Source organism: Sporomusa sp. KB1, assembly GCF_007830295.1.
Taxonomy (GTDB): Bacteria; Bacillota; Negativicutes; order Sporomusales; family Sporomusaceae; genus Sporomusa.
Window position 1 is genome coordinate 1,358,230 of record NZ_VLKC01000002.1, and the last position, 57,671, is coordinate 1,415,900.

Sequence of the window (57,671 nt, forward strand, 5' to 3'; positions counted from 1 at the left end):
AGCCAAGGCATCCGTACTTATAGCAACCGGGTGAGGCAAAGGAGGAAGCTTATCTGCCTCACCACTCAAAATCACGGTAATATTCCCCGGATCTGACAACATGCTAAATCCCGCATAATCTGTTATTAACCGGCGGATTCCACCTAGCCGGTATATTCTGTTCCGCCTGCCTTCAGGCTGATCAACGCCGACCGGAACATACGCCGCTCCTGCTGCCAGTACAGCCAGAACGGCAATCACCTGATCAGGCCCCTTCGGCAGCGTTACAGCAACAGCTTCCCCCGGCGCAACGCCTTTTTCTATGAGAAGTGCCGCCATGCGTAAAGCTCTGTCCGCAAGTTCGCCGTAAGTCATACTCCGGTTAATTTTTCCTTCACTCCAGAACAGCGCCTCATGTTCCGGATTTTTTCGGGCATGAATAAAAAAATCCTGATGAATGCATTTTTCTACAACCGGAACAACCGTGGCATTTGTTTTTTCGCGTACCTCCTGCTGTGAAACTGGAACAAAATCCGGAATTGATTTTTCCCAGTTTTCCTCGGCCAGCCAGTTTAACAGGCACTGATAAGATTCCAGCATGGCATCAGGCAAACACTGAGGAAAATATCCTTCAAACATCTCCCAAACAATGCTGATTCCTTCATCACGCTCAGACACATGACAGCACAAACAAGCACGCAACTGCATTTGCCGGAAATAATATTCTTTATTTATATCACTTCTTACAACGGTATTTCCGGCTTTCCCGGCAGAATTGCGAAACGCCAATAAATCGCTGGAAAATACCACAATGGCTGCGCCGTTATCCAACCTGGAATCTCCGTCAATATTATGCAGAACAGACGAACCAGCAGCACGGCGGCAGATTGTCGCGCCTTCTAACTGTAGTCCGGTTTTACGGCATATATCAATCCATCGCTCATCCCGCAAAGACCTGAAAGCTACGGGAATAACCTCGCTCTGACTAACCTTTTCGTCGAAACCATTTGTCACAAGCATGGTCAGATCGCAACCAGAATTCCACCTGCCCAGTATTTCACCAAAAGCTGACAATAACACTGACAGAGATGAAACCCGATGCACAAGTGCAGCTTTTTGAATCTCATTCCACACAGTCCTGCCAAGTTTGCATTCATTGCGAATAATAGAACATTTATCATTTACCGCACCAGCGGATTCTCGCGGCAATTGCGGCCAAGCAGGCAAGCCTTCGCAAGCCATCTTTTCGACTGCTTCCATTTGAGACATTACCGGTCATTCCCCCCTAGTAAAAGTAATTTGATACACCTTTTTGCCTTACTATCACTCCAATATTCTTTTTTCGTTTTAATTAATACTGATAATCATTATCATCTACAGGAATATACTACCATGTTTTTCACTCTTGCTTCTATGTCAAAAAGGATAAATTACATGGTAAAAAGTATTTAGGCGCAAGAAAGAAAATATCTTCTTGCGCCTAAATCAGGTATGCAAAAAACTTTACTCCGGTTCGAACCTGATCCTACTGTAATAAGCTTCCGGTCTCTGCTTGTTCTGCCTGAGATAGCTTTAGTCCCTCCGGCTGTGCCCTATACCAGGTGGCGTACATCGCAGGCAGCACCAACAGGGTCAATATGGTAGCGCCGAAAAGACCGCCGGCGATCGCTACCGCCATCGGTCCCCAAAACACATTCGACATAAGGGGCACCATCCCCAGGATAGCTGCCGCGGCGGTAAGCATAATCGGACGGAAGCGGGTGACGGCAGCGTTAATAATGGACTCCCAGACAGTCTCTCCGGCTTTCAGGTGCTGCTCAATCTGGTCAATGAGAATGACGGAGTTGCGCATAATAATACCGGACAACGCTAAAATGCTGAGTTGCACCACAAAGCCCATAGGGCGCCCGGTCAAGAACAGGCTTACACTGACACCAATCAGCCCCAGCGGGGCGGTCAGCAGCGTGAGCAGCATCTTTGGTATACTATGGAGTTGCAGCATCAGCAGGGTGACAATGGCTACAATCATCAACGGTACAGGCTGTAATATCCAGCCACTGGCCTTCAGGCTGCTTTCCAGGGAACCGCCAATATCGATGCTGTAGCCCGGCGGCAGCGAGGAACGTAAGTCCTCCAGATCTTTATACACCGCTTTGGTTGCATTGTTGCCCAGTATGCCCTCGACCGTATTGGCCTGAACGGTAATCGTTGGCTTTAAATTACGGCGCCAGATCAGTCCTTCCTCTGCCTCATAGCTGATTTTGGCGATTTGATCCAAAGGAACGAATTGACCGCCACCGGTGTGGATATTCAGATCTTTGACCAGGGACAAGTCGCAGCGGCTGGCCGAGTCAAGCCGGAATACAATGCCGATGGTTTTATCCCTTTCCCGGAACTCGGCAATGGCCGAGCCTGACAACAGTGACTGCAGGTTGGCGGCCAGGGTCTGACTCTCAATCCCCAGTATGCGTACCTTATCCTGATCGATATCCAGGCGCAGAACTTTACTCTTTTCGTTCCAGTCAAGATTGGCTTCGGTAATCATCGGGTTGATTGCTAGCTGATCCAATACCTGTCCGGCAATTTCACGGACTTTATCATGATCATGACCGGTTACCCGCAGCATGACAGAATAGGGGTAGGACGGACCGGTTTTAATAAATTTGATATTGCCGCGCACTTGGGGAAACTCAGTATCCAGCAGATTTTTAGCCTGTTTGGCCAGTTTGTCACGGAAATCAACGTCTTTGGCCACAAAAATAAACTGAGCAAAATTTGTATTTGGATAAACAGCCTCGGCGGTAAGAACAAAACGTGGCGCTCCTTTTCCCACATAATAGGAGTAGTTGACCAAGCCGGCCTCAGCGGTAAGTCTTTGAACAAAGCGTGCGGCTTCCTGTTCTGTAGCCTGCAGGGAAGCTCCCTGCGGCAAACGCATATCCACGATGAGCTCCGGCCGGCTGGATTCAGGGAAAAACTCCTGCTTTACCTGGCCCATCAGAAAAGCGGAACCAATAAAACAGATGACGGTAAGGAACAGCACCTTTTTGCGCTGAACCAGACACCATGTCAATAGCTGTTTGAACAAACAATAAAAGCGGGTGTTGTACAGCTCCTTACCAGGAACGCTGCCAGCAGTGGAACTCGTAACAAGGCTGTAGCCTAACAGGGGAGTAACCAATACTGATACGCCCCAGGAGATCAAGAGGGCGATGGTAATTACCGAAAAGATGCTGCCAACGAATTCGGAAGCCGTGCCTTGAGAAAACCCGATCGGGATAAACCCAGCGCAGGTAATCAGCGTCCCGGTTAGCATTGGAAACGAAGTGGCCTCATAGGCGTAGCAGGCAGCGTCAAAGCGGTTCCAGCCCTGCTGCAGCCTGACGGTCATTATCTCAATAGCGATAATGGCGTCATCCACCAATAGACCCAGTGAAAGTATCAAAGCTCCCAGTGAGATTTTATGAAGATCGATCCCCCCCACTTTCATAACGACGAATACGCCGGTAATTACCAGGGGGATGCATAGGGCCACAACAATACCGGAGCGCGCGCCCAGGCTGAGAAAGCAGACGATTAAAACGATAGCTACCGCCTCGGCCAGGGATCTTATGAAATCATTAATCGACTGCTGGACCATGTCCGGCTGATCGGCAACGGTATTAAGTTCCAGTCCCAAGGGGAGCTGCTGTTTAATTTGGGTTAGGGTCCTATCCAGGTTTGTGCCAAGGTCGAGAATATTTCCCCCCTTATCCATAGATAAAGCCAGCCCGATCGCCGGCTGGCCGTTATAAAACATCCTTGGATCCGGGGGATCGCTGTAACCACGGGTAATCCGAGCGACATCGCCCAAACGCAGGTTGTGCCCTCCAGCCCGGACAGGCAGGTTTTTTACATCGTCCAGATTTTCAAACATACCGCTTACCCGCAGGTAGACATTGTCAGCCGCGGTTTCCAGCATGCCGGAAGGAGCCATAGCATTTTGCGCCTTCACGACGTTCATCATATCTGACGGGACCAGACCCAACTGCGCCAGTTTGGCGTTTTCCAGTTCAATATAAATTTTTTCGGTTTGTACGCCGATAACATCTACTTTTCTGACGCCTGACACATCAACCAGGATGCGTCGAATTTTTTCCGCACGTTCCCGTAGCTCTTCATAACTATAACCATCGCCTGTCAGGGCATAAATGCAGCCAAACACATCGTCAAACCGGTCATTGTAATAAGGCCCGTCAACGCCCTGAGGCAACGCGGGCTTGATATCATTCACCATATTGCGCACTTCCAGCCAGATGGGACGGATCTGATCACCTTTGACCGCATCATCCTTCAGGACAACATAAATAACAGACTGACCGGGAGTAGAATAGCTTCTCAGGTAATCCAGCCCTGGGGTGTCCTGCAGTTTCTTCTCAATTTTATCAGTGACCTGCTCTTCCACCTGACGGGCACTAGCACCCGGCCAGTTAACCGACACAACCATCTGTCGGATGGTAAAATCGGGATCTTCCATGCGGCCCAGATTCCTATAGGAAAAAATCCCAGCAATAAAGATAACTACCAAAAAATAATAAACCAGTTGTTTATGATGGAGCGCCCATTCTGTAAGATTAAAATTTTTCATGAGCGGTCACCACTGGCAATTCGTATTTGTTGGCCGTCCCGCAGTTTGTGAACGCCGGCCGTGACAATGGTTTCGCCAGGCTGCAATCCAGCCAGCACCTGAATGGTGTCGCTGCTGCCAACACCGACAGTAACAGGGCGCAGGCCGACAGTATTGTCTTTGACCACCCAGACTCTGGGAGTATCCCCTGTTTGATACAGGGCCGACAAGGGAATAGTGATTGCCGCTGCCTGTTGGTCGGCAGCAGTTACCAAGACGGCTGCCGTCATGCCCAGTTTGACTTCCGGCGGTGGCGTGACTAAGGTGATACGCACTTTGTAAGTACGGCTAGTTGCGTTAGCCATTGGTGCAATTTCTCTGATGCTGCCGTCTACCGTAATACTAGGCAGAGCCCAGAAGGTCACTTTGCATTGGGTGGCTTGGCGCAAGTCTTCCAGCCGGTTTTCCGGGATGCTAATTTCGATTTCCCGCTCTCCGTCCCGCACGATTGTCAGCACAGTCTGGCCAGCGCTAACCACCTGGCCAATTTCAGCGCCAATTGCGGCAATGACACCTGGTTGATCGGCAACCAGCAGGGTATAGTCGAGTTTATTGGCGCCCTGTTCATGCTGGGCCGCTGCCCGGTGAACTTCCGCCAGAGCAACGTCATAGGAATTTTGGTACTGGTCGAACTGAGCACGGCTGACAGCCGCCTGCTCATATAACTGCCGGTAGCGGCTTAGATTGCTTTCAGCCAATTTTAGCTGAGCCTGAGCAGCCATAAGTTGCGCGGAACTGCTGTTTGCCGCTTGCTGCAGGTCTTTGGGTTCAAGCTGCATAAGCACCTCTCCTGCCTGAACAGTGGCACCCAGATCTACACTGCGTCTGATTATCTTCCCGCCGACCTGGAAGGCCAACTGGCTTTCATAACGGCCGCGCACTTCGCCCGGATAGGTGTAAGAGCGGGACGTTTCCACAGCATTGACCATTACTGTACGAACTAAGGGAATGTTCGTATCAACCGTTGGTTTTGCCTGGTGATTTTCTTTCCACAAAACGCCACCGATGATACAAATGATCATGACAGCAGCGGCTAACCCATAATACCATTTCTTTTTTCCTTTCACTATATGATATTGCACTTCATTTCCTCCCTTGCGCAGTGCTAAAGCCGATATCTTTTTCCGGATGTAAAAAAGTTGTCCTGTGAATGATGGTGGGGAAAGAGCGACAGATTTTGATCCTGTTACTCTTTCCCCGTTTGATTTTGTTTGTATAACCCTGTTTATTGTACTCCTGCAGGCGAATGAATACTTCACCAGCCACCCTTTGCGGTATGGACCGTTTGCCGGTAGTTACATACGCCCTTCCACACCAAAAACAAATTGCCTCGACGACATTGGCAGAGCTCCGGCAGCCATACTCCCATCAGACAGGTATGCCGTATCTTTTGCATAAGTTGTTTCATAAGCCCGGTTGGTTAAATTATATACTTTGGCGTAAACTTTGATATTAGGCTTAATTTGATAGCTTGCAGCCACATCCAGCACCCAATACTGTCTGGAGGTAAAAGCCTCGAGACTACGGCCGGTAGCGCCGCGCCCCATGACATTGACATTCCATGCATCATTATGATAGAGGAAACCTAAGCGATAAAAATTAGGATTACTGTTGGCTATGTCCAGCTGATACCCAAGACCACTATCGTCATTCTTCTCTTTCACCTTTAAATAAGAATAACCGGCAGTCATATCCCAGTGCTTGGCAAGCGGCTGTGTTATAGATAAATCAAAACCTTGTTTTTTCTGTTCCGCGATATTATACGGCTGCCACATCTGCATTCCACTAGCATAACTATAGACTTTAGTACCCAAAGCATCTTTTAAGTGAGTACTGAACACATTGGCCTGAATTGCCGTTCCACCAGATAAAGTGGTATTGATGCCAAGGGTAACAGTATCTCCTTTTTCCGGCTTAAGATTGGGATTGCTTAAATAATAACTCCCATCGGGAAGAAATAAGTCGACCGCATCAGGACCTCTATATACCTGACCCCAGGATAGATAGGCATTAGTACTGTCGTTCACTTTGCGGTTAAGACTTAACCGGACAGTTGACGCACCGTCATATTCACTGGAATCATCCTTACGAAAGCCGGTAGTGAGTGTCCAGAGAGAATCAAATGCCCAACGATCTTCCAAAAACAACCCTAGATTACGGATTTTTTTACCGTCATAACCGGTAGGTATGGCATCATAAATCTTACTATCAACCTGCGTATTGCGCCAGTCAAACCCTCCCAGCAGGGTATGGCGATCACTCAAACGCCGGGTTTGATTCCATTCGATACCGTCTGCTTCTGTTCTATACCAGGAACTATATGTATTATATTTATATCGATCCCAAAGAAAATTGGAATGATTACGATAGATTTGCAGATTATTGGTCACATTCTCGCCTTGCTGCCACCGGTAAGCCAATGAAACATTATTCTGGATAGTATGGCGGGAGGCATTGGGACTGTATAAAACAAAACCTGGCTTGGTTATCGTCTGATTAGCATCTTCGTCCAGATGATTAAAATAAAAAGTCAGTGTCTTACCTTCACCAAGCTCTTTATCAATCCTAACTGAGGCTTTTTCTCTGCTAAAATCACTGTTATCCATGGTAACAACTTTACCAGTGGACGGATCTTTGTATTCATAATTATCCTGTGTCTGACGTTCGAACGTGAATATATAACCGGTATCCCCGCTTTTACCGCTGCTTTGTAGGCTGTACCGTCTTGCACCCCAGCTGCCAAATTCGGTTGATACCGTAGAACTGGGTTCCGCCCCTTTCCGGGTAATGATATTAATGACACCGCCAACACCATTACTACCATAGAGTGATGAGGCTGCCCCCCGTACCACTTCAATTTTTTCCACACTGTTCATATTAGGTAGTTCATTTAAATTGTAGCCACTCTTACTGAAACTTGTCCGCTGTTCCCCGTTAATCTTCCGGCCGTCTACTAAAACAACTACCCGGTTATCACCATTAAGGATAATGGAAGATTCTTCCCCAGCACTGCCGCCTTCCGTCTTTACAATAACACCTGCCTGTGTCAGCGCTTCTGAAATAGTAGAAAGGTTTTTTTGTTCAATCTCCTTACGCCCTATCACCGTAACATTGGCCGCGGTTTCGGATACTTTTGTCGGCATTCGACTGGCCGTCACCACATATTCGTCCAGATTGAATTCCGCCTCTGCTACTTTGGCTTCCGCTTCCTCCGCCACTACCCTCTCCGGTGCACCCAGTAATAGCGCACTGCCCAAAAACATGTACAATAATTGCTTTTGCCTCTTCTTCATACATTCTCCCCCTCCATTAATTCAAAGCCTGATTAATTTTCCAGCTCCCTGCCTGCATTCGTCTGTGCCAGAAATCATGATATTGGCCTTTCTCCGCAATAAGCTCATGATGGGCGCCGCTTTGGACAATCCTGCCGTCATCAATCACCAGTATTTGGTCAGCATTTTTTATCGTCGCTAATCGATGGGCAATGACAACCAGGGTTTTATCTTTTACAAGCTCATTAATGGCCATTTGGATATGCTTTTCATTATCCGGGTCTATACTTGCCGTCGCTTCATCAAGCAGGATAATCGGCGCGTCTTTGAGGATTGCCCTGGCGATAGAAATTCGCTGCTTTTCACCTCCTGACAAGGATGAGCCGCCTTCGCCCACCATAGTTTCATAGCCCTGTTCCAATTCCATGATAAAATCATGGCAGCCGGCCTTGCAGCAGGCTGTCACCACTTCTTCCATTGTGGCAGTGGGCCTGCCGAATTTAATATTATTCAGGATTGTATCGTTAAACAGGTATACATTTTGAAACACCATACTGATGTTTTTCAGCAGGCTGTCGCAGGTCATTTCTTTGACATTAACGCCGCCGATTTTTACCTCGCCTTCCTGCACATCCCAAAACCGGGCAATCAGATTGGCAATTGTGGTTTTGCCACAACCGGATCTACCGACAAGGGCTGTCATACTGTGCTCCGGCACAGTAAAACTAACATGATGCAGAATGTTTTCTTGTTCATAAGCAAAGGAAACATCGTTAACCTCAATAGCGAAATGGGGTAAAGCGATATCTTTCCCATTTTCATCAATAATTTCTGCATTATTAATCGCATCATATCGATTGAGAGCGGCTTCAATAATACGTACCTTAACACTCAGAATACCTAACGCTTTAAAGGGCAGATAAAACTGAAAAATGAATATGACCATCATCAACATAAAAGAGAGATCTATCGTTTGCTTGAGAGCAAAATAGGAAGACGCAATAATTGTTAATCCAATTCCCAAAGTAAAACAGTTATCAAAACGTACGCTGGGGGGAATAAATTTTTCTTCGAAATCAATCATTGCATCCCGGTATTTTTCAAATTCCCGATTTATTTTTTTGGCCTGTGCCCCAGTCATATTGAAGGCTTTAATCACCGAGATTCCTTTTACATATTCAAGGACGGCACTAACGAGCTGAGACTGGGTCTCCTGTCTGACAACTGATTGATGTTTTACCACCTTTTGCATTCTGTCTAGCATTAAAAAAGCTAAAATCAAAGTAATAAAAGAAATCATTCCAATCCTGTAATCCAAAACAGTTAATATAACAACACCAATTGCCGTGCTCAAATAACCTCTGATGATATAGGAAAGCGTTGACATGGAATGTTCTTCGACAAAAACCAAATCGGATGTAATCACCGCGGTAATATCGCCAATCTTCCCTTCCGAGAAATATCCCATTGGCAACCTTTTTAAGCGGTCTCCCATCTTCATTCTTTCTCTGGCTAAAATTTCATAGCCTGCACCGCTTTGTAAGTCGTCTACCAGCCGTTTCGACAGAGCCCTAAGCACTACACTGGTAATTACAACAATACCAGCTAGCCAGGCATCACGGATTGTGACACTGCCTGATACCATTTTAATGAGGATAAATAAAACGGAAATAATCGGAACTTGTGCAAATATGGCTTCCAAAATACTAAAAAGAAAAGCAATCTTTATCTTTGCTGCATATTCCCCAGCCAGATGCAATAGTCTGTTGATTATCCTAAGCATTTTGGTCCCCCTTAACCTGAACTCCCCAGTTTATGGATTGCCTATGGGAATCCCATAGCGATTGATATGTACCGCATTTTGCCAACAATTCGGTATGACTGCCTTGCATGAGCAATTTTCCTTTGTCCATCACCAGGATATTATCAGCTTCCATGATGGTAGAGAGCCTGTGGGCAATGACGATAAGGGTTTTCCCTGCGATCAATTGATTTAATGCTTCCTGGATTTTATCTTCGTTTTCCGGGTCGGTGAATGCGGTTGCTTCATCCAGGATAATGACAGGGGAATTTTTCAATATGGCTCTGGCGATGGTAATTCTTTGTTTTTCTCCGCCGGAAAGCTTGTTCCCATCCTCGCCGGCATTGGTGCCATACCCCTGCTCCATCTTCATAATAAAATCATGACACATGGCAAGCTTTGCCGCAGCGATGACCTCCGCATCGGTGGCTTCAGGCCTGCCTATGCGGATATTCTCCATGATGGAAGCATGAAATAGAAAGGTGTCCTGCGAAACATAACTGATCAAATTCATTAATTTTTCAAAAGATATTTCATTGATATTGATGCCGCCGATGGTAATTCGACCTTCTTTCACATCCCAAAAGTGTACCAATAGTTTGGCAAGAGTGCTCTTACCGCTCCCCGATGCGCCGACAATCGCCGTAACCGAGTTTTCGGGGGCGCAAAAGGAAACTTGTTTGATTACCTCTGTTTGCTCATAGGCAAAGGTAACATCATGAAATTCCACGTTATAGTTTTCCGGATCAATGCCCTTATCGGCAATTGCTAATTCTTCTCCGGCAAATGTTTGCTCCAGCTGCTCTATTTTATGCTTGAGGACAGGTACAACCGGGAAAAATTCCACAAGCCTGATGAACGGCTGCCCCAAACTCATTGATAATAGCAGGGCAAATACAAAGGTGGAAAGTGTCAGCGTTCCCTGGATATAAAACACTGTGCCGACAGGTAATAAAAACAGTATTGTGCAAGGGAGAACCGATCCATAGATTGCCATATATGTCCAGGATTCATTACACCATGCCAAAGAATATTTTTTATAATTTTCAACCGACTCTACATAGTGTTCATAAGAATTGGTTGTCCGGTTAAACACTTTAATGACCTCCATGCCTGAAATATATTCTATGATAGTGGAATTCATCTTCCGTGCAGCAGTATAATATTGATCCATTTTTTTTAATCCGGCTCTCATCAACAACCCCACTGCGATCATACCGATTAAAATCGAAGCCAGGGAAAGAAGAGCCAACCGCCAATCCACTATAAATAAAACGATATACACTATGATTGGAGCAAGGATATAAGGAATGCCTTCAGGCAGCATATGCGCCAGCATCAATTCCACATTTTCGATGTCATCGACAAAAATTTTTTTATAACTTCCCGTACCTTTTTTATAAATATCTCCCAGTGGCAATTTTGTCATCTTGTCGGCAAATTTCATTCTCATACCCATTAACGTATCAAATGCCGCTTGGTGAGATGCCGTTAATCCTTTATAGAATAAAAATGACTGCATAAATAAACCGGCAATGACTCCTCCGCCCATAAGCAATAAATAACCTGGTGTAATGGTGTGTTTTTCTACAAAACGTAAGATCAGGTCATAAGTGATTAAATACGGTGTAATTCCGGCAATGACACTGAAAAGAATAAGGAAAAACGCCAAATACATTTTGTTTCTATGTTCCTTTGCATAGAATAGAACTTTTTTAAATCCACTCATCTTTCATCCCTCCGATCCATTCCGCAAACATGACTGCCTTATTTGGTATTTATTCATATTGCGTCATGTTGATATTGATTATCATCATCATTAACAAGGAAATAATACCGCATTTTCAGTTCTTGCTTCTAGGTCAAAAAGGATAAGTTTTATGGTAAAAAGTATTTAGGCACAGTGAAGTCATTTTTCACTGTGCCTAAATACGCTTAAACTTGATTGTAGTTTATAGATTTTTACTGTATTCTGATGGGTTGAAGCCATATTTTTTTCTGAATTTTTCTGCAAAATAGCTTAGATCATTATAGCCTACCAGCAAAGCCACTTCCGTGACTCTTAACTTTTTATCCTCTATTAAAAGCCGCGCCTGCTCCAGTCTTTTATCAATGATATAGGCATGAACAGGCATGCCGAACAATTCCTTGAAGCCTGTTTTCAGTTTATATTCATTAAGACATATCAATTTTGCCAATTTTCCGAGCGTTGGCGGGCAAGTAATATCTTCATCAAGAATCCTTCTGGCCTGATGCAGTGCCTCCCTATCACAGGAAGAAAGTCTGACCGAGGAATACGGTTCTTCACTTTTAAAGATGGACTCATCCAGGTAAACAGCAATCAGTTCCAGTATTTTCCCTTCAAGGTATATTCTTTTTACCTGTTCTCGGTAACGGCAGTTCATTATCTCTTTTAGAATCCGCCTGACGGCAGGAGAAAATTTCCCGTTACCAAACACACTACTGCCATAAGATAGTCTGGTGTTAACATGCTCTTTTCCCCAGTGCTGCATAAGACTTGTGATGATTTCAAAGTCTAACTCTATATTGAGCCCCAAAATCCGCTGACCTGGATGATAGCTGCTGATAATACTTATTCCCTGGTTCCGGTTGAATATACAGCTTTCTCCGCAGGCGATCTCATATTCCTGTTTATTCCCTTCCATTCGCCACAAGAATCCCTCTCCCAGACAAAAAGCAAGCCTGAGCAGGGAGTTATCCTGTCTGCCCCCCATTGCCATTTTTTCATGGAAGGTCATATCTCCTATCGATATCTTCATTGAAGGCTTAACCACAATTCTGCGACAATAGCCCTTACCGACTGCTTCAGGTATTACCATCTCATTTTGAAACGAATCTGTTCTGTATATACGGCTGAGTCCGGCACATACAGGGCAGTTTTCATCTTTCGGATTAAATATCTGATATTTTTTCACTGTATTTTTTAGCATCAGTATCACCTCACCTTTCAACTCATAAGCCCTATTGATCAGGTTATAGACGTGTCATGTAAGCATAAAAAGCTTTTTCAGTTGTTCCAGACTACTGTCATTAAGAAAAAAATCATCCCTAATCCTTCCCGCTTCCAGATGTAGAATTCTTGTACAGGTATGCACAATAAATTCATAGTCATGGGTGATGACAAACACAATTTTTCCCTCTTCAGAAACCTTCCGCGTCAGGGAAGCAACCCGCCGCATGTTTTCCGCATCCAGACCACTGGTGGGCTCATCAAAAATCAATATGTCCGAGCCTTTGATCATAGCTACCGCAATGGTCACCCGCTGCTTCTGCCCACCAGAGAGGGAAGCAGGATGGCGTTCCTTGAATGCGGCAAGGCCAAGAGTTTCCATGGTTTCCGCTACTTTTTCCGCCAGCAGTAGCATGGCTTCATTTCCCAGCCTCAGTTCCTCCCCGACACTTTCGGTAAATAGCTGATAATCGGCATCCTGCATGACAAAGTATGCCTTTTTCAATCGCTCCCCTGCTTTTATTTGCAACGAATTTATCTTTACTTTACCCTTTTGCTCATGTACCAGTCCGCAGAGAATTTTCGCAAAGGTGCTTTTTCCTGCGCCGTTCAAGCCTGTAACTCCAATAATTTCTCCTTTTCCGGCCTTAAGACACAGCCTGTCAAGCACCGGCAAGCTACCCTCATACCCAAAGCACAAACCATCCAGTTCCAGAAATGCCTCCTGTGCCTGCATTTCGCTGCTGCCTCGCTGCAATGACAGTGTTTCTGGGTAAACACACCTTAGTCCCTTGTTGCTACGCTCTATATCAAGAATGGATAAGAAACTCTGCCTGTCATACTCTGCGGCAATTCTCCCCCCATCCATGTAAATCACTCTGTCTATAAGGTCTTTCAAATAATACAGGCGGTGCTCGGCGATAATCACCGTATGGCCCTTTGCTTTCAACAGGCAAAGGATCTTTCTTAACTCTTCTGTAGCTTGATGGTCCAGATTGGCTGAGGGCTCATCCAATACATAAACAGCAGGCCCCACCGCATGGACGGAAGCGATAGCAATCTTCTGTTTCTCGCCGCTGGATAGCTTAAATATGCTTCTTGCCAAAAGCTGCTCAATTTTCATGGCTGCAATCGTACTATTCAGCCTAGCAATCATTTCCGGTCTTTCTATGCCCATATTTTCACAGGAAAAGGCTATTTCCGAGGTGGTATCCACGGTAAAAAACTGGGACCGGGGGTCCTGGAATACAGAGCCAACCCGCTTTGCTATCTGGTGCAATTTCATATCGCTGATACTTTTGCCTTCAATAAAAACCGTTCCTTTTAGAGACCCATCATAAAAATGAGGAATCAGGCCGTTGAGCAGCCTGGTAACAGTGGTCTTGCCACAACCGCTTCGGCCGCAAAGTAAAATAAATTCACCCTTTTGAACCTGCAAATTGATGTCAGACAGGCTTTCAGTCTGCCCTTCATTATAGCTGAAGCTTACGTTCTTTATCTCAATCACGCCAGTATCCTCCCTATCACCAGACTGTCAAACACAGTCTTGTCCAGATACCAGAGCACTGCAGCAAGCCCAATAAATAAAAATGCACTCACTGCGTCGGAGAATAATATCCGCACCTCGCGCAAAGATGTTCTTTTATTCTCTCCATCAATACCCCGGGTTAGCGCTGCCGCTGATAGCTCATCAGCCACTTTCACGCTTCTCATAAGCAGGGGAACCAAAATATACTCCATCGTCTTGATGGGATGAAAAAGTATCCCGCTAAAAGATAGCTCTATATTGCGCATTTTCATGGTGTCCTTAATATAGCCCAGTTCTTCCTTAATCGTAGGTAAAAACCTTAAAAGCACTGCCAGCGGTATGATAACATTCTTTGGGAGCCTCATTTTTTCCATAGCGGCCATAAATTCATTTACCTTTATTGTGGCAACAATCCAGCTTCCCAGCATGAGGACTGGAATAAACTTCATAAAACTGTAAAGGAAGACTCCCAGGAGCACCCTGACACTTTCAGGGCCAGCAAAAGCTGTTAAAAAATCTATGCTTGCAAAGAACGTATAAGCCACTAGCAATTTCACACCATTCTTACCCTTTCCGGAAAGCAATAAAATTGCAAAAGTTGCTATCAAAGATACAAAAATGGTAATCTTCTGAGCAGTAAGAAAAAGCATCGTGCTGAAAGCCAGCGATATAATGATTTTCATCCTGGGATCTATATCCTGCAAGCCTTTTGTTCTTCCCTCCATGAAATTCATCCTTTTATTTTCTACAAAAGTACCCGAAGCTTCTTGTTGTATAGCCGCATCTGTATTTTGCACTATTCACACCTCACAATTTTTCGTCTTGTTAAATGATATTCATTATCATTTAACGTTTAAAAAAATTAACCGCTAGTTATGAAAGCGGTCAAATTTCACTCCCTTACACAATACCGGCTTTAACAAAATGTTTTTTCATAATCCTCTTGCCAAGGAAAGCCCCCAGCAATGCACCCGCTATTGATACCACCAAAATGCCCAATAACACCGGTCCATTTAACAGCTCAATAAGTTTATTGATATATCCCTCATCATATCCCCTGCCAACAGCCATTGCTTTATAAGCATCTGCAAAGAATACTAAAGGTGCAAAAGAACCAAGGGAATACCCGCAAATTAGAGCTGCATATCCTGTTGCAATTCTCTTAAAGCTTTTGTATGCCCCCTGAACAATGAGTTCTCCAATCATTGCCGCAATGACAATTGTAGTGATCACAGGCCAGTAAACTCCTAACAGTAGTAATACTGCCCCCTGTAAAATACCGCTGATCAAAAATGCCCCGGTTTTGGCAACCTTGGCCATCAGCAGCATGAACACTACTCCCAATGGGACAGCCACCACCGCCGGCATAAATAGATAAGTGACTGGAAACATTCCCAGAACTATGCCGACAATAGAAAAAATAACAATGAATACCGCATTAAGTACACCTAAAGTAATTAGCTCCTTAACCTGCAGCTTGTTTTGTTTCATATACATGTATATATGATCCCCCCTTTTTGTGGATAGCGATTATAAACCATATACTAAGAAACAATATCTGTTTTTTTGGTACTGCATTCCCAGCATAATTATCAGCTTTAGCTTATTGATAATGATTTTCATTTGTTTTTCATTATATCTGATAATAGGTATATTGGCAACCCTTTCCAAATAACAATTTCCACGAAACGTTTCAAATGAAAATGCTATTTTGTCCTCTGCAGACAAATAGCACCAACTTATGTCATACAAATCAGTTCCTTTTAAACTATTGTACCTAGAATTTACTTGGAGACTTTCCATCTGGACAAACTAAAAACAGAGGCAAAGGGAACGATTCCCTTTGCCTCTGTCCATTATGCCTGAGAATTTAACAAAGTCTTACTCCTTCGGCGCCGCAGTCAAGCAGTCTCTATAACCATCAATCCGAAAATATTTGATTGTTAATTCAATGTAACAAAGGATAAGAATTACTGTCAATCTATTTTATTTGATCACATCAACACCCATATATGGGCGCAGCAATTCAGGTATAATAACCGAACCGTCTTCCTGCTGATAGTTCTCCAAAATAGCAGCTACTGTCCGGCCGATTGCGACACCGGAGCCATTTAGGGTATGAACAAATTCCGGCTTGCCTTTAGGCTCGCGGCGGAATTTGATTTCAGCGCGCCGGGCCTGGAAATCCTCAAAGTTGGAACAGGACGAGATTTCGCGATAAGCGTTAAAGCTCGGCAACCAGACCTCAAGGTCATAGGTCTTGGCCGAAGAAAAGCCCATATCACCCGTGCTTAGCAGCATGGTACGGTATGGCAGACCTAACAGCTGCAAAACCTTTTCGGCATTAAGGGTCAGCTTTTCCAGCTCGTTATAAGATTCTTCCGGCAAACTGAATTTAACCATTTCTACCTTATTAAACTGGTGCTGACGGATAAGGCCGCGAGTATCGCGACCAGCCGCGCCGGCCTCAGCCCGAAAACAGGCGCTATAGGCCGTATAACAGAGTGGCAGATCCTTGGCATCCAAAATTTCCTGGCGATGCAGGTTAGTAATAGGCACCTCGGCTGTCGGGATAAGATAATAGTTCAGACCTTCCAGTTTGAACATATCCTCGGCAAACTTGGGTAATTGACCTGTACCGATCATACTGGCCTCATTGACAATAAAGGGTGGAAAAAATTCGGTATAGCCGTGCTCTTTGGTATGAAGGTCCAGCATGAAATTGATAAGTGAACGTTCTAACCGGGAACCTAAGCCCCGGTAAAAGGTAAATCTCGCCCCGGTTACCTTGCCGCCCCGTTCAAAATCAAGAATCCCCAGCTTTTCTCCGATCTCCCAATGGGCTTTTGGCTCAAAAGCGAACTCCTTCGGCGTACCCCAGCGGCGCATTTCCTGATTGTCCTGTTCATCTTTGCCTACAGGTACAGAGGCGTGTGGCACATTGGGTATGCTCATGATAATATCGGCAAGCCCAGTTTCGACTTCCTTTATCTTGGCATCAATTGCGCTAATACTGTCGCCTACTTCCCGCATTTCGGCAATCATATCATCGGCATTTTCCTTGGCTTTCTTCTTTTGACTAATCTCCAGCGAAACAGTATTCCGCTTGTTTTTGAGCATTTCAACCTCAGCTAATAGCTCCCGCCGTTCTTTTTCGAGCTTGATAAACTCTGTCAAACTCATAGCCGAACCCCTGTTTTTTAGTGCTTGCTCCACAATTTCAGGGTTACTCCGCACAAATTTAATATCCAACATATGTTTCTTCCTCCTTAACATAAAAAACTCCCGTCCCTTATGATAGGGACGGGAGTTTAGCTCCCGCGTTGCCACCCTGCTTGACTACCAACAGTCCACTCGACACGCATAACGGACGTGGACCGTGCGGCTCATCACCGCATGCTCAGAGGGTGGATAGCATAATGCTGTTACTGGCTCGCACCTGCCGCCAGTTCTCTGAAAACTCTCCATCATGCATGCCCTGTCATTGCATCTAACGATATCAAGATACAATTATTATGTATTATAAAATTATACATTATTCAGCACAGAATGTAAAGTACTGGCAACACCGTATCATCCACGACTAGCTAAACAACCTTGACATAACCACATAAAGTTTTTCCTATCACTGATCTTTTATTATCCTTTTTCACAAAAGGATTTTCCTGTAAGTTACGCGAACTAAACCATATTCGAAGTAAACAACTACTACCAAGCAAGGAGGCCATAGTATATGTTCTCTTCTATTTCTGATCTTGAAAGTGCTATATTATCCTGCGATCAATGTAAATTGTGCCAAGAAAATAATCATGGGCCAACATCATATAACGGTTCTGGTTGTAGCCCATTAGCAATTATTGGCGAAGGACCCGGAGGCGTCGAGGATGAATATGGTGTGCCTTTAGTAGGACCATCCGGTCAATTATTAGATAAGGCCTTATGGAGCGTAGGTGTAACAAGAGATAAAGCTTACACTTCAAATGTTATAAAATGCAGACCTAATAAAAATCGCACTCCAACCATAGAGGAAGGAGAATTTTGCGCTAATCTATGGTTAGATAAAGAAATAGCAATAATACAGCCAAAAGTTATCATTGCTTTAGGCAGTGTAGCTCTAAAATATCTGCTTGCGCCCACCGCTCGCATTACCAAAGACCGGGGGCACTGGTTTACCACAAAACATAACATCCCGGCGATTGCCACGTACCATCCGGCTTACCTCCTGCGACTAACAGGCAAAGATCTGGTTAAAGCTAAATGGGAGGTATATTATGACATGAAAGCAGCCGTAGAAAAATGCCAGGAACTAGCTCCTGGTAATGACTTGAAATCTGAAACCATTCCAAACTTACTAGAACTATACTATGAACGAAAAATTAGCAGATTAAGCAAAGGTACCCTATAAAAGTACAAAAAGCCCCCGGCACACGCCAGGGGCATAACTATTTCGCATTATGCTTTTATTTCTCTTTGATGAGTCAGAATTAAATCGTGATAGCTTCCAAATATCCATGTATTTTATGAGATGGGCCCACCTCAAGCTAAGTCTACTTTATCAATATACGTTATCGCACTCAGCACAGCGACAAGCCCTTCGCCAGTGGCCTTGGCAATTTGCCAGGGTTTACCGGTGCAATCACCGGCAGCGAATACCCCGGGAATGCTAGTTGACATGTCCCGGTTAACCTTGATGACTTCACCATCTAATTCCAAGCCTGGCAACAGATTCTCAACAGGATCGGACTGACGCATAATAAAGACCCCATGCAATTTAATTTCTTCCTTATCTGTTACTAGCTTTTCCACTTGTCCGTCACCAACAATGGCCTTCGGCTTGGCCGAAAGTACCTTAATCGGTGCCCGCATCCTAGCAAAGTCACCTTTATACTGCGGCAGGAAATAGACATTACGGCAGAGCTCACTTAAAAATACCGTTTCGTTCTCACCTTCCTCAGTATAGGAAATAACAGCTACATCCTTCCCGTCAAACATCCGGCCATCGCAGGTAGCGCAGTAGCTGACTCCCCGGCCCAATAGCTCCCGCTCGCCTTCGAATAAGAGGGTACTTACCACACCGGTAGCAAATATAACAGCCTTGGCTTCATAGGTAGTCTGCGGTGTGAGCAGGGTAAACATGTTGTCACCGGGAAATACGTTCATTACCTTTTCTTTAACAAGCTTCGGCCCATGGGCCAGCGCATGTCCGGTAAAATGCTGCATCAGACCTTTGCCGCTAACCTCCGGCAATCCCAAATAATTATCAACCTTATGCGCTTTTTGCAGTTTTTCACTAAAATCGAGATGCTCAAACACCGCAATATTCTTATTGCGAATGCGTCCTGTCAATGCGGCAGACAGCCCTGCCGGACCACCACCGATAATGGCAATATCAAACTTGTTATCTTCGGCCATATGTACTCCTCCTTGTATTAACTACCCGAGGTCTTTGGCCACCTGTTTTATCCGCTCACGAATGGGCAGATTGTAAGGGCAACGCTCCTCGCACTCCCCGCATTCGATGCACGCCGAAGCTTTGACCTTAGCCCCTTGGTACCGCGCTGGAATAGCCGTCTTTAATCCATACCTTGTATATTGTAAATGAAAAATAAACATCTGTGGAATATCAATTCCAGCAGCACAAGGCATGCAGTAGCCACAGCGGCGGCAGAAATTAGAGCCGAGTTCTGCGGCTAAGGCGTTCAGTTTGGCCGTTTCCTCAGGATTAAGTTGTCTAAAGTTTTGGGCCGCAGCCAAATTCTCGGTAACATGCTCTATCCGATCCATTCCCGGAATAGCAACTACACCTTCCTGTTGCAATACAAAGCGCAATGCTAAGTCTACATGATCAATAAGGCCGCCCCCCAGTGGTTTCATCACAATCATACCGACGTCAAGCGACCTCGCCAAAGGAAACAAGTCGTTCATAGCCCGCTGTTCCACACAATTAAAGGGGACCTGCACAGTACTGAACTCACCAGTTTTGACCGCCCTTATCAGCATATCCACATTATGGCCGGTTATGCCGATATGACGAATTTTCCCCGCGGCTTTAGCCTCTTTCAAGGCGACAAGTGCCCCGTCTGGCGCCATAACAGCTTCCCATTCCTGTTCAGTCTTGACATTATGCAGTTGATAGATATCAATATACTCGGTTTTCATTGTAGCCAGACTAGTAGCAATATCCTCAGTCATAGCTGCTTTGGTTCTGGCCATACTTTTCGTAGCCAGAAAATACTCACTGCGGCGGCTGGCTATGTATCTGCCAATTTTGGCTTCACTGTCCGTATAGGCTCTGGCTGTATCAACGAAGTTTATCCCGGCATCCAAAGCAGCAATAAGCACTTCACCAGCTTCCTCCATTGTACAGCGTTGCATAGGCAGCGCTCCAAAGCTAATTGGTGTTACCAAAAAGCCAGTTCGGCCTAAACGTCTTTTTTCCATCGAAGTAATCCTCCTATTGCAACTGCGTTCCATCTGCTTCTTGCTCTAAAGCCTGCAGCCGTTCCTTAGCATGAGCTGCTTCCGGTGACTCTGGCTTGGCTCGCATGATAAGTTCTTTATAAGCAATAATAGCTTCAGCAGTACGCTGTTGCAGTTCGCAGCATAGTGCCTTATTATGGTAAGCCAGCACATTGTCCGGATTAAGCTCTACCGCATGGGTAAAATCAGCAATGGCCGCATCAAAATTCTTTTGAGCGGCATAGGCAATGCCCCGGAAAAAGTATGGTCTGTCATCACTAGAATCAGCCTCAATAACGCGGGTAAAATCAGCAACAGCCTCGCTGGTTCTTTCCTGGCCCATATAGATAGAGGCTCTAATGGCAATAGCTTGCATATTTTCTGGTTCCAACTCGATTACTTTATTATAATCAGCCAATGCTTCCTCAATGAGACCGATCTCATAGTAAGCCTGTCCCCGCTTAATCAATACAGTGGGTTCTTCCGGGAAGCGCTCGATTACCTTATTATAGTCGGCAATCGCTGTGGAATACAAATTGCGGGCAGCAAAGGCGTCACCCCGATTTACGTAAGATGCCATATCTGCCGGCTCTAACTCAAGAGCTTTGGATAAATCATCAATAGCATGCTCAAACATACTGTTATTAAGATACAGCACACCACGGTTTGCGTAATTCATCCAATCTTTAGGATCATAAAACATCGCCTGAGAATAATCCATCACGGCATTTTTGATATCCTCAAGCATGGCATATGCACTGCCACGGTAAGAATAATAAACTGCTTTGCAGGAATTAAGTTCAATTGCCTTGCTGTAATCGGCAATCGCCTGCTCAAAGTTACCAGCGACAGCTGCCACTACGCCGCGCCAAAAATAGCCTTCACTATTATCAGGCTCTGCAGCCAGCAGCTTGCTGCACGCTGCCAGCATGTCCGCCGTTTTACCAGCATCATAAAGTGCCTGCATGTCTTTACTAAATTGACTTTCCTCGACAACCGGGCCACAACCGGAGCAACCGCAGTCACAGGACGAGCCGCAGCCGGCTTCATTACAACCATTATCTTGATTCATATTAACAACTCCTTTACTGAGTTTATCTGTAATTGTTATTAACTACTATAATATGTTCGCGTCTTTTACTATAATCCCTGCTATTATTGCCAAAATTATCCCCAAAAACAACATATCTGCAACATCTTAGAAAATAAATAGCTAAAAAGCGAAATTGCTCACCAACAGTGGCAATTTCGCCTTTGTAACTACAACCCTTTTTGCTCAATACCGCTATACAAGAAACCCAGATGGTTCGTTGAATTCATGAGCACCAGTCGCCATTTTCCATCCTGGTATTCAAATACATTAATGCAGGTATTATCCTGATTGATTTGCCAGAAATGAGACAAATCAATGTCTAACATGTCACATAACACAGCTTTATTGACTGCGTCATGCGCTACCACCAGTACAGTCTGTCCCTGGTGCTTTTCAGCCATTTCGCGAAAAGCAATCATAGCCCGGTCACGAACCGTTGCAAGGCCTTCGCCACCTGTCCCTGGCATAGTAACGCCCACTGCGGTGGTTTTCCACTGCGCAAGCAGTTCCGGATATGTTTTGCCAACCTCATCACTCAGGAGACCTTCCCACTCGCCATGATTAATCTCCAACAAACGGCTGTCGGTATTTACCGGCAATCCGTGAGCCGCCACACACATCATAGCAGTATCAACAGCCCGACTGAGCGGACTGGCATAACAGACATCGATTGGAACATCCTTAAGGGCTTTAGCGGCCAGTTGGCCTTGCTCGCGCCCGAAAGCTGTAAGCGGGGTATCAATCTGCCCCTGGTAGCGTCCTTCTTTATTCCAGGTTGTTTCCCCATGACGAACTAATATAAATCGTGTTGTTGCCATATTTCCCTCCTCTGTATTTTTCTATGTACAACTGTTAAAGCTTTATGCATGCGGGTGGCGTGTTGGTAAAAGCGGAAGTCAAACGCTAGTGGTGGAGCGTTGTCAATACACCACCGGCATGCGCCAGCCAGCTTCTTTAATGCGCAAGTTAGGAATTTTCCTTTTGGAAGGCAAGCATATAGTCGCACAACGCCTGGCAGGAATCGTAGGGTACAGCATTATAAATAGAAGCCCGGCAGCCGCCAACCAAACGGTGACCATTAAGACCCACAAAACCAGCCTGTTTAGCTTGCTCCAAAAACTTTTTCTCCAGGTTCTCGTCAGCCAGACGGAAAGTGACATTCATTAATGAACGGGCACTTAGCTGAGCATGCCCCTTATAGAAGCCATTGCTGGCATCAATAATATCATAGATTAGGGCTGCTTTTTCCTGGTTGCGCTTGTAGATACCAAGCAAACCACCTTCCTCTTTCATCCATTCCAGCACTAATTTCATCATATAAATACCAAAGGTGGGTGGCGTGTTGTATAAAGAGTTGTTTTTGGCAAAGGTAGCATATTGGAGCATTGTTGGCCCCTTTTTCTTAGCCTGCTCTAAAAAATCACGGCGAATAATAACAACCGTTACACCCGAAGGCCCGATGTTTTTCTGAGCCCCAGCATAAATAAGCGCAAATTTGCTCACATCAATAGGACAAGACAAAATATCGCTGGACATATCGGCAATCAATGGCACTCCAGCCGTATTAGGAAAAGCATGCCACTGGGTACCATAAATCGTGTTGTTGGAGGTAATATGCAGATAAGCCGTATCAGCATCATAGTTAATTTCCTTAAGAGCCGGCATCTGGGAATAATTTCCTTCTTTAGTAGTAGCGGCCACAAATACCTCACCGAGTTTTTCGGCCTCAGCATAGGCTTTTTCTGACCAGACACCTGTCATCACATAGCCTGCTTTTTTGTTAGCAGGTAAAAAGTTCATCGGGACCATAGAAAATTGGAGACTGGCGCCACCCTGCAGGAATAAGACCTCATAACCTTCCGGTATTGACAGCAATTCTTTTAAGAGTTCAATGGCCCGGTTATGAACAATTTCATACGCGTTGCCACGATGACTGTGCTCCATGATAGACATGCCGGTGTCATTAAAGTCAAGCAGTTCTGCTTGGGCCTTTTTGAGAACTGCCAGCGGCAAGGCTGCCGGTCCGGCATTAAAATTATAGGCTCGTTTAACACTGTTATTCACAAAATCACCTCATAATAGTAAAGTAAAAATCCCGCCCCAATAGTATAAGGTATTGGGGCGGGATAGAACTCCCACGGTGCCACCCAGTTTCAAGCCGTCCACAACGTAAAAGACAACGTTAAAAATATATAAAAAAACCCCCATCCCTCTACAGGGACGAGAGCATTCTCCCGCGTTGCCACCCATGTTGCTTTTCAGCCAACTTTTGCCGCTATACCGGGCGGACCCGTCAGATTCATCATCAGCCACTCCCAGGCGGAATTCATTGCTACTCACACTGGCTCGCACCAACCACCAGTTCTCTGAAGCTCACAGCAATCAACTTCCTGTTCATCGTGCAGAAGCTATTTAACTTGTTTTCGATTATACAATATGCGCTACCAGCAGTCAAGTGTATTTTGTACAAAAACCAATAAAACCATTCTTAGCTTTTGGGGCTAAATGCCGGGCAGAACGTTACGTTTATTCATACGCCTTCTGGCAGTCTCATCGTGGCTGCGGCTTTAGCCGCTCACTCTGCGTCCAGTTAATTCAATAAAAACATCTTCCAGGTTAGTGTTTCGCAGCGTAGCATTAACCGCCAGGGTGCCGGCAAATGCGGCGGCCTCCACTCGACTGGCAAAGAACCGGTATTGCGTGCCTTCACTTTCGCTCCATTCAACAACGTAACTGCCTAGTCGCTCACATAACGCCCCTGGACTGTTAAGCGCAATCAGTTGCCCTTTTTCCATAATGGCTACCCGCTTACAAAGATTTTCTGCTTCTTCAATATAGTGGGTAGTCAATAACACCGTCAATCCATCCGAATTTAACCGGCGAATCAAATCCCACAGCCGCCGCCTAACCTGCGGATCCAGTCCAACGGTAGGCTCATCCAAAAAAAGCACCTTGGGCTGATGCAATAGTGCCCGCGCAATCATCAGCCGCCGCTTCATGCCGCCGGAAAAAGTATTCACCATATCATTGCCCCGCTCTTTCAGTTCAACATAATCCAATAGTTCTTCGACCCGTTGCTCCCGCTCGGCTCGCGGCATGTGATGCAAGCGACCATGTAAGTTGAGATTTTCCCGGGCTGTTAAATCTATGTCAAGATTAAAATGCTGCGGCACAACGCCAATAACGGCTTTAACGGCCAGTTCCTCCTGTGGCAGGCGATACCTATTAATGGTAACAGTGCCTGCGGTCGGACGAGTAAGCATAGTCAATATTCGTATCGTAGTAGTCTTCCCTGCCCCATTAGGGCCCAGCAACCCAAATGTTTCCCCTTGCGCAATCGTTAGATTTAAATTGTTTACAGCTGTCCGTTCCCCGTATTTTTTCACTAAACCTTCTATGCAAATCATAATAACCTCACCAACTATGTAATGTGTCCTTTTTCAAAGTCACATTTTGATTTAAGTATAGCATATAATAATAAAGGCTTCCACATTAGGAAGCCAAATCACGTAAATCTCTATTATAACGGAAAACATAGACGTGGGTAACATCCCTGCCATGGGTAACATCCCTGCCGCGGATAACAGTACCAGCGAGGATTGCAAAATCGCCGGGGATTGCAAAATCGCCGGGGATGGCAGCCAAACCCTATTCCTAACCCCAAACCAACAATAAAAGGCAGTAGTTGTCTGTTTCCTCTGACATTATCGTCATCTTCCCAATCCTCTTCGTCATCTTCCCAATCTTCAATCTCAGGTTCTTCCCAATAAGGGCGTTTTTTATTCGCCACGCAAGCCCCTCCTTCCACTCTTCTTTGCTACATAATATGCAAACATTCTTCATACTGCTACTAAAGAAAATCCTGCAACTCCTTATGTAAGGTATTGCAGGATCACATTATCATATGACATTTTTCAACCACACCTTTATTTTCAGTTGCAGTATATAGCAAGTACATCACTGGCAGTTATAAAACACCTTTTTGGGCCAGTACAGCCTGGGCTTCAGACCTCCAGGCCGTTAAATACCACGCAAAAATTCCTGCGCCAAGCAGCACCAGCACACCGCCAATGATAAAGGTAGTCGCAGTCCCAATCAGGCCTGCCATTTGACCGGCAAGCAAACTGCCAATTGGCCCAATACCACCAAAAGATAATACATATAGACTCATCACCCGCCCACGCTTATCCTCATCAACCAGCGTTTGCACAATCGTATTGGTTGAAGCCAGCTGGGCAATCATTCCAAAGCCCATAACAAGGGCAATAACGAGCGATATCCATAGTGTTGTTGATAGCGAAAATCCGATTAATCCCACCGCAAAAACAATGGAAGCTACTGTAATGACTTTTTCAATACCTGCTATACTTTTTCGGGAAGCTAAAAAAATCGTACCCATAAGCGCACCCAGGCCGAAGGCCGCCATTAACCAGCCTAGCGTTTCTGAGCCACCGTGGAGTACTTGTCCGGCAAATAGCGGCATCAGCGGCAGAACAGGAAAACCCACTAAACTTACCAGCACCAGTAGGAAAAGCACCATCCGGATAGGCAGCAACCTATAGGTATAAACGAAGCCTTCCTTTAAGCCTGCCAGAATATTTTCCGAATCAGGTGCCGGTGTCTGCGGCCTTGTCAGCTTTATTGCCAATAGTGCCCCGAGGATGGCAATATAGCTCAGCCCATTAAACAAATAACATAATCCCTCGCCCAAGACAGCAATCGCCAGTCCTGCCACTGAAGGTCCAATAATCCGTGCACCATTAAACATCGCAGAATTTAATGCAATAGCATTAGGCAAATCTGCCTTGTCTTCAACAATCTGAGCAACAAACGCCTGCCGGGCCGGCATATCAAATGAATTAATCATCCCTAATATCATGTTAAGTACAACAATATGCCATACCGCAATTGTACCGCTAAATACCAGCGCGGCCAGCGCCAGTGCCTGCACCATGCTTAATACCTGCGTCCAGAGTATCACCCGATATCTGTTCCAACGGTCTAAAAATACCCCTGCAAGCGGAATGAGCACAACTCCGGCAATTTGGCCGGAAAAATCAACATTACCCAATACCTCTGGTGACTGTGTCAAACGATATACCAGCCAAACTGTTGCCGTTCGCTGCATCCAGGTACCAATAAGCGACATACCATGGCCAAAATAAAATAGTCGATAATTGCGATGTCGTAGCGCCCGAAAGGTTTCTTTCATATCTTATCCCCTATTATTCTCCAACTAATGACATGCGTGCGGTTTCCGGAACCAATCATTTTGCTCACTTTCAAAAAGTCGATCCTATCGTGATCGTTCACCAACAACAATCATAGGAATAATAACCATTATAGGCGAAAGCGTAAACAGCTTGGCTGTCAGTAGTTGGTCTTTCAGTCAAATAGTGATTTTGTCATAATTAATAATTATTCGCGGTGAACTACCGCGGGCACAAGGCCACGCGGCTTCCGGTGGCAATTCCAAGCCTTCTGCCTAAACAGCAGCTTTCTTATGTTGGACAAATCCTCCAACTGGATAACTGGATTATACTGTCTCCCCATTGAAATGCTCTATATACTTTAGTATAGACTTATATTTAAACTTTTGAAAGGAGAAATTATGCAGTGAAAACTAACGCTACCAGCCATAGCAAGTACAATAGTAATTCTTTTATCCTGCCGAAAACGCTAAATTGGGAGATACCATATGGCATCTCCCCGGGTACAAATAATAATTAAAAACACCCTAGTGTCCTTCACATTCGCAGTTTCGCCCTGATCGCCCTAACAATCTCACGGGCAAACGGACCCAGGTCATCATCAGCGTAGGCTTTCAATATCCCGGCAGCCACCTGACGGATAGCACTTTTTATTACATCCGCATTGGCATAAGGCTGGCAGCGCAATGTTTCTTCAATAAGCACGGCAGCTGTCAAGGCCTTTTCGGCCGCCTGTGTATTTATATAGGTTACAATATCCGCATTGCCAATTATAATTTTGCCTACTGGCGCAAAAATTTCCTGCGCTAGCAACGCCAGTTCGGCAGGCTTTTCATTTACGATAATAACTGGCTCGGCCCCTAATGCCATTTCGCTGGCTTGAGCAACAAATTTAGCCCCAATACAGACAACTTGTTTTGCTGCCGCTGATTCCAGCACATGCTGGGCTACATTTGTAGCTACATTAATGACAGTTACTGGCTGGTGCAGCTGGTTAAAATCTTTAATCAAACTGATGACCTCCCTGTCAGGAACCGCCAGAATAATCGTTCCCAGTTCAGCTAGTTCTTCCAGACTAGCAGCAGGCAAAACCCCCAGTTCCTCCACTACCGCCTGTAGTCGACTATCCTCACGGTCAAAAATTTTCAGTTTCACATGGCCTGCTAGTTTCCCTGCCAATACTTTGCCCATTCGGCCAACACCAATTAATCCGATATGCCTCATTCTCTCCAGCCACCCCATCCATTGTAAGGTTACATTTTCTGTCTTATGCTCATACAATATAGTAAGCTCTTGTAATATATGTTTCCAGACGCTAGGTGGTGCAAAGCCTGTTTTAGAATTTAACTTCTATTTTACAAAATGCTAACATACTCCCGCACCTTTGCCCGTACAATTAAATATATAGGCAGACCACTTAACTATTTGCCGTTTTTTACTCAGTTATGTTTAGATAAGAAGGGGGATTGCTTTTTGATTAAGTACTATGTGTTAGACACCAATGTGTTGTTACACTCTCCCTATGCGATGACTGCTTTTAACGAACACACGGTAATCATTCCCGAGGTAGTGCTCGAAGAACTTGACCGGTTCAAATCTGAAACCAGCGAACGCGGCACCAATAGCCGCTTGGTCAGCCGGATGATTGACAATTTCCGAACCCAAGGCAATCTTTTGACTGGCGTCGCACTCAATGAACAAGGTGGACTAATGCGCATTGAATCCAACCACCTGGATACCCCAATGCCGCCGTACTGGGAGAAAGGAAAGCATGACAACCGCATTTTGCAAGTATGTAAAGGTCTGGCTGAAGACAATCTGGACACCATTTTAGTCAGCCGTGACACCAACATGCGAGTAAAAGCCTCCATTATAGGCATTCACGCCGAAGACTTCCGTAACGAAAAAGTAGCCAGTGTCGAAGAACAGTATACTGGCCGCGCTATAGTATATACCTCTTCTGAAATTATCGACACTTTTCATCAAAACGATAGCAATGTTTTAGACCCTGACAAGCTCCAGGTTTTTGATGAAGCCAGCCATAGAATGACCCCTATTGAGCTTGTAACCAATCAATTTTTGTTAATCCGCTCTTCAGACAACGACCGCCACACTGCCCTTGGGCGATTTGACGGTCAAAAAGTCGTGCAGTTACAATACCGGAGTCGCAATCCTTTTGGCGTTTCGCCGCGCAATGTCGGTCAGGTATTCATGCAAGAATGCCTGATGCTGAGCGCGGAAGAAGCGCCACTTGTTATTATTAAAGGTCCGGCTGGCACAGCCAAAACCTTCTATTCGCTGGCGGTCGGACTATACAACCATCTTGACTGCCGCCCCCGTGCCTACCATCACCTATTAATCTGCCGCCCCAATGTACCAATGGACGAAGATCTTGGCTTCCTCCCCGGCTCTGAACAAGATAAAATTGATCCGTACATGCGGGCCATACGCGACAACTTATTTACCCTTATGTCCAGCCATAACATAACCGAGCCCAAAGAAATCGAGCAAGCCGAAGACACCGTACAGATGCTGTTTGACAAACGTATTGTGCAGACCGAAGCCCTGGCCTATCAGCGAGGACGCTCACTCCAAAAATACTGGATTATCCTTGACGAAATGCAAAACTCCACACCCCGTCAGGCCAAAGGAGTCATTACCCGCCCCGGCCTGGGTACCAAGATTATCCTCCTCGGCGACCCGGAACAAATTGACCACCCCTTCCTTGACAGCCGCACCAACGGTCTGGTCTATGCAGCAGAAAAAATGAAAGGCAGCAACCTCTGTTTCCAAGTAACCTTAAACCATGACGAATGCGAACGTTCGCCACTGGCCGCTGAAGCGTCTCTTAGGCTGTAACTGCGAAACAGGCACCAAGCTCAATTGAGCCTGGTGCCTGTATCTATAGCCGAGTATTTATATATAGTCTAAAACAGTCTAAAAATCGCCATACCCACTCCCACCAGTCCGCCAATAATGACCCCGTTAATCCGAATCCAGTCAAGATCTTCTCCGGCCTTATCTTCAATAAACTGGTTAAGCTCCTCGTCCGAAAGCTTGTTTAACGCCCGGCTGGCTATTTTGCCAATAAGCGCATGCTCCTGATCGACAACCTTCAAAATCAGTCTTTTTAAATAATCCTCAGCCTGGTTTTTTAGTGCCTCATTGTCTTTAAACTGCTGCCAATAGCTGGCAGCCTGAGCAGTTAGCCAGTCTACTACATAATCCCGGTAGACTGTCGGCTGCGCACAGGCTGTCAACACGGCCTCAGCCAAAACACTCAGCGGTTCCGCAAGTTCAATGCGGTTTAGTAACTCATCTTTCCAGTTATCAATTGCCCTCTTCCATTCCGGTGTTTCCAGCCTTACGACAACTTTTCCAAGCTCCTCCTGAAACCAAAGGCACACCGGATGTTGCTCATCCGTAAGCTCATCCACTGCTTTAATCAGCTCTTGATGCAGTGCGTCAGCGGCATCTGTCAGGTTAATTCCATCTGTGATCTCCAGGAACCCGGTAAGCAATCCTGACAACCAATTCCTGTTAGCGGTCTTTTCTGTTATTTGTTCTAAATACTGATAAATAATATCTCTGGTTTCAGGTTGACGTACCAGTACCGTCAGTTTATCCACGATGGCACCATAGATTTCCCGGTCTTTTCCCTGCTGCAGCGTCCAGGAGATACCCGCAGTTACATAAGGCACCAGCGACTGGCGTTTTAACAGAAGTTTAAACACTCGCTCCCCCAGTTTGGCGATAGCAGTCGGATCAAGGGTTTCTGCCAATTCAGTGATTGCCTTTTCAATGCCTTCCTTGACTATTGGTCGCATAGCGGTGCTCTGGCTATAGGCAATTATTTTATCCAGTAGGTTGACCTGGTTAAGCCGAGCCTTTATAGCCTGCTTACTGAGAAAATCCTGTTCAACAGCCCTGGAGAGTGCACTGATAACCCGTTCCCGGTTGCGGGGAATCAGCGCTGTATGATAGGGAAAACCAAGTGGCCGGCGAAATAGTGCTGTCACGGCAAACCAGTCGGCAACACCGCCTGCCAGACTAGCCTCTGTAATAGTCAACAAGCCAGTTACCATACGACTGCCTGGATAATTATATTTTAGCGCCAACGCCAGCACAAAGAAGCCAGCGGCAGCGGCCAGTACAGCATTAGCCCGCCGTTTCACCGTTTTCATAATTTCACCCCTACCGCATAGCTAATGAAAAATAGCAGCATTCCAACCAGACCACCGACAACCGAGCCATTGATTCGTATCATCTGCAAATCCTCAAGCACTTTATCCTCAATATACACCACCAGCTCATCATTACTAAAGCTTTCTAGATAGGTATTGACAATTTGCCCGATCTGTCCATGATTTTGGCTAACCCAACGTGCCAGTAAATCAGCCAAATATCGATCAACCCAAGCCATTTTTTGTTTGTCAGCCGCAGCCTCATCTGCCAACTTTGCCAGTTGCTTTACCACCCATGTGACCCAGCCCACGGTAAGTTCTGGTTGGGACGTTGGCAAATCAGCCACGTGTTCGGCCAACTTTACCAGTAAGGGGCGTAACACAGCCTCAGCCTTTGCTGCCAATACTGAATCCTGCTGCAAGCCACTGGCAAATTCGGCCAACCAGGCCCGTAAACATTGGCGCAGCGGTAATTCCCGCCCAGACTCCAATTCTTCCAGCAAGCTGACAAGCTTGTCCTGAATTAAGGCAGCTACGGCCATGGGGTCAAGGTCTAGCAGGTTTTCTATTAGCCAACCAACCAGCTTACGCTGATTTTTCCTGGACGCATATGCATTCAATGCCTGACTGTATATACTGGCAATCAACTCGGTTAGGTATGGCTCCCCTGCCATATGTTTTATTTCGGCAATGGCCAACTCAATCACTTTATCAGCAAAGCCTTTGGCAAGAGACCATTCAAGGGCTTGTCCGGACAGAGGTGCCAGCCTAATTTTATCCTGATGCTCTTGCAGCAGCAACTCCAGCGCCATGGATAGCTTGGTAGCATCGATCTCATAGACGGCTTCCCTGGCCACACCACCTGCTAAAGAGTAGAGTTGCTGCCTGGACTCAGTCTTATTGACATAGCTTAGCACCAGTCGGGCTATCCCCGCCTTTTCCAGCGTTTCCTTAATATTCGCTGCTGTTACAATCTCCTCCTCAACCATCGTCACAATGGCCTTAAAGATGCGATCCCGGTTTTTGGGGATAATCGCTGTCCGGTAAGAAATGGATAACGGTTTACGAAATAGCGCAGTTACCGCATACCAGTCAGCTAAACCACCTACCATAGCAGCCCCAAAACCGCTGTGAATCAAACCGCCCCAAAAGCTATACTGCAGCGGATAGCTCAAAGCGAAACCAGCTGCAGCCCCAATCAAAGTCAGCCCTGCTTTATAGGCATTATTAACAGTCAACCTAACACCTCTCGTTCTTGAAAATCTATTACTAATACTATACGCTTAAAGCATTATTACCACTAAATTTTTGCCAATTATTGAAAGCGACCACGTAGTCGTCCATTTCGTGAGCTTAGACGATATGGCAGCCTGTCATTACCTGTTATCTGCCACTACACTAGCATGCCAACTGCATCGTCCTTTGCCACCACCGCCTAGGGTAAAGTACAATAAGATTAATCTATTATAAAGGAGTTGAGACAATGTCAATACTATACTGGCTATGGCATACAATTACCGGCTGCCCTGAAACCCATTTGGAGCACACCATGTACGGCACCACCCACTGTCGCACCTGCGGACGAGTTACTTTTGTCTCAGACACTCTCCCCAAAATTACCCGGCTCAAAATACCAAATCACCGTTATCATCTTAGCTACCGGTGAAAATACCCCGGATTATAGGGGTATTACATATAGCCTAGACAATCAGTCTTTTGGTCATTAATCGTACCGCCAACGGCATTAGCACCATCGCTACTAGCGCAAGTACCCCGGCATGCACCAGCAGGCCGGGGGTTGTATTTCCCAGTGCCAAAGCCCGGCATACCTCAACACTATGGAAGATGGGATTAAGCCATGCCACTACCTGCGCCCAGCCAGGCATTGAATGTATCGGGAAAAAAACACCCGAAAATAGATAGGCAGGCGTCAAAAACAAGGTAATATAGTAATTAAAGTTATCAATATTTGCGGTTATGCCTGTATAACAAATCGCGAGCAGCGAAAACGTCAGGCCGGGAATAACCAGAAACAGAGGAATAAGAAGTGCCCACCAGGACTGAGTCTGACCTAAAGCACTAATAACCGTTAAAATCACTAGCCCAAAGACCATGCTTTTAAAGGTGGCATATAGAATGTCCCCGGCCACAATATCACGAACAGTAACCGGCCCGGCCAGCATAGCCTGAAATGTCTTTTGGTAATGCAGCCTGATAAAACTGCCATAGGTACACTCAAAGGATGCAGCAAACATTGATGAAGAGGCCACCATCCCGGGCGCAATATATTGAAGATACGTCAGGCCTTCCATATCCTGCACAAAGGTTCCCAGTCCATAGCCCATAGCGGTAAGATAGAGCAATGGTTCAATAAAATTAAACATAATATTAGTAAACCAAATTTTACGGAATACCGCCATATGGCGGGCAAAAATTCGTAAAGCTGCCATTATGCTTCTTCCCCCATACCAGTAAGTTTCAAAAACACATCTTCCATATTGGAGGGTCGCAGCAAACAAGCATGTTTGGGTAGTCCCCATCCGGCAAGGCTATCCCATAATTTTTCCCCATCGTCGGCATACAAAAATAAGCTGTCAAGAACCCGGATGACCTCGCCGCCCCAGGCTGATACTTTATCAGCTAGTCCTTCCGGTATCTGGGATAGTGGCAGATGCACTTCAATGGCATAGGGCCGGACATAGGTTGCTATTAGATACTGTGGGCTGCCTTCAGCCAGGATAATGCCCTCATGCATGACCACTAAACTGTCACATAGCTGCACGGCCTCTTCCATATAATGCGTCGTCAGCACCAAGGTTACCCCTTCCGCTTTGAGGCTCCGTAGTTTTTGCCACACCAGATGCCTGGCTTGTGGATCGAGGCCGGTCGTGGGTTCATCTAAGATAACAATATCCGGACGGTTCATCAGTGCTCTGGCAATAACCAAACGACGTTTTAGACCACCTGATAAGCTTTCAATATTGCTATTTTCCTTATCCTCCAGCCCCATAAACACCAGCAAATCTTTGCCCCGCAACCGCGACTCTGTGCGAGTTAACCCATATATTAGACCATACACTTCAAGATTCTCAATAACAGTCAAAGCAGCATCAAGGTTGTCTTCCTGGGATACAACCCCTAACCTGGCTTTAATACCTGCCGGCGTTAACCGGAAGGACTCACCGAATAGCCATAACCCCCCCTCTTCCACTGTGGACATGCCATACATCATCTGCATGGTGGTTGTTTTTCCTGCACCATTATGTCCCAGAAAACCAAAGCATTCTCCGGCTTTAATGCTAAAGGAAATGCCCTTGAGCGCCCGAAAGTCCCCATAGGTCTTACCCAAGTTTTCCGCCCTGACAACAGTTTCATTCATAGTATCACCTTTTCTTGGGGTCTGCACTGACCCCAATTCATCAAAAAGAGTAGTGGTTATTATTATAGTAATAATACCACTACTCTTTAAAAAATTCACCCTAATTTATCTTAGTCCATATTCACGTACTCATCCATGCTTCCGCCGGGAGCAATCATGGGTGTTACCAGATCATTGGTAGCAATATTTGCCACAATAAGTCCCGGGCCTTGTCGCTGCCATGCAGCAGCAAAGGCCTCACTAAATTCGGCCAGACTATTGGTCACAGTTGCCGGAATGGTAAAGGCGCTGGCAAAAGCCTTAAAGTCCATTGCATGCGGCAACAGCGAATTTGCATAACGTTTTCCATAAAAGCAATGCTGCAATTGTCTGACCATACCCAAGCTGCAATTATTGATAACAACCGAGATAATCGGTTGCTGCTCAACCGCTACAGTATAGAGTTCACACCCTGTCATCTTAAGTCCGCCATCACCTACAATATGAACGACCCGTTTATTGGGTATAGCTAGTTGTGCGCCAACGGCAGCAGGCAGGCCAAACCCCATGGCCCCAAGACCGCCAGATGTTAAAAACCCACGTGGACTCTTGACTTCCAGGTACTGGGCAGCCCACATTTGGTGCTGACCTACATCGGTAACATAGATTACGTCCTGCCCACCGGTCTGCCGGTTAAGCTCACGCATAACTAAAGGAGCTGTAAGTACATCCTCAGGAATAACTGTTTTATTCTCAGCCTGGGACTGTCTAATGGCAGCCCACCAAGCTGACAGATCGCCTGGTTTTACCGCCTGCAGCAGTTCTCCCAGAATCATATTCATCTCACCAACCAATGGTACAGCAGCATCTACATTTTTATGCACCTCTGCCGGGTCGATGTCAATATGAATGATAGTCTTGCCGGCAGCATAGCTGGCACGGTCACCAGTTACCCTGTCGTTGAACCGGCTGCCTGTTACAATCAGCACATCGGCATCATGAACAACGTGATTAGCCGCTTTGAGACCATGCAGACCTGTCATACCCAAAAGATTGCTATGTCCGCCAGGAAATGCACCAATACCCATTAAGGTAGTAACAACTGGCAGATTACAGTGCTCAGCAAACTTTTTCAACGCTGCACCCGCGTTGGCACTGATACAGCCGCCGCCGGCGATAATAACCGGCCGCTTAGCCGCACTGATGGCAGCTGCTGCCTTGACTATCCGGGCTGGAAGATCCGGCGACTGCCTGACAAGAGTTGAGCGTGAATACACAGACTCAATGTCAACAAAATCGTAAGTATTGCTCTGAATATCGCGTGGTACATCGATAAGTACCGGCCCAGGCCGTCCTGAGCGGGCTATGTCAAAAGCCCGCCACATAATTTCAGGCAGCTTCTTTATATCTTTGACTAAGAAATTATGCTTGGTGATCGGCATAGTAATGCCGGTAATGTCAATCTCCTGAAAAGCATCCCGACCAATTAGATTTGTTTGCACCTGTCCGGTAATCGCCACAACGGGTACAGAGTCCATAAATGCCGTGGCTAAACCGGTAACCAAATTAGTGGCCCCCGGTCCTGATGTTGCAAGACATACTCCTACCTGACCGCTTGCTCTGGCATAGCCGTCAGCCGCATGAGCAGCTCCCTGCTCATGTACGGTCAGCACATGGTGTATCGTTGAATCATAAAGCGCATCAAACAGCGGCAAATTTGTTCCACCCGGATAACCGAATACTGTGTCTACACCCTCTTTAAGAAGAGATGCAACAATAGCTTGTGCACCTGTCATGAGCATAGCGGTTCACCTCACTTCAACCGATTGATTACTTGTTGCCCCATTTCCTCGGTAGAAACCTTGGTAAGTCCCTGTTGATAAATATCTGGTGTGCGATAACCGTCAGCCAACACTTGATCAACGGCACCTTCAATCATAGCAGCAACCTGTTCACTGCCTAAGGAATATCTAAACATCATGGCAGCTGACAAAATGGTTCCTAGTGGATTGGCCAGGCCCAGCCCGGCAATATCTGGTGCCGAACCATGGATTGGCTCATATAGTCCGGTGCCGTCACCCAGACTGGCTGATGGCAAAAGGCCAATTGAGCCTGACAGTACGGCGGCTTCATCACTCAAAATATCACCAAACAGATTGCCGGTGACAAGTACATCAAAGCTTCCCGGATTTAGTACCAACTGCATGGCACAGTTATCTACATACATATGGTTTATTTCCACTTGCGTAAAGTCTGCTGCCACTTCGTTAGCCACCTTGCGCCAGAGACGGGAAGTAGCCAATACATTGGCTTTGTCCACTGACGTAACTTTACCTTTACGTCCAATAGCGCTCCGGCAGGCCAGACGTAAAATCCGCTCGATCTCCGGACGGCTATACCCTTCTCGATCCCAGGCCTGCTCAACCCCGTTAACTATGACTGCTTCCTGACGAGCCCCATAATAAATGCCGCCATTAAGCTCCCTCACAATCAAAATATCCACTGCATTTACAATCTCCGGCTTTAACGGTGATTGAGCGGCCAGAGCTGGGAAAACCTTGATCGGTCGCAAATTAGCATATAGCTCCAAGGATTTGCGCAAACCCAAAATAGCCTTTTCTGCCCTGAGTTCAGGTGCGACATTATCCCATTTAGGTCCGCCAACAGCACCTAACAATACACCATCAGCCTTACGGCAGGCTTCTATTGTATCTTCAGGCAGCGGTACACCATAGGCATCAATGGCTGCCCCGCCAGCCTGCTTACTTTCATGAGTAAAACTATAACCACATTTCTTTGCTGCCGCCTGCGATACCCGCAGAGCTTCTGCTGTGATTTCGGCACCAATGCCATCACCAGGAATAACTACAATATGTTTACTACTCATTGTTACCTCCCTACCCAACACTGGGGAGAGAAATTGCTTCAGTGCGATGACGAGGCAATTTCATCTTTAATTTTTTTTCTTTGTCAGCTGCTGCTGCGTATAAGCAACCAGACCACCGGCCTGCGCAATATCCTGGATAAAACCAGGCAGCGCCGGTATGGTGAACTTTTCGCCAGATGCCAGGTTCTCGGCCTGACCAGCCACTAAATCTACTGCCAGCATATCCCCATCCTTAATATTAATATCGCCTTCACCCAGCTCAATAAGCGGTAACCCGATATTAATCGCATTACGGTAAAAGATACGAGCAAAGCTTTCAGCAACTACACAGGCAACACCTGCAGCCTTTAGCGCCCCTGGTGCATGTTCCCGTGACGAACCACAACCAAAGTTTTTACCGGCGACAATCATGTCACCCTCTTTAACCTTGCCGGCAAAAGTCGGGTCAATATCTTCCATAGCATGAAGAGCCAATTCTTTCATATCGGCAGTATTCAGGTACCGTGCCGGAATAATGACATCTGTATCCACATTATCGCCATAGCGCCATACTTTTCCGGTAAACCTCATTATGCTACCTCCTCAGGACTGGCAATCCGACCTGCTACAGCACTTGCTGCTGCCACCGCCGGACCAGCTAGATATACCTCACTGTCAACATGCCCCATCCGTCCGCGGAAATTGCGGTTTGTTGTTGCCACTGCCCGCTCGCCTTTGGCCATTATGCCCATATGTCCGCCCAGACATGGGCCGCAGGTCGGTGTGCTGACAACAGCTCCGGCTTTCACAAAAATCTCCACATACCCTAATTTTACCGCTTCCAGATATACGTCCTGACTACCAGGGATAATTATGGCCCTAACATCTTCATGCACCTGTTTACCGCCCAATATGGCAGCCGCCTGCGCTAAATCCTCAATCCGTCCATTCGTGCAGGAGCCAATAATTACTTGGTTAATGGGGGTAGGAGCAATTTCGCTGACCGGGCGCACATTTTCCGGCAGATGCGGCAATGCCACTACTGGCGTGAGCTGATCTAAATTAATCGTAACTGTTCTTACATATTCGGCACCCGGGTCAGCAACAACAGGCGTATACGCCCGTTTAACCCGTCCGGATAAATATTGCTCGGTAATGCTGTCTACGGGGAAAATGCCATTCTTGGCCCCGGCTTCAATCGCCATATTGGCAATTGTCAGCCTATCAGTCATGGTAAGTGAAGCTACTCCCGGCCCCGTAAACTCTAATGACTGATAACGTGCCCCATCAACACCAATCATGCCAATAAGTGTTAACACTACATCTTTACCTGATACCCACTTAGTAAGTTTACCGGTCAGTTCCACTTTAATGCTGGCAGGAACCTTAAACCAGGTTTCCCCTGTTGCCATCGCACAGGCCATATCGGTAGAACCAACACCAGTGGCAAATGCACCCACTGCGCCATAGGTACAGGTATGAGAGTCAGCACCAATAATTACTTCCCCTGGAGCCACCAATCCCTGCTCAGGCAATAGTACATGTTCAATACCCATCCGTCCGACTTCGAAATAGTGGGTTATATTTTGCTTTCTGGCAAACTCCCGCACGGTTTTAGCCATCTCCGCCGATTTTATATCTTTATTCGGCGTAAAATGGTCAGGCACAAGTGCAATTTTGTCTTTATCAAAAACCTTATCGCTAATTTGCTCAAATTCTTTGATAGCCGGCGGTGATGTAATATCATTGCCCAACACCAGATCCAGCTTAGCTTTGATAAGCTGCCCTGGCTGGACTTCATTCAAACCGGCATGTTTGGCAAAGATTTTTTCTGTCATCGTCATCGGTCTAGCCGTGATTGTTACCTCCCTTAGCTTCTTCAATTGCGGGAAAACCGCAAACAGCCAGCATTTTGTTAATTGCATTGACATAGGCTTTAGCACTTGCTTCGATCACATCAATGGCCAGGCCCCGTCCGCTAAAGATTCGACCGTCCCGCTCAATCCAGGCAGTCGCTTCACCCAGCGCATCTTCACCAGCAGTGACTGCTTTCAGTTGATAGTCCTTAAGACCCACTGGAAACCCAACAGCTTGCTCGACGGCCTTGAAGACAGCATCCACAGGGCCGGTACCGCAGCCAGCGGCTTCCGCTACGCCGGCACTTGTTCTGAGCTGAACAGAGGCTGTAGCCAATATGTTATTGCCACTGGCTACATGGTGATAAGCAAGCGTATACCATTCCGGTCTTACCGCTGCTTTTTCTACAATCAAAGCTTCAATATCCCGGTCAAATACCATCTTCTTTCTATCTGCCAAATCCTTAAACTTGGCAAACAGCGTATTAATGGTGTCAGCATCAAATTCATAGCCCAGATATTTAAGCCGTTCTTCGAAAGCATGGCGCCCGGAATGCTTGCCAAGCACAATGGCATTACGGCTAACACCCACTGATTCGGGACTCATAATCTCATAGGTCAAGGGATTATTAAGTACCCCATGCTGGTGAATACCGGATTCGTGAGCAAATGCATTGTCCCCCACTACCGCTTTATTCGGCGGTACGGCAATGCCTGTCAGCGCACTGACAAGGCGCGAAGTCCGATAAATATGCTTGGTATTGATAGTAGCCACCGCGTGGTAATACTCACGACGAGTCTGTAATGCCATCACCAGTTCTTCCATGGCGGCATTACCAGCCCGTTCTCCCAAACCATTAATAGTGCATTCCACCTGGCCGGCACCAGCAGCAACTGCCGCCAGCGAATTGGCCACAGCCATACCCAAATCATCATGACAATGCACACTAATGACGGCTTCATTTATATTAGGTACATGTTCGCGGATATAAGTGATGAGTGCACCAAATTCCATCGGAGTAGTATAACCCACCGTATCCGGGATATTGATAACATTAGCACCGGCAGCAATGGCCCGCTCATATACCTGACATAAGAAATCCCAATCAGAGCGTGAAGCATCTTCTGCCGAAAACTCAACATCAGCTACCAGACTCTTAGCATAGCGCACAGCCTTTTCGGCCCGCTCCAATAGCTCAACACGGGTCATTTGTAATTTGTGTTTAAGATGGATATCGCTGGTAGCGATAAAGGTGTGTATCCGGGGCTTATCAGCTCTTTTTACAGCCTTATACGCTGTTTCAATATCCTTTTCAGTGGCGCGGGCCAGTGCCGCAATTGTCGGTCCTTTTACCCTGGAGGCAATTTGGCTCACAGCCTCAAAATCGCCGGGCGAGGCAACCGGAAACCCGGCTTCAATGACATCAACCTGTAACTTTGCGAGTGCTAGAGCAATTTCCACCTTTTCTTCTGTTTGTAAGCTTACTCCGGGCGTTTGCTCACCATCGCGGAGAGTAGTGTCGAATATTTGAATTCTTCGAGCTTCCATGTCATTGCCTCGCTTTCCCTATATTTGTACTTCTTACTTTTTCAGCCAGGACATCATGCCGCGCAGTTCTTTGCCGACAACTTCAATTTTGTGTTCCGCCTCTTGACGGCGTCTGGCATTGAACATCGGGCGGTTAACCTGATTTTCCAAGATCCAGTTGCGGGCAAATGTGCCATCTTGAATCTCGCCCAACACTTTTTTCATCTCGGCACGGGTTTCATCGGTAATAATTCTCCGACTTGTTACATAATCACCATATTCGGCAGTGTCACTAATGGAGTACCGCATTTTTGCCATGCCGCCTTCATTTATGAGGTCAACAATTAGCTTCATTTCATGCAGACATTCAAAGTAAGCAATTTCCGGCTCATAACCCGCTTCTACCAAGGTATCAAAGCCTGCTTTGATCAACTCAGTTACGCCGCCGCACAGTACGGCCTGCTCACCAAAGAGGTCAGATTCAGTTTCATCTTTAAAGGTAGTAGTTAAAACGCCGGCCCGTGCGCCGCCAATGCCTTTTGCATAAGCCAATGCCAGGTCCTGAGTGCTGCCGTTAAAGTCTTGATATACAGCAATGAGACAGGGTACCCCTTTGCCTTCGGTAAATTGACGGCGTACCAAATGGCCAGGCCCTTTGGGCGCTACCATAAATACATCGACATTAGCGGGAGGAACAATTTGATTGAAATGAATATTAAACCCATGAGCAAAAGCCAGTGCCGAACCTGGTTTTAGGTTAGGAGCAATCTCCTGGGCGTACACTTTGCCTTGTCTTTCATCAGGAATAAGAATCATAGTAATATCAGCATTTTTTACCGCCTGGGCAACATTCATAACGGTTAGGCCAGCTTCACGGGCCTTTGCTGCTGATTTGCTGCCTTCATACAAACCAACAATTACGTTAACACCACTCTCTTTTAAGTTTAAGGCATGGGCATGACCCTGGCTGCCGTATCCGACAATGACTACTGTTTTACCTTGGATAAGTTCCCAACGTGCATCTTGTTCATAGTACATTTTGCTCATAATTTTCTCTCTCCTCATATTTATAAATTGTATTTTCACCACGCTCCAGCGCAACAAGGCCGGTTTGGATGGTTTCCAAAAGTCCATATGGGCTCAATAGTTTTGTTAAAGCACTAATCTTGCTATCTTCGCCTGTTACCTCCATAGTGACTGTACTGCCTGAGATATCAACAACATTGGCCCGGAAAACCTCGGCCAGTTTAAGTATTTCGGAACGATTATCGCCAGCCTTGACTTTTAGGAGGGCCATACCCCGAACCACGGACTGGTCAAGTGGCAGAATCTGCACAGCTACTACTTCCACCAGCTTTTCAATCTGTTTTTTCACTTGGTCAATAAACGCCTGATTGCCTCTGACGGCAACTGTTATCCGGGAAAATCCAGGATCCTGGGTAACACCCACTGTCAAACTATCAATGTTAAACCCTCTACGGGAAAACATCCCCGCCACTCGGACCAACACCCCTGGCTGATTGTGTACTAGCACCGAAAGAACGTTAGACTGCACAATTTCCACCTCCATATATTCTCTCCTTTACCATTAGTTAAGTACCACACTAAGAAAGGTATACTTTCTGTTGGAATGAAGAAAGCGCCCCTATGAACAGATATAGTATCTGCTCATAGGGGCGCTCTAAATGCGCGGTACCACCCTACTTTGGACTCATTAGTCATGAATTTCTCACAACTTGCCGCTAACGGACGGCAGCCGCTATTGCCTAGTGTATATGTGTATCAAAACCACACTATACAGTTCAACAAAGAGCTCCTGGGCGAGTATAGCCTACCTCTGCACCGGTTCGCACCAACCACCGGCTCTCTTAAGCAGGATGTTAAGCCTTGCTCCCAATCATCGCTTTTACTTACTATGCTGTCAAATAATTATAAAAATACCCTGACAGAAAGTTTCTCTTCAAAAAGTAAGAAACTTTCCGCAGAGCCTTTTCTACTCACGGTGTAACACAGGTATAGTCCCCCATGCTCTGCGTCGCTTGGCCCAGACCTGCTATCAGCGGAACCCTAGACGCACTTCCTTACGAAACATGTAATTTTGTATACATTATGCCAGTACCAATGTGTTTTGTCAAGAGGTTTTTTATTCAGCTAGAAAAGAATACTGAATACTGAAACAAGCTGCCACTACCAATAGAAGTTAGGTGTAGCGCAAGCATCATCCCTATAAGGTTCAGTTGCTTCACATTCACCACTAATTAGGCGTTCCGCCAAAGTCAAATTATCAACCTTCAACACAACGCGGGCATGTTTATCACCTGAATTAGCGGCAAAAGCATAGATATATTCAATATTTACGCCAGCTGAGCTCAATTTGCTCACATGCTCAAACAAGCTTCCTGGCTGATCACTTAATATAATACCAACCACCGGCGTAATTTTGACGGTAAAACCAGCACCACGCAATATATGCTGTACCTTTTCAGATTCATTAACAACAATTCTTAGGATGCCAAAGTCAGCCGTATCCGCGACCGACATGGCCCGGATATTAATTTCATGTGTATGAAGTACCCCTAATACTTCGGCCAGCTTGCCAGGCTGGTTTTCAACAAACACCGACAATTGATTAATAATCATGCTGTACCTCCCATATCTTTTATTGAATTAATTACAGCTCCCGTTTATCGATAACCCGCTTCGCTTTGCCTTCGCTCCGCTCAATGGTTTTGGGACCAACAAGACGCACGGTAGCCGATACACTAAGGACACTGGACAGTTCGCCTTTAATTTTGGCTTCCAATTCTTCCAGCCCACGTACTTCATCAGTAAACATTTCTTCTGTCAGCTCGACCAACACAGTAAGATGATCCAAATTACCCTTACGATCAACAATAAGTTGATAATGGGGTGAAGTGTTGCCAATACCAAGCAATACATTCTCCACTTGCGACGGGAACACATTGACACCACGAATAATTAGCATGTCATCGCTACGGCCCAGTACTTTGCTCATTCGAACCAATGTCCGGCCACAAGCGCATTTTTCGCGATGCAATACCGAAAGGTCACGGGTCCGGTAGCGAATCATAGGCATGCCTTCTTTGGTGAGGGTAGTAAGCACTAGTTCTCCCTTTTCGCCATCAGGCAGCACTTCACCTGTAACTGGGTTAATAATTTCTGGATAAAAATGGTCTTCACTAATATGCAGTCCATTTTGCACTGAGCACTCAATGGCTACGCCTGGCCCAATTATCTCACTTAAGCCATAGATATCCATGGCTTTAATCCCTAGTTGTGTTTCAATCGCCTGACGCATCCGTTCTGTCCAGGGCTCAGCTCCGAATATCCCCGTTCGAAGCCCTGTTTCCCTGGGGTCGATCCCCATTTCCCGCATCGTCTCTGCAATGTAGAGAGCATAGGACGGTGTGCATGCCAGTGCAGTAGTACCGAAGTCCTTCATCAGCATAATTTGTCTATTTGTATTGCCACTGGAAATGGGAATTACCGAAGCCCCTAAGAGCTCGGCACCATAGTGAATACCCAGACCGCCGGTAAATAAGCCATAACCATAGGCTATCTGAATACAGGACTGCTTGCTAAGTCCTGCTGCAACCAAGGAACGCGCCGCTACTTCTGACCAAATACCAATATCCCGTTTGGTGTAGCCAACAACCGTAGGCCTGCCAGTAGTCCCACTAGAAGCATGAACCCGGACAATCTCAGACATGGGAGCAGCAAACAGACCATAGGGATAATTATCGCGCATATCTTGTTTGGAAATAAACGGCAATTTTTTAATATCCTCTAAAGTAACAATATCCTCTGGCAAAAGGCCCTGTTCCTGCATCTTGGAACGATAAAACGGTTGTTGCCGATACAGCCTGGTGACAATGGCTCTAAGCCGTCCAGCCTGGAGACTGCTCATTTCCTCCCGTTCCATTGTTTCTGCTGGCTTGTTCCAATATGTATTCATATCTTGACTCCTCTCTTAGATATAGAAAAACCCCCGCAAAAATTCCTTGGCAGGAACTTTCCGCTAGGGTTTTTTGTACCCACGGTGTGACCCATCCCGGGCCTTGCGCCGCTTGGACCAGACACAGAATACTGCCGGAACCCTAGGCACACTTCCACTTCTAAACTATAAGAAATAATCTGATATCTTGTATACTGTATTTCGGGGATTATATTACCAGCTAGCAATGACAAAGTCAAGGAATATTTGTCTATATACTAGCGTTTTATGGTATTATAAGACTACAGACTAATCTGTTATGAGGTGAGCCTATGAAAACCATTGCCCTTATTGCACACGACCGTAAAAAAGAAGAAATGCTTAGCTTTGTCTTAGAAAATAGGGATGTACTTTCACAATATGATCTAATTGCCACTGCGACTACGGGAAAAATCATTAAGGAAAATGCTGAACTGCCTATTACAACCTATCTATCCGGACCACTCGGCGGCGACCAACAGATTGGTTCACGTGTTGCCTGCCAAAAAGTTGATATGGTTATCTTTTTGCGCGACCCTCTGGCAGCCCAGCCGCACGAACCAGATATTACCGCACTCCTTAGACTTTGTGATGTTCACAATATCCCGGTAGCCACCAACGCCTCCACTGCCAGACTGTTATTGCAGTCTTTACGTACTTAAAAAGCATAACTACTGTACCGCATGGACCTTTCTTAATCGGCTTTCGGGCTGCTTTACAAGATGAGGTCTTTTCTTTATGCCAAATTTATATTGTTTACATAATAAATAGACTATGTTATTATTTATAGGTAATTCACATAAACAACCTACGATTAAGGAGGGCGTCTATGAAACGCTATACTCATCACATTGCTTTCATGCTGCTTTTTGCCGTTTTCACCACGCTCTTTATCCCGGCAGTTCCTGCTCAGGCATTTTCACTTTCAGATATTACGGACTCTTCCACCCAGAGCAGCGGCGGTTCCAGCAATTTATTAAACATTTTGCTGGCACTCTTACTTGGCAAGGTTCTTGGTACGTCAAATACTAGTAACTCTAGCGATATATCCTCAACGTTAGGGGCTGCAATAATCCCGAAAACTGCTGGGAGTACTGATACAAAAGCAACTGAAATCATTAAAAATGCTCAAAAATATATGGGCGTCCCTTATGTTTGGGGTGGCACTACTCCTGCTGGCTGGGACTGTTCCGGTTATACCCAGTATGTAATGAAAGAAAGTGGCATTACCATTCCCCGGACAGCTGCCGAGCAGTTTAATACTGGTATTGCCGTAAATAAAAACGACTTAAAAATCGGTGATTTGGTCTTCTTTACAACCTATAAGGCCGGCGCTTCCCATGTGGGCTTCTATATGGGTGATGGCAAGTTTATTCATGCCAGTTCGGCTGCTAAACAAGTCACTATTAATGCTTTATCGGAAGATTATTACACTGAGCATTATATTGGTGCCCGCAGATATATTCAGTAATAGCCAGAAAAAACCAGCCGTGACTGCGGCTGGTTTTTTGTCTCTTCTTACTTCTTACCAGAAAGCACGTGGCATAATGCGCTCCAGCTTCCACACCGGGTTGCCCATACAGTCTACTGAGCCAATTTTTTCAGCAATCTCCGTTACGGCAGCAGTAGCTACCACCGGTACGCCTATGCGCTTGGCCGCCTCGGTTACCCCCCTGGCCCCGCACTCAACAATATCAACAGTCGTTTCTTCTGCCATATGGGTATTGTTGAGTACCGCGTCTACCCTTCCCAAAGTTGCAACATATTCTAAAATATTGTCTACCGTGGAAGTAAACGGGCGCGACATATTAAGAACCGCAATGATTTTCAGATAGGGATTCTCAATCGCACCTTCGATAATGTTAAAAATTCTGGCCCCATGCACGCCATAGCCAATATCCATAATGATGCTGCCTTTGCGCCGCATTACCCAGCGCATCGAACCTGTAATGACATTGCCCGCTTCACCCAGACCAGTCGTATCCCGTGTTTCCCAGGCTACTACGTCAATGCCCAATCCTTCCAATTCCCGCTTGATGGGTCGGAGTGTATAGCACGGCTCTACAGTATCCAGGTCAGCGATGGTTACCGCCAAACCTTGCTTCTTTAAGTAAATGGCCCGATTTACGGCATTTTCACTTTTACCGCTGGCATATTCGCCTACATAGGCTTCGACTATTGGCTGCAGCTGTTCTGATGCCTTTTCTGTATTCACGTAGCACATACACTCCTTGTCCATGCTGTTATTTACTTGGCTGTTGAGGAAAAGAAAAAGACTTGGCATAAGCCAAGTCTTTTTCTTTAGTTAATAAATAGTTTAAACAAAATCAGCAAAATAACTCCCGGTATACCCAAAAAACCAGCAATAAGTGCAGTAATTGGATTAATCCCAATGGTAAAGCTAAAATAGGCCCCAATAAAATTAACCACCCAGAGCACAATTCCGCCCACCAAGCCATTATATATCAATTTGAGTACAATTCTTATCGGCATCGTCAACATCCTGCCAATAAGATAAATTAAAATGATTCCAAATGCATAGGCAATGATAACATTAAATTCTAAAGCTACTGGTAAAAATTCCATTTTTTAGTTCCCCCTCTGTAACGCAGCCCTTTTCCATCATTTTACCACGTTAAAGCGCCTGGCGTATAGTCCTCACCCCGGTAATACCTGACATACTTATTATTCCTGGATGACGAATTCCCTCTTGCCGCGCCTTTTTAAGCAAATACATGTACCTGCGTTCACATGCTTTAATCAAAAATATTGAATAGTCGATTAAATCAGGATCAGTTACTGTCAAATAGTAACTTTGCGCAGCAATCCACTCTAGCCGGGCCTGTTCTATTATATCAGTCAGACTATCCTTACCTTTGGTGCTAGATTCCTCAGTATCCCAAAATCCTAACAGCCTACGCCATACACCCATATTTATCCCTCCAACATAATACTGTACTTACCTCAATATATGTTGTCCAATCTAAAATAATGAAAAAATACCGGATAAAATCCGGTATTTTTTGGTTGACTAATCAAACGGCGAAGCTCTAAGTCCCTCATGCCGAGCTCGTTTCAGCAAATATGTATACTTTTTTTCGGTCGCCTGAATGTGATAGACTGCATAATCAACTAAATCTGCATCTGACACATTATTATAGTAATTTTGGGCACTAAGCCATTCATGCCTTGCTTGTTCCAGTTGATCTCTCAAGGGCTGGTATTTGCTAGCAGGTATGTTTCTCCGCAGCACTCTACTAAAAATTTGCATTAGCGCTGTTTTCATGCACATCTCCCCCTGTTTACGAGTATTCCCATAAACAGGCAGAATAAAACATATTACATCTCCCGGCGATTCTCCAATGCCTTCGATAATGTCACTTCATCGGCATATTCCAGATCGCCGCCCATCGGCAAACCGTGGGCAATGCGGGTAACCATTACCCCTAGTGGTTTTAAGAGCTTAGCAATATACATAGCTGTAGCCTCGCCTTCAACATTGGGGTTAGTGGCCATTATAACCTCTTGAATACCTTTACCAACCCGGTCTAAGAGCTCTTTCACTTTTATATCGTCCGGGCCTACACCCTCCAGGGGTGACAAAGAGCCGTGCAATACATGATATAGCCCTTTGAATTCACGAGTACGCTCCATAGCGGCCACATCTTTGGGGTCCTCTACTACACATACCACTGACCGATCCCGCCCCTCTGACCGGCAGATCTGGCAGGGATCAGTATCGGTTAAGTCAAAACAAACCGAACAATATCCTACCCGCTCTTTAGCCTCAACAATGGCCTGTGCCAGCGCTGCGACCTGACTTTTATCCATCTTAAGCACATGATAAGCAAGACGAGCCGCAGATTTCGGTCCAATGCCCGGCAAGCGGCGAAACTGTTCAACCAGCCTGCCAATCGGCGCAATATAACTCATGGTTTAAAGCATTCCTGGTGGCAGGTTAAGACCGCCGGTTAACTTGCCCATCTCCTGCGCCATCATATCATCCACTTTATTTATCGCTTCATTGACAGCAGCAGCTACCAAATCCTCTAGCATTTCAACATCCTCAGGATCAACGGCAGAAGGTGCAATTTTTATCGATTGAATCTTCTTCTCACCGGTAATAACCACTTTCACTGCGCCGCCCCCAGTAGATACCTCAAGGCTACGAGATTTCAATTCCTCTTGCAATTTGGCCATTTCGGCCTGAAGCTTTTGTACTTTTTTCATCATTCCTGCCATATTTCCCATATTTCCAAACATGTTATCAGCCTCCTAAAATAATTTATTCTTCTATCTTGATTACTTTGCCGCCAAACATCATTTGTGCCTGCTTAATTGCCGGATCATTGAGTTCAGAATCAGTCAGTGCCGGCGGTGATGCATTCACTGACGGCTTAATCGGTTTGACAGCCGGCGTATCTACACCCAGCGAGCAAATAAGTCTTACTTTGTGCCCCGATACTTGTTCCAGCGTTTTTTCTACAATGTTCCGATAATCGTCTTTCTCAGTGCGCTCTTTAGGAAAGGTCGCCGTGAAACGAACCATAGCCTGTTGGTCAGTAATCGCTGTTAAGTGGCCTTGCATGACACAAGCATGGACAGACCGCTTACCACTTGCTAACAGCTCTTTCAACATCGCTGCCCATACCTCTGATAGGTTGGCGGCATTGGCAGCGGGAGCATCCTGCTCAGGCTGATTAGGAACAGATTGAACCGGAACAGGGCGTTTGGCAGATACCTGACGCTCTGGCTGCTGTCCTGGATGAAGTTGCGAATTTTCCTTGGACTGAAGCGGCTGAGCAGAGGACGTTGGCGATTGCCATGCAGATCGTGCACCCACTGCCGGATTAGCTGCAGCAGTTATTGATGCCGGCTGGTTAGCCAGTTTGGCCTCAAGCGCAGCAACCCGTTCAAGTAAAGCAGCCACATCACTGCCTGCTGCCCGCCGACACAGGGTAATTAGTGCCATCTCGACGGCGATGCGCGGCTCAGCTGCCCACTTAGTATCATTGGCAGCCCGGTGTAACACTTCCAGCATATGTACCAGCTCCTGATGGCTAAACTTGGCGCTCTGCGTGGCAAGCACCGCCTTATCCTCACTATACACTTCAATAGTATCAATATCAGGCGCGGCTTTATACAGCATCAGGCTACGAGCATGCAGAGCCAGCTCCAGCAGCAGCTGGCGGATATCCTTACCCAGTTGAATGAGTTCATCAAGCTTCAACAATACCGTATGTGCATCCCGCACGGCGATTGCATCAGTCAGCTGCCATACCCATTCGTGACCAATCAATCCTAACAATTGCCGCACATGCTCTGCTGTTATCATCTCACTATCATCCAAGGTGGAACACTGGTCCAAGATACTCAGAGCATCGCGCATACCGCCATCCGCTTGTACAGCAATCAGCCGCAGCGCTTCCGGAGCAGCCTTAAGCTCACTCTGCTTTGCTATACTGGCTAACCGCTGTTCAATCTCCTTAACACTAATCCGCCGGAAATCATAGCGTTGACAACGCGAATGTATAGTAGCTGGAATCTTATGCGGTTCAGTCGTTGCCAAAACAAAAACAACATGACCCGGTGGTTCCTCCAAGGTTTTGAGCAGAGCGTTAAAAGCCTCTGTTGTCAGCATATGCACTTCATCAATGATATACACCTTATAGCGTCCATCTACAGGCGCAAATTTAACAGTTTCCCTGAGTTCGCGGATCTCATCAATCCCCCGGTTGGAGGCGGCGTCAATCTCAAAGACATCCATCGATGTACCAGTGGTAATTTTATCACAATTGTCACAATGGTTACAAGGGTTGACAGTAGGGCCATCCTGGCAGTTGAGCGCTTTAGCCAGAATTTTGGCGGTACTGGTTTTACCTGTACCGCGTGGCCCAGCAAACAAGTAAGCATGAGCAATTTTTCCAGTAGTAATCGCATTTTTCAAGGTAATGCTGATATGTTCCTGACCAACCAGATTGTCAAAATCCTGCGGTCGCCATTTCCGATATAAAGCTACATAGGCCATCCCTACACCACCTATCCAGGTAAAACTTCATTTATAACTCTATGCAACATGTTAAAAACTTGCAGATAACTCATTTATTATTCCACACCGTTAAAATATTTCCCTTTTTGAAGAAAATAATTAATAATAAGAGAAGCATTAGTCGTTCAATCCAGGGAAAGTTACCCTTTCCCTCTGTATAACAAAAAAGCAGCCTGCTTATTGGGCTACTTCATTCGGAAATTATCCTTTTGTCTGTCTTATTGCTACGTCCTTGTTTCCCACGACGGACCACAGCAGCCACCAGGCACCCTTGCGGCACATAAGAGGGATCACTTAGCGCTGCTTCCTTCCGGACCTGACGCGGTTCATGAGTTCTTATTGCGCAAGACCCGGTACTGCTATAGCCCGTCCTAGAAAACAAAAAGCCGTAGCCGGCTTCAATTCTTGTTTTACTATGGCGGAGAGAGAGGGATTCGAACCCTCGGTAGAGTTTCCCCTACACACGCTTTCCAGGCGTGCTCCTTCAACCGCTCGGACATCTCTCCAAGTGCTCTCAACAGAACATTATTATAGCTTATTTGGACATACAATGCAACTGGTAATTATTAGCATTTTTACAGTCATGCAGACTACATAAGATGCTACGCCAGAATACTGCTTAATTATAACCAGTACCAAAAGGCTTGTCAAGTTGCTGCCAACCAAAACTTCAGCTTATTTCTATTTTTATGCTGCTAAATGGCAATCAATGAATATCCTGGTAAAAGTGGGTTGCCTCATTTTGAGGCAACCCACTTTTTTCCTATTCTTTTAAGTGATAGGGAACGGTAGTTACAATAACGTTTTCCCTCCAAATAAGGGTATTCCGCAAAAACCAGCCAGTCTGATTATGCAAGAGCCGGTGCCAGGATTTTCGCGTCTCAAACTCAGGGATAATAACTGTGATATAATCATCTGGTCCCTTTTCCCGCTCCTTCTTCTCAATAAAATGCAGAAGCGGCCGCATTAGTAACCGGTAGGGCGAACGAATAACGATCAATTCTATACCCGGATCCCACAGTTTCCATTTTTCGACAACTTTCTGTGTCGTTTCTTCATTGTTAGACACATGAACAGCCAGGATATTATCACCAATCATCTTGGCATATTTAATGGTTTCATACACCACGCGCGTTGTTGTCGATACAGGTACAATAACAATATGTTTACCCTCTGGAAAAGTAGCCGCTCCCTTTTCATAGCATTCTTCCGGCAGATGTAGTTGATCGGCTATAGAGTTATAGTGGCCCCGGATGGCTGTAAAGATATAAATCATAATCGGAATAAACAACAAGATAATCCAGGCACCATAGAGAAATTTTGTTATGGTAATAATAAGGACAACCAGACCGGTAGTCGTAGCACCAATGCCATTTAGCAGCGCCCGAATCTGCCATCCCTTACCACGCTCCCGGTTCCAGTGAACGACCATGCTAGACTGGGCAATAGTAAAGGAAATAAATACGCCAATAGCATACAGCGAAATGAGATGCTCAGTATTTCCCCGAAACACGATAATTAACAAAGCAGCCGCGACAGTTAGTAAAATGATACCATTAGAGAATGTCAACCGCTCGCCACGTGTCGCCAAATAACGGGGCATATACCCATCCTTAGCCACAATGGATAACAGCACCGGCAAACCATTATAGGCCGTATTGCCTGCCAGATATAACACCAGCATCGTAGTAATCTGAATATAATAATAGGCAGCCGAACGGCCAAAAATTTCTTCTGCCAATTGCGACATAGCCGTTACCTCAGCTATCGGTAAAATGTGATAATGCATAACAAGGTAGGTAATACCCAGGAACATAAAGCCCAGGATTCCTGCCATCCAGTACGTAGTAATAGCAGCATTGCGGGCTTCCGGCTTCCGGAACATGGGAACACTATCGGCAATGGCTTCTACCCCTGTCATTGAACTACAACCATTGGCAAAGGCCCGTAAAATCACAAACAGCATCGCCCAATCCAGTTGCTGGCGGGCTAAGGACTCTGGTGGCAGCAGATATGGAGCAGTAATGGACTTCCATATACCTATCACAATTAAAATGATGATACCAAACAAAAAAGCGTAGGTAGGTATTACGAAGGCATTGGATGATTCCCGGACTCCGCGCAGATTAACTAGCATTAATATGGCAAAAAGAACCAATACATCAATGGTGACTTCCCGCCCCGCCAAAGAAGGAAAAGCCGAAACAATAGCTGCTGTGCCGGCCGAGACACTCACCGCAGCTGTCAGTACATAATCGGCAAAGACTGAGCCAGCTGCCACCAACGCCGGCATCTTGCCCAGATTCTTCTTGGCCACCGTATAGGCCCCGCCACCCTCAGGATTGGCTTTAGCCACCTGCACATAGGATAACACTACAATTGCCAGCAGTGACAGAATACCTATAGCCACAGGGCCCATAAACCCGTAAGCTACCAGACTGGGAACAGCAACCAGCGCAAGCATAATTTGTTCCGGACCATAAGCAACCGATGATAACGCATCTGAGGAAAAAATAGACAATGCCTTCCACTTGGGAAGTTTTTCATGAGCCAACTCCCGGTTATGAAGTGGCTTGCCGATAAGTAATCGGCGAAGTACGCGCATCATAGTAGCGCCTCCAGTTTCATTATTCATTTTTTTAACACAAAAAAAAGACCTGTCGGTCTTTCGACCCCTGCTTTAGCCTGCGAAGTTAGCTGACGGGTAGGATGACAAGAGAAAAACATCCCTTTTGCCTAATTGGCAAAATTAACCCCAAAAAGTGGTTCCTCCGCTTCCAAAATGGAACTCGGCATTATGTTATGTTTAACTAACTGTTATCATACTGCTTTTCTAATCGCACATAAAGTTCGCCTATGCTTCTTTAGCGCCTGCTAGATGTCATGGCTACTCACTAAACAATATTGGATTCTTCGCTCACAGTCACGCTTTCTTTTGCGTGTTGTGGCTCGTCATTCCCCCAAAAGATCATGTTTATCGGCTATAAATAGCGACTGGACCGTCATAACCGACGGCCCAGAAAATTGCACCAATATACTCTTATAAATAAAGTCCAACCACTTGGTTCTGAATGAAGTGGTTGGACTTTATTTTCAGATCACAAACGACTAACCCTATTAGGCCTTAACCACACCCTCTTGCCGTTCTGCGATTAAGTCTTCCAAACGTTCTTTTTGACGCATAAGTTCGTCTACCGGAATCTCACCCACACCTTGAACAGCAGACATTTGCATAGTTGGCGCTATACCACGCATTGACTGTTCAGACATCATTTTGTACCCAAAAGCTCCCGCAAGAGTGCCAACAACAAGACCTATCCAAAAATCACTTCTTGCAAACATATTCTCACCTCCTTTCTTTAAAATAATCTATCTAATTTTTTTATTCGCTATCAAAATCCGCGCACTATTCAGCACTACTCCAATGGTTGCAGCATTGTGAATCAGCGCCGAAACCATCGGATTGGTTCGACCAATGGCTCCGAGCAGCATAGCTGCCATGTTGACGGCGATGGTAGCAGTAAAGTTTTGTTGTACAATCTTCATGGTTTTCTTACCCAGCATAACTACTTCCGACAACACCAGCGGATCTTCTGAATTAATAGTAATGGCCGCTGACTCTACGGCAATATCTGTACGCCTCCCCCCCATAGCCACCCCTACATCAGCGAAAGCCAATGCCGGGGCATCATTAACGCCGTCACCGACCATAAGTACCTGTGATCGCCGTCTAAATCGGTTCACCAAGGCCGCTTTATCCTCCGGCAACACCTCTGCGTGGTACGCGTCAATATCCAGCGCAGTTGCCACATGTTTGGCAACAGGCTCCGTATCCCCAGTAAGCATGACGACTTCGTCAACGCCTTGCCGTCGCAATTGATTGATAGTCTTCTTCATTTTGGGACGAATAGGATCACTTACTACCAGCACTCCCAGCAATGCTTCACCCCTTGCTACATAGATCAGGTTAAAACCACATTCTGCACCGGACTCGCCACCAAAAAACTGACAATCAATCTGATACTCCTCCATAAACCGTCTGCTGCCTACTAAAATTCGCCCACCGCATATCTCTTCAAAATCAGGTACCTCAGCCAAGATTCCCCGGGCAACAATGGTTTCAGTGCTGTTATGTTGCGGTATCTCCCATCCTTGGCTTTCCACGTATTCTAATACAGCGCACGCCAGTGGGTGTGCCGAATGATATTCGGCAGAGGCGGCTAAGAGCAACAGCTCGCGCTCCCTAACTCCAGGAGCCGTTTTTACAGTTACAACCTGCGGCTTACCGATAGTAATGGTACCGGTCTTATCTAGCACAACAGTATCAATGCCTGCCAGAGCTTCCACATAGTTGCCGCCTTTGACTAATACACCCCGGCTGGCTGCTCGTCCAATAGCTGCCGAGATAGCGGTAGCCGTGGAAAGTTTCAGGCCGCAGGAAAAATCAATGAACAACATATTTAGCACCCGCTGCCAATCTTTAGTTGCCCCATAGACCAAACCAGCGGCAATAAAGGAAATGGGAACAAGCATATTAGACATCCGATCAGCAAAATTTTGTACAGGTGCGCGCCGAGTTTGGGCCTCTTCCACCATATGAACAATACGCGCCACCGCTGTATCATCGCCAATTTTTTCCACAATAATCTCAAGAAAACCGTTTTGGAGGACGGTGCCGGCGTACACATAGTCGCCTTCACTCTTTTCCGCAGGTATGTATTCACCGGTAATTGATGATTGGTCCACGGCACCTACCCCAACCATTACCCGGCCATCCACGCAGATTTTCTCACCTAAGTGTACGCCGACCCGGTCACCAGGCTTTAGACTTTGCACAGCTACTCGTACTTCATGGCCGCCCTCTTCGATCTTCCAAACATACTGCTGATCCAGTCTTAGCAGTTTAGAAATGTGTTTCCGGGCTCGTTCTGCCGTAAAGGTAGTAAGCATCTCGGCGAAATTAGACAACGCGAGGAGAGTCAGACTGGATTCGGGTTTACCGCCTAATATCGAAGCCATAACTGCAGTTGTTGTCAGGGTATCGGCATTGGGCTGTCGTTCAACCACCAGGCTTCGCACACCGCTGGCAATAAATTTGCGAGCTACAAAGAGCACAAAGGCGCACCTAGCCAGATACAGCGCAGTAAACATACCCGGGGCAGCCAAGCGCAGTAACTGTAACCCCATCAATCCCGTTCCAGCCAGAATAGCATCCCGCCGATATTCTGCAAAAAGAGAAGGCGGTTCTCCCGTAGGCCGTACCTGGGTAATCGCAGTCGTTTTACTGGAGAAAACAACCTGCTGTAACTTGGCATTCACCTCAGGCAAAGACAAATTCCCTTTGTAATATATAACCAAACTTCTGCCATCACCAGCATAGGCACTGATAACAGCCGGAATTTGCCTAATAGTGGCTTCAAGCAGGGTCTGTCTGCGGGTGGATAATGCTGTTTGTAAAGGAAACGTTATATATTGGCATCCCATTAGTAACGTCCTTTCAGCAACGAGTACGCCCACCACACCATTTGCGGACCTGCGGGTCGCTGGCCCAACTTCCAAATCTTAGTACCTCCGCAAACAAGCATTATCAATGCCAACGCAGTGCGCAAATCCAAAGTATATCCAGTATTTTTAAAGATATTGCGGTTCATTCTTCGACATAAGCTGCGGATATTCATCCCTAGTTTGCCGTAATCAGCACGGGGACCCGGCATCTTATGAAGTTGATCGAGATAATTCATGACCAGTTCAATGCATTCTTCCTGGCAGATATATTCCAATAGAATACTGCCTGTTGTCGGGTTTACCCTAACCGTTCTAATCCCTTTTACTCTGGTTAAGTGTTGCTCCCATTCCACTGCCAACTTTTTATTATCCAGCAAATCATCATGTTGGTAACGCCGTCTCCCTGGTAAAGCATGGACTAAGCTAAACCCCTCTCCCTTAAGAAGTTGATGGAGTTTACCCCCAGCCGAAATACCCAAAGCCAATCCCGTAAGGTAAGTCATTTACTATCACCTTCCATATTGTTTAACTACCAATTGCTCTATGTCCCGCAGAAAAGGATTCCGTGAAACATCTTCAGGAGAATATTGAATAAGTATGGAACCAGTGGCCGAGTTAATGGTAAACTGTTTGATTTCTGGCATTGTCTTCAAATGCAGACTCACTTGACGGACTATCTCCGGGTTGTTGATTACGTACTGTGATTGGAGTCGAACGCGCCCCGGCATATAATGAAGTACCTGAATCTGCTGTAGGAACAGCTTCTTCTTCGATGAATCCATAAGACTTTCAAACAGAGATGATAAACCCATATTTTGACTCTCCCGTCTACTTGACTTGTTTATGACAATTGCTCCCGCAGCTACCAGAACAATGGCATTGCGTTTTCCCCTGCAATTCCTGCCAGATAATTTTGGCTATATAGCCAACCGCAACTAAGCCGACTATAAATACAATTATCGTATCCATCCCGCTCACTCCCTTTTCCTTAGTAGCCCAGAAGACTTCCTATTTGGTAAACTAAGAACGACATTATCCATGCCAGAGTAGTAGTATATACGGTAGCAAAAAGTGGCCATTTCCAGGAATTTGATTCCCGTTTGATAACTGCTAATGCTGCCAGGCACGGTGAATAGATAAGCACAAACACCATCAAAGAATAGGCAACTAATGGGGTAAAGCTGCTGTCATTGGCCAGCGCTTGCTGCAGCGCAACCGACCCTTCATCGGCTTCACCTACATTATAGATAGTTCCCATGGTACTAACCAAAACCTCTTTCGCGGTAAAGGCCGCAATTAAACCAATGCCTGACCGCCAATCAAAGCCCAATGGTCGGATGACCGGCTCAATA

At 46.0% G+C, this 57,671-nt stretch carries 53 protein-coding genes, 1 tRNA gene, 1 other RNA gene, 2 riboswitches and 2 other annotated features (2 of these 59 only partly in view); of the genes, 5 read left to right on the forward strand and 50 right to left on the reverse strand.

Translation table 11 applies throughout. The annotated features are described in order from the left end of the window. The 11 genes from SALPA_RS09940 to serS form a co-directional block, all read right to left on the reverse strand. Positions 1–1,248 carry the start of an amino acid adenylation domain-containing protein gene (locus tag SALPA_RS09940; RefSeq protein ID WP_255451127.1) on the reverse strand. Its footprint begins 2,442 nt before the window's first position, so only the first 1,248 of its 3,690 coding nucleotides appear in the window; it begins with the start codon at positions 1,246–1,248; the stop codon falls past the left edge of the window. 256 nt (positions 1,249–1,504) lie between these two features. Then, on the reverse strand, positions 1,505–4,606 hold the full coding sequence (locus tag SALPA_RS09945) for an efflux RND transporter permease subunit (RefSeq protein WP_145093029.1): 3,102 nt from the start codon (positions 4,604–4,606) through the stop codon (positions 1,505–1,507). Continuing rightward, positions 4,603–5,667: an efflux RND transporter periplasmic adaptor subunit gene (locus tag SALPA_RS09950; RefSeq protein ID WP_145101868.1), complete on the reverse strand. Its 1,065-nt coding sequence runs from the start codon at positions 5,665–5,667 to the stop codon at positions 4,603–4,605. Before SALPA_RS09950 ends, SALPA_RS09945 begins: the two co-directional genes overlap by 4 nt. Positions 5,668–5,940: 273 nt before the next feature. Then, complete coding sequence (locus tag SALPA_RS09955) at positions 5,941–7,938, reverse strand: TonB-dependent siderophore receptor (protein WP_145093033.1); 1,998 nt, start codon at positions 7,936–7,938, stop codon at positions 5,941–5,943. A 16-nt stretch (positions 7,939–7,954) separates the two neighbouring features. After that, on the reverse strand, positions 7,955–9,700 hold the full coding sequence (locus SALPA_RS09960) for an ABC transporter ATP-binding protein (protein WP_145093035.1): 1,746 nt from the start codon (positions 9,698–9,700) through the stop codon (positions 7,955–7,957). Next, on the reverse strand, positions 9,693–11,447 hold the full coding sequence (locus SALPA_RS09965; RefSeq protein WP_145093038.1) for an ABC transporter ATP-binding protein: 1,755 nt from the start codon (positions 11,445–11,447) through the stop codon (positions 9,693–9,695). Before SALPA_RS09965 ends, SALPA_RS09960 begins: the two co-directional genes overlap by 8 nt. Positions 11,448–11,670: 223 nt before the next feature. Next, entirely contained in the window at positions 11,671–12,669 is a 999-nt protein-coding gene (locus SALPA_RS09970) for a helix-turn-helix transcriptional regulator (protein WP_145093041.1), read from the reverse strand. Between the two features lie 54 nt (positions 12,670–12,723). Next, positions 12,724–14,196, reverse strand: coding sequence for an ABC transporter ATP-binding protein (locus SALPA_RS09975; RefSeq protein ID WP_145093044.1), 1,473 nt, complete (start codon positions 14,194–14,196; stop codon positions 12,724–12,726). Further along, positions 14,193–15,014, reverse strand: coding sequence for an energy-coupling factor transporter transmembrane component T (locus SALPA_RS09980; protein ID WP_145093047.1), 822 nt, complete (start codon positions 15,012–15,014; stop codon positions 14,193–14,195). The genes SALPA_RS09975 and SALPA_RS09980 overlap by 4 nt, the downstream gene beginning before the upstream one ends. 103 nt (positions 15,015–15,117) lie before the next feature. Beyond that, positions 15,118–15,714, reverse strand: a complete 597-nt coding sequence (locus SALPA_RS09985; protein ID WP_145093049.1) for an MptD family putative ECF transporter S component — start codon at positions 15,712–15,714, stop codon at positions 15,118–15,120. Positions 15,715–16,056: 342 nt separating this feature from the next. After that, positions 16,057–16,143, reverse strand: a riboswitch (glycine riboswitch). A gap of 60 nt (positions 16,144–16,203) precedes the next feature. After that, the gene (gene serS, locus SALPA_RS09990; RefSeq protein ID WP_145093051.1) at positions 16,204–17,472 is read right to left on the reverse strand and encodes a serine--tRNA ligase; all 1,269 of its coding nucleotides are present in this window, start codon (positions 17,470–17,472) and stop codon (positions 16,204–16,206) included. A gap of 41 nt (positions 17,473–17,513) precedes the next feature. After that, positions 17,514–17,711 (reverse strand) — a binding site (T-box leader). Between the two features lie 239 nt (positions 17,712–17,950). Between serS and SALPA_RS09995 the strand changes: the two genes are divergently transcribed. Continuing rightward, complete coding sequence (locus SALPA_RS09995; protein WP_145093054.1) at positions 17,951–18,622, forward strand: uracil-DNA glycosylase; 672 nt, start codon at positions 17,951–17,953, stop codon at positions 18,620–18,622. Between the two features lie 131 nt (positions 18,623–18,753). Here the strand turns inward: SALPA_RS09995 and SALPA_RS10000 are convergent, their stop codons facing one another. From SALPA_RS10000 to SALPA_RS10045, 10 genes are all read right to left on the reverse strand, one after another. Next, entirely contained in the window at positions 18,754–19,629 is an 876-nt protein-coding gene (locus SALPA_RS10000) for an NAD(P)/FAD-dependent oxidoreductase (RefSeq protein ID WP_145093057.1), read from the reverse strand. 21 nt (positions 19,630–19,650) lie between these two features. Beyond that, positions 19,651–20,658: an aldo/keto reductase gene (locus tag SALPA_RS10005; protein WP_145093060.1), complete on the reverse strand. Its 1,008-nt coding sequence runs from the start codon at positions 20,656–20,658 to the stop codon at positions 19,651–19,653. A gap of 13 nt (positions 20,659–20,671) precedes the next feature. Beyond that, a complete protein-coding gene (locus tag SALPA_RS10010) occupies positions 20,672–21,748 on the reverse strand; it encodes a tetratricopeptide repeat protein (protein WP_145093062.1) in 1,077 nt (358 codons plus the stop codon). A 188-nt stretch (positions 21,749–21,936) separates the two neighbouring features. Then, complete coding sequence (locus SALPA_RS10015) at positions 21,937–22,587, reverse strand: histidine phosphatase family protein (protein ID WP_145093065.1); 651 nt, start codon at positions 22,585–22,587, stop codon at positions 21,937–21,939. 148 nt (positions 22,588–22,735) lie between these two features. Next, positions 22,736–23,833 (reverse strand): 3-phosphoserine/phosphohydroxythreonine transaminase, encoded by a 1,098-nt coding sequence (gene serC / locus SALPA_RS10020; protein WP_145093068.1) that lies wholly within the window; start codon positions 23,831–23,833, stop codon positions 22,736–22,738. 9 nt (positions 23,834–23,842) lie between these two features. Further along, entirely contained in the window at positions 23,843–24,109 is a 267-nt protein-coding gene (locus SALPA_RS10025) for a hypothetical protein (protein WP_145093071.1), read from the reverse strand. Positions 24,110–24,336: 227 nt separating this feature from the next. Continuing rightward, the gene (locus SALPA_RS10030) at positions 24,337–25,176 is read right to left on the reverse strand and encodes an ABC transporter ATP-binding protein (RefSeq protein ID WP_145093073.1); all 840 of its coding nucleotides are present in this window, start codon (positions 25,174–25,176) and stop codon (positions 24,337–24,339) included. Positions 25,177–25,289: 113 nt separating this feature from the next. Beyond that, complete coding sequence (locus SALPA_RS10035; protein WP_145093076.1) at positions 25,290–25,559, reverse strand: hypothetical protein; 270 nt, start codon at positions 25,557–25,559, stop codon at positions 25,290–25,292. Between the two features lie 177 nt (positions 25,560–25,736). After that, a complete protein-coding gene (locus SALPA_RS10040) occupies positions 25,737–26,981 on the reverse strand; it encodes an MFS transporter (RefSeq protein WP_145093079.1) in 1,245 nt (414 codons plus the stop codon). A gap of 535 nt (positions 26,982–27,516) precedes the next feature. After that, positions 27,517–28,203 (reverse strand): NAD(P)-binding domain-containing protein, encoded by a 687-nt coding sequence (locus SALPA_RS10045; protein WP_145093082.1) that lies wholly within the window; start codon positions 28,201–28,203, stop codon positions 27,517–27,519. A 249-nt stretch (positions 28,204–28,452) separates the two neighbouring features. On the opposite strand from SALPA_RS10045, the gene SALPA_RS10050 reads away from it, so the two are divergent. Beyond that, entirely contained in the window at positions 28,453–29,838 is a 1,386-nt protein-coding gene (locus SALPA_RS10050; protein WP_145093086.1) for a PhoH family protein, read from the forward strand. A 68-nt stretch (positions 29,839–29,906) separates the two neighbouring features. On the opposite strand, the gene SALPA_RS10055 is transcribed toward SALPA_RS10050, so the two are convergent. After that, the gene (locus SALPA_RS10055; protein ID WP_145093089.1) at positions 29,907–31,163 is read right to left on the reverse strand and encodes a DUF445 domain-containing protein; all 1,257 of its coding nucleotides are present in this window, start codon (positions 31,161–31,163) and stop codon (positions 29,907–29,909) included. Further along, the gene (locus SALPA_RS10060; protein WP_145093092.1) at positions 31,160–32,401 is read right to left on the reverse strand and encodes a DUF445 domain-containing protein; all 1,242 of its coding nucleotides are present in this window, start codon (positions 32,399–32,401) and stop codon (positions 31,160–31,162) included. Before SALPA_RS10060 ends, SALPA_RS10055 begins: the two co-directional genes overlap by 4 nt. 245 nt (positions 32,402–32,646) lie before the next feature. Here SALPA_RS10060 and SALPA_RS10065 point away from each other — a divergent pair, with 245 nt between their 5' ends. Next, the gene (locus SALPA_RS10065) at positions 32,647–32,829 is read left to right on the forward strand and encodes a hypothetical protein (protein ID WP_145093095.1); all 183 of its coding nucleotides are present in this window, start codon (positions 32,647–32,649) and stop codon (positions 32,827–32,829) included. A 34-nt stretch (positions 32,830–32,863) separates the two neighbouring features. Here SALPA_RS10065 and SALPA_RS10070 read toward each other — a convergent pair whose 3' ends face one another. From SALPA_RS10070 to SALPA_RS10120, 11 genes are all read right to left on the reverse strand, one after another. Beyond that, on the reverse strand, positions 32,864–33,613 hold the full coding sequence (locus SALPA_RS10070; RefSeq protein ID WP_186451011.1) for an ABC transporter permease: 750 nt from the start codon (positions 33,611–33,613) through the stop codon (positions 32,864–32,866). After that, a complete protein-coding gene (locus SALPA_RS10075) occupies positions 33,613–34,542 on the reverse strand; it encodes an ABC transporter ATP-binding protein (protein WP_145093098.1) in 930 nt (309 codons plus the stop codon). The genes SALPA_RS10070 and SALPA_RS10075 overlap by 1 nt, the downstream gene beginning before the upstream one ends. 110 nt (positions 34,543–34,652) lie before the next feature. After that, a complete protein-coding gene (ilvB, locus tag SALPA_RS10080; RefSeq protein WP_370516733.1) occupies positions 34,653–36,317 on the reverse strand; it encodes a biosynthetic-type acetolactate synthase large subunit in 1,665 nt (554 codons plus the stop codon). Between the two features lie 17 nt (positions 36,318–36,334). Further along, a complete protein-coding gene (leuB, locus tag SALPA_RS10085; protein WP_145093104.1) occupies positions 36,335–37,408 on the reverse strand; it encodes a 3-isopropylmalate dehydrogenase in 1,074 nt (357 codons plus the stop codon). 66 nt (positions 37,409–37,474) lie between these two features. After that, entirely contained in the window at positions 37,475–37,978 is a 504-nt protein-coding gene (locus SALPA_RS10090) for a 3-isopropylmalate dehydratase small subunit (RefSeq protein WP_145093107.1), read from the reverse strand. Further along, positions 37,978–39,231: a 3-isopropylmalate dehydratase large subunit gene (gene leuC / locus SALPA_RS10095; protein WP_145101872.1), complete on the reverse strand. Its 1,254-nt coding sequence runs from the start codon at positions 39,229–39,231 to the stop codon at positions 37,978–37,980. Before leuC ends, SALPA_RS10090 begins: the two co-directional genes overlap by 1 nt. 4 nt (positions 39,232–39,235) lie before the next feature. Beyond that, positions 39,236–40,792 carry a 2-isopropylmalate synthase gene (locus SALPA_RS10100; protein ID WP_145093110.1) on the reverse strand — a complete coding sequence of 519 codons (1,557 nt, stop codon included), beginning with the start codon at positions 40,790–40,792 and terminating at the stop codon, positions 39,236–39,238. Between the two features lie 33 nt (positions 40,793–40,825). After that, the gene (gene ilvC / locus SALPA_RS10105; protein ID WP_145093122.1) at positions 40,826–41,818 is read right to left on the reverse strand and encodes a ketol-acid reductoisomerase; all 993 of its coding nucleotides are present in this window, start codon (positions 41,816–41,818) and stop codon (positions 40,826–40,828) included. Continuing rightward, positions 41,799–42,341 (reverse strand): acetolactate synthase small subunit, encoded by a 543-nt coding sequence (gene ilvN, locus SALPA_RS10110; RefSeq protein ID WP_145093125.1) that lies wholly within the window; start codon positions 42,339–42,341, stop codon positions 41,799–41,801. Before ilvN ends, ilvC begins: the two co-directional genes overlap by 20 nt. A 99-nt stretch (positions 42,342–42,440) precedes the next feature. Then, positions 42,441–42,681, reverse strand: a binding site (T-box leader). Between the two features lie 277 nt (positions 42,682–42,958). Next, entirely contained in the window at positions 42,959–43,411 is a 453-nt protein-coding gene (locus tag SALPA_RS10115) for an ACT domain-containing protein (RefSeq protein WP_145093128.1), read from the reverse strand. A gap of 31 nt (positions 43,412–43,442) precedes the next feature. Next, positions 43,443–44,747, reverse strand: coding sequence for a phenylacetate--CoA ligase family protein (locus SALPA_RS10120; RefSeq protein ID WP_145093131.1), 1,305 nt, complete (start codon positions 44,745–44,747; stop codon positions 43,443–43,445). 311 nt (positions 44,748–45,058) lie between these two features. Here SALPA_RS10120 and SALPA_RS10125 point away from each other — a divergent pair, with 311 nt between their 5' ends. Together SALPA_RS10125 and SALPA_RS10130 are read left to right on the forward strand one after the other, a co-directional pair. After that, positions 45,059–45,427 (forward strand): methylglyoxal synthase, encoded by a 369-nt coding sequence (locus tag SALPA_RS10125; protein WP_145093134.1) that lies wholly within the window; start codon positions 45,059–45,061, stop codon positions 45,425–45,427. 167 nt (positions 45,428–45,594) lie between these two features. Continuing rightward, a complete protein-coding gene (locus SALPA_RS10130; RefSeq protein WP_145093137.1) occupies positions 45,595–46,236 on the forward strand; it encodes a C40 family peptidase in 642 nt (213 codons plus the stop codon). A gap of 54 nt (positions 46,237–46,290) precedes the next feature. Here SALPA_RS10130 and SALPA_RS10135 read toward each other — a convergent pair whose 3' ends face one another. The 16 genes from SALPA_RS10135 to feoB form a co-directional block, all read right to left on the reverse strand. Then, on the reverse strand, positions 46,291–46,980 hold the full coding sequence (locus SALPA_RS10135; RefSeq protein ID WP_255451128.1) for a hypothetical protein: 690 nt from the start codon (positions 46,978–46,980) through the stop codon (positions 46,291–46,293). An 86-nt stretch (positions 46,981–47,066) separates the two neighbouring features. Continuing rightward, positions 47,067–47,351 (reverse strand): pro-sigmaK processing inhibitor BofA family protein, encoded by a 285-nt coding sequence (locus tag SALPA_RS10140; protein ID WP_094604439.1) that lies wholly within the window; start codon positions 47,349–47,351, stop codon positions 47,067–47,069. Between the two features lie 49 nt (positions 47,352–47,400). Beyond that, positions 47,401–47,697, reverse strand: coding sequence for a YaaL family protein (locus tag SALPA_RS10145; protein ID WP_145093142.1), 297 nt, complete (start codon positions 47,695–47,697; stop codon positions 47,401–47,403). A 99-nt stretch (positions 47,698–47,796) separates the two neighbouring features. Further along, on the reverse strand, positions 47,797–48,051 hold the full coding sequence (locus tag SALPA_RS10150) for a YaaL family protein (RefSeq protein WP_255451129.1): 255 nt from the start codon (positions 48,049–48,051) through the stop codon (positions 47,797–47,799). 53 nt (positions 48,052–48,104) lie between these two features. Continuing rightward, on the reverse strand, positions 48,105–48,698 hold the full coding sequence (recR, locus tag SALPA_RS10155; RefSeq protein ID WP_145093148.1) for a recombination mediator RecR: 594 nt from the start codon (positions 48,696–48,698) through the stop codon (positions 48,105–48,107). A 3-nt stretch (positions 48,699–48,701) separates the two neighbouring features. Then, entirely contained in the window at positions 48,702–49,028 is a 327-nt protein-coding gene (locus SALPA_RS10160) for a YbaB/EbfC family nucleoid-associated protein (protein WP_145093150.1), read from the reverse strand. A 22-nt stretch (positions 49,029–49,050) separates the two neighbouring features. Further along, positions 49,051–50,793, reverse strand: coding sequence for a DNA polymerase III subunit gamma/tau (dnaX, locus tag SALPA_RS10165; protein WP_145093153.1), 1,743 nt, complete (start codon positions 50,791–50,793; stop codon positions 49,051–49,053). A 277-nt stretch (positions 50,794–51,070) separates the two neighbouring features. Beyond that, an RNA gene (gene ffs, locus SALPA_RS10170) (signal recognition particle sRNA small type) lies at positions 51,071–51,170 on the reverse strand. Between the two features lie 60 nt (positions 51,171–51,230). Further along, a tRNA-Ser gene (locus tag SALPA_RS10175) sits at positions 51,231–51,320 on the reverse strand. A gap of 257 nt (positions 51,321–51,577) precedes the next feature. Further along, the gene (locus tag SALPA_RS10180) at positions 51,578–53,422 is read right to left on the reverse strand and encodes an APC family permease (RefSeq protein WP_145093156.1); all 1,845 of its coding nucleotides are present in this window, start codon (positions 53,420–53,422) and stop codon (positions 51,578–51,580) included. Between the two features lie 59 nt (positions 53,423–53,481). After that, positions 53,482–53,619: riboswitch (cyclic di-AMP (ydaO/yuaA leader) on the reverse strand. Positions 53,620–53,931: 312 nt separating this feature from the next. Continuing rightward, positions 53,932–54,156, reverse strand: a complete 225-nt coding sequence (locus SALPA_RS10185; RefSeq protein WP_145093159.1) for a 50S ribosomal protein L9 — start codon at positions 54,154–54,156, stop codon at positions 53,932–53,934. A gap of 27 nt (positions 54,157–54,183) precedes the next feature. Beyond that, complete coding sequence (locus tag SALPA_RS10190) at positions 54,184–56,298, reverse strand: cation-translocating P-type ATPase (RefSeq protein WP_145093162.1); 2,115 nt, start codon at positions 56,296–56,298, stop codon at positions 54,184–54,186. After that, on the reverse strand, positions 56,298–56,822 hold the full coding sequence (locus SALPA_RS10195) for an HMA2 domain-containing protein (RefSeq protein ID WP_145093165.1): 525 nt from the start codon (positions 56,820–56,822) through the stop codon (positions 56,298–56,300). Before SALPA_RS10195 ends, SALPA_RS10190 begins: the two co-directional genes overlap by 1 nt. A 6-nt stretch (positions 56,823–56,828) precedes the next feature. Next, positions 56,829–57,131, reverse strand: a complete 303-nt coding sequence (locus SALPA_RS10200) for an HMA2 domain-containing protein (RefSeq protein WP_145093167.1) — start codon at positions 57,129–57,131, stop codon at positions 56,829–56,831. A gap of 16 nt (positions 57,132–57,147) precedes the next feature. After that, positions 57,148–57,288: a FeoB-associated Cys-rich membrane protein gene (locus SALPA_RS10205; protein WP_145093170.1), complete on the reverse strand. Its 141-nt coding sequence runs from the start codon at positions 57,286–57,288 to the stop codon at positions 57,148–57,150. 19 nt (positions 57,289–57,307) lie between these two features. Beyond that, on the reverse strand, positions 57,308–57,671 hold the 3' end of the coding sequence (feoB, locus tag SALPA_RS10210; protein WP_145093173.1) for a ferrous iron transport protein B. The gene runs 2,012 nt beyond the window's last position; only the last 364 of its 2,376 coding nucleotides appear in the window; its start codon lies off the right edge, out of view — the gene reads right to left on this strand; its stop codon occupies positions 57,308–57,310.

Coding starts and splice junctions, on each gene's coding strand:
- SALPA_RS09945 (WP_145093029.1), bottom strand. CDS start 4,606: ATGAAAAATTTTAATCTTACAGAATGGGCGCTCCATCATAAACAACTG.
- SALPA_RS09950 (WP_145101868.1), bottom strand. CDS start 5,667: ATGATCATTTGTATCATCGGTGGCGTTTTGTGGAAAGAAAATCACCAG.
- SALPA_RS09955 (WP_145093033.1), bottom strand. CDS start 7,938: ATGAAGAAGAGGCAAAAGCAATTATTGTACATGTTTTTGGGCAGTGCG.
- SALPA_RS09960 (WP_145093035.1), bottom strand. CDS start 9,700: ATGCTTAGGATAATCAACAGACTATTGCATCTGGCTGGGGAATATGCA.
- SALPA_RS09965 (WP_145093038.1), bottom strand. CDS start 11,447: ATGAGTGGATTTAAAAAAGTTCTATTCTATGCAAAGGAACATAGAAAC.
- SALPA_RS09970 (WP_145093041.1), bottom strand. CDS start 12,669: ATGCTAAAAAATACAGTGAAAAAATATCAGATATTTAATCCGAAAGAT.
- SALPA_RS09985 (WP_145093049.1), bottom strand. CDS start 15,714: ATGTATATGAAACAAAACAAGCTGCAGGTTAAGGAGCTAATTACTTTA.
- serS (WP_145093051.1), bottom strand. CDS start 17,472: ATGTTGGATATTAAATTTGTGCGGAGTAACCCTGAAATTGTGGAGCAA.
- SALPA_RS09995 (WP_145093054.1), top strand. CDS start 17,951: ATGTTCTCTTCTATTTCTGATCTTGAAAGTGCTATATTATCCTGCGAT.
- SALPA_RS10000 (WP_145093057.1), bottom strand. CDS start 19,629: ATGGCCGAAGATAACAAGTTTGATATTGCCATTATCGGTGGTGGTCCG.
- SALPA_RS10005 (WP_145093060.1), bottom strand. CDS start 20,658: ATGGAAAAAAGACGTTTAGGCCGAACTGGCTTTTTGGTAACACCAATT.
- SALPA_RS10010 (WP_145093062.1), bottom strand. CDS start 21,748: ATGAATCAAGATAATGGTTGTAATGAAGCCGGCTGCGGCTCGTCCTGT.
- SALPA_RS10015 (WP_145093065.1), bottom strand. CDS start 22,587: ATGGCAACAACACGATTTATATTAGTTCGTCATGGGGAAACAACCTGG.
- SALPA_RS10030 (WP_145093073.1), bottom strand. CDS start 25,176: ATGATTTGCATAGAAGGTTTAGTGAAAAAATACGGGGAACGGACAGCT.
- SALPA_RS10040 (WP_145093079.1), bottom strand. CDS start 26,981: ATGAAAGAAACCTTTCGGGCGCTACGACATCGCAATTATCGACTATTT.
- SALPA_RS10045 (WP_145093082.1), bottom strand. CDS start 28,203: ATGAGGCATATCGGATTAATTGGTGTTGGCCGAATGGGCAAAGTATTG.
- SALPA_RS10055 (WP_145093089.1), bottom strand. CDS start 31,163: ATGAAAACGGTGAAACGGCGGGCTAATGCTGTACTGGCCGCTGCCGCT.
- SALPA_RS10065 (WP_145093095.1), top strand. CDS start 32,647: ATGTCAATACTATACTGGCTATGGCATACAATTACCGGCTGCCCTGAA.
- SALPA_RS10070 (WP_186451011.1), bottom strand. CDS start 33,613: ATGGCAGCTTTACGAATTTTTGCCCGCCATATGGCGGTATTCCGTAAA.
- SALPA_RS10075 (WP_145093098.1), bottom strand. CDS start 34,542: ATGAATGAAACTGTTGTCAGGGCGGAAAACTTGGGTAAGACCTATGGG.
- ilvB (WP_370516733.1), bottom strand. CDS start 36,317: ATGACAGGTGCACAAGCTATTGTTGCATCTCTTCTTAAAGAGGGTGTA.
- leuB (WP_145093104.1), bottom strand. CDS start 37,408: ATGAGTAGTAAACATATTGTAGTTATTCCTGGTGATGGCATTGGTGCC.
- SALPA_RS10090 (WP_145093107.1), bottom strand. CDS start 37,978: ATGAGGTTTACCGGAAAAGTATGGCGCTATGGCGATAATGTGGATACA.
- leuC (WP_145101872.1), bottom strand. CDS start 39,231: ATGACGATGACAGAAAAAATCTTTGCCAAACATGCCGGTTTGAATGAA.
- SALPA_RS10100 (WP_145093110.1), bottom strand. CDS start 40,792: ATGGAAGCTCGAAGAATTCAAATATTCGACACTACTCTCCGCGATGGT.
- ilvC (WP_145093122.1), bottom strand. CDS start 41,818: ATGAGCAAAATGTACTATGAACAAGATGCACGTTGGGAACTTATCCAA.
- ilvN (WP_145093125.1), bottom strand. CDS start 42,341: ATGGAGGTGGAAATTGTGCAGTCTAACGTTCTTTCGGTGCTAGTACAC.
- SALPA_RS10115 (WP_145093128.1), bottom strand. CDS start 43,411: ATGATTATTAATCAATTGTCGGTGTTTGTTGAAAACCAGCCTGGCAAG.
- SALPA_RS10120 (WP_145093131.1), bottom strand. CDS start 44,747: ATGAATACATATTGGAACAAGCCAGCAGAAACAATGGAACGGGAGGAA.
- SALPA_RS10125 (WP_145093134.1), top strand. CDS start 45,059: ATGAAAACCATTGCCCTTATTGCACACGACCGTAAAAAAGAAGAAATG.
- SALPA_RS10130 (WP_145093137.1), top strand. CDS start 45,595: ATGAAACGCTATACTCATCACATTGCTTTCATGCTGCTTTTTGCCGTT.
- SALPA_RS10140 (WP_094604439.1), bottom strand. CDS start 47,351: ATGGAATTTTTACCAGTAGCTTTAGAATTTAATGTTATCATTGCCTAT.
- SALPA_RS10145 (WP_145093142.1), bottom strand. CDS start 47,697: ATGGGTGTATGGCGTAGGCTGTTAGGATTTTGGGATACTGAGGAATCT.
- SALPA_RS10150 (WP_255451129.1), bottom strand. CDS start 48,051: ATGAAAACAGCGCTAATGCAAATTTTTAGTAGAGTGCTGCGGAGAAAC.
- recR (WP_145093148.1), bottom strand. CDS start 48,698: ATGAGTTATATTGCGCCGATTGGCAGGCTGGTTGAACAGTTTCGCCGC.
- SALPA_RS10160 (WP_145093150.1), bottom strand. CDS start 49,028: ATGTTTGGAAATATGGGAAATATGGCAGGAATGATGAAAAAAGTACAA.
- dnaX (WP_145093153.1), bottom strand. CDS start 50,793: ATGGCCTATGTAGCTTTATATCGGAAATGGCGACCGCAGGATTTTGAC.
- SALPA_RS10180 (WP_145093156.1), bottom strand. CDS start 53,422: ATGATGCGCGTACTTCGCCGATTACTTATCGGCAAGCCACTTCATAAC.
- SALPA_RS10185 (WP_145093159.1), bottom strand. CDS start 54,156: ATGTTTGCAAGAAGTGATTTTTGGATAGGTCTTGTTGTTGGCACTCTT.
- SALPA_RS10190 (WP_145093162.1), bottom strand. CDS start 56,298: ATGGGATGCCAATATATAACGTTTCCTTTACAAACAGCATTATCCACC.
- SALPA_RS10195 (WP_145093165.1), bottom strand. CDS start 56,822: ATGACTTACCTTACGGGATTGGCTTTGGGTATTTCGGCTGGGGGTAAA.
- SALPA_RS10200 (WP_145093167.1), bottom strand. CDS start 57,131: ATGGGTTTATCATCTCTGTTTGAAAGTCTTATGGATTCATCGAAGAAG.
- SALPA_RS10205 (WP_145093170.1), bottom strand. CDS start 57,288: ATGGATACGATAATTGTATTTATAGTCGGCTTAGTTGCGGTTGGCTAT.